The 56,322-nt window shown below is 72.5% G+C and carries 53 protein-coding genes and 1 pseudogene (2 of these 54 running past the window's edge); 24 read left to right on the top strand and 30 right to left on the bottom strand.

What is annotated here, in order from left to right; translation table 11 throughout:
- Together PCC79_RS14740 and PCC79_RS14745 are read right to left on the bottom strand one after the other, a co-directional pair.
- On the bottom strand, positions 1-1,177 hold the 5' portion of the coding sequence (locus tag PCC79_RS14740; RefSeq protein WP_342372260.1) for an ABC transporter substrate-binding protein. 71 nt of this gene lie to the left of the window's left edge; only the first 1,177 of its 1,248 coding nucleotides appear in the window; its start codon is at positions 1,175-1,177; its stop codon lies off the left edge, out of view.
- Entirely contained in the window at positions 1,174-3,252 is a 2,079-nt protein-coding gene (locus tag PCC79_RS14745) for an alpha-galactosidase (protein ID WP_342372261.1), read from the bottom strand. Before PCC79_RS14745 ends, PCC79_RS14740 begins: the two co-directional genes overlap by 4 nt.
- Before the next feature lie 61 nt (positions 3,253-3,313).
- Here PCC79_RS14745 and PCC79_RS14750 point away from each other — a divergent pair, with 61 nt between their 5' ends.
- A complete protein-coding gene (locus tag PCC79_RS14750; RefSeq protein WP_342372262.1) occupies positions 3,314-4,408 on the top strand; it encodes an ROK family protein in 1,095 nt (364 codons plus the stop codon).
- Positions 4,409-4,411: 3 nt separating this feature from the next.
- On the opposite strand, the gene PCC79_RS14755 is transcribed toward PCC79_RS14750, so the two are convergent.
- From PCC79_RS14755 to PCC79_RS14770, 4 genes and pseudogenes are all read right to left on the bottom strand, one after another.
- Positions 4,412-6,226 carry a glycoside hydrolase family 13 protein gene (locus PCC79_RS14755; RefSeq protein WP_342372263.1) on the bottom strand — a complete coding sequence of 605 codons (1,815 nt, stop codon included), beginning with the start codon at positions 6,224-6,226 and terminating at the stop codon, positions 4,412-4,414.
- Positions 6,223-8,439: a heavy metal translocating P-type ATPase gene (locus tag PCC79_RS14760; RefSeq protein ID WP_425325641.1), complete on the bottom strand. Its 2,217-nt coding sequence runs from the start codon at positions 8,437-8,439 to the stop codon at positions 6,223-6,225. Before PCC79_RS14760 ends, PCC79_RS14755 begins: the two co-directional genes overlap by 4 nt.
- A gap of 96 nt (positions 8,440-8,535) precedes the next feature.
- Positions 8,536-8,775, bottom strand: a pseudogene (locus tag PCC79_RS14765) (heavy-metal-associated domain-containing protein); the annotation flags it as partial.
- A 251-nt stretch (positions 8,776-9,026) separates the two neighbouring features.
- Positions 9,027-9,359: a metal-sensitive transcriptional regulator gene (locus tag PCC79_RS14770; RefSeq protein ID WP_232547466.1), complete on the bottom strand. Its 333-nt coding sequence runs from the start codon at positions 9,357-9,359 to the stop codon at positions 9,027-9,029.
- A gap of 589 nt (positions 9,360-9,948) precedes the next feature.
- Here PCC79_RS14770 and dnaB point away from each other — a divergent pair.
- Positions 9,949-11,235 (top strand): replicative DNA helicase, encoded by a 1,287-nt coding sequence (gene dnaB / locus PCC79_RS14775; protein ID WP_342373633.1) that lies wholly within the window; start codon positions 9,949-9,951, stop codon positions 11,233-11,235.
- An 85-nt stretch (positions 11,236-11,320) separates the two neighbouring features.
- On the opposite strand, the gene PCC79_RS14780 is transcribed toward dnaB, so the two are convergent.
- A complete protein-coding gene (locus PCC79_RS14780; protein WP_342372264.1) occupies positions 11,321-12,451 on the bottom strand; it encodes a VOC family protein in 1,131 nt (376 codons plus the stop codon).
- A 114-nt stretch (positions 12,452-12,565) separates the two neighbouring features.
- On the opposite strand from PCC79_RS14780, the gene PCC79_RS14785 reads away from it, so the two are divergent.
- Positions 12,566-12,943 (top strand): hypothetical protein, encoded by a 378-nt coding sequence (locus PCC79_RS14785; protein ID WP_342372265.1) that lies wholly within the window; start codon positions 12,566-12,568, stop codon positions 12,941-12,943.
- 25 nt (positions 12,944-12,968) lie between these two features.
- On the opposite strand, the gene PCC79_RS14790 is transcribed toward PCC79_RS14785, so the two are convergent.
- From PCC79_RS14790 to PCC79_RS14825, 8 genes are all read right to left on the bottom strand, one after another.
- Positions 12,969-14,171: an RNA polymerase sigma factor gene (locus PCC79_RS14790; RefSeq protein ID WP_342372266.1), complete on the bottom strand. Its 1,203-nt coding sequence runs from the start codon at positions 14,169-14,171 to the stop codon at positions 12,969-12,971.
- A 28-nt stretch (positions 14,172-14,199) separates the two neighbouring features.
- Positions 14,200-14,427 (bottom strand): YciI family protein, encoded by a 228-nt coding sequence (locus PCC79_RS14795; protein WP_342372267.1) that lies wholly within the window; start codon positions 14,425-14,427, stop codon positions 14,200-14,202.
- Positions 14,408-14,539 carry a hypothetical protein gene (locus PCC79_RS14800; RefSeq protein ID WP_342372268.1) on the bottom strand — a complete coding sequence of 44 codons (132 nt, stop codon included), beginning with the start codon at positions 14,537-14,539 and terminating at the stop codon, positions 14,408-14,410. Before PCC79_RS14800 ends, PCC79_RS14795 begins: the two co-directional genes overlap by 20 nt.
- 102 nt (positions 14,540-14,641) lie before the next feature.
- Positions 14,642-16,180 (bottom strand): DUF222 domain-containing protein, encoded by a 1,539-nt coding sequence (locus PCC79_RS14805; RefSeq protein WP_342372269.1) that lies wholly within the window; start codon positions 16,178-16,180, stop codon positions 14,642-14,644.
- A gap of 108 nt (positions 16,181-16,288) precedes the next feature.
- A complete protein-coding gene (locus tag PCC79_RS14810; RefSeq protein WP_342372270.1) occupies positions 16,289-17,488 on the bottom strand; it encodes a nucleotide disphospho-sugar-binding domain-containing protein in 1,200 nt (399 codons plus the stop codon).
- A gap of 9 nt (positions 17,489-17,497) precedes the next feature.
- Positions 17,498-18,400 carry an alpha/beta hydrolase gene (locus PCC79_RS14815; protein WP_342372271.1) on the bottom strand — a complete coding sequence of 301 codons (903 nt, stop codon included), beginning with the start codon at positions 18,398-18,400 and terminating at the stop codon, positions 17,498-17,500.
- A 3-nt stretch (positions 18,401-18,403) separates the two neighbouring features.
- Positions 18,404-18,721 (bottom strand): hypothetical protein, encoded by a 318-nt coding sequence (locus tag PCC79_RS14820; protein ID WP_342372272.1) that lies wholly within the window; start codon positions 18,719-18,721, stop codon positions 18,404-18,406.
- Positions 18,722-18,735: 14 nt separating this feature from the next.
- Complete coding sequence (locus PCC79_RS14825) at positions 18,736-19,335, bottom strand: LysR substrate-binding domain-containing protein (RefSeq protein ID WP_342372273.1); 600 nt, start codon at positions 19,333-19,335, stop codon at positions 18,736-18,738.
- 74 nt (positions 19,336-19,409) lie between these two features.
- Between PCC79_RS14825 and PCC79_RS14830 the strand changes: the two genes are divergently transcribed.
- From PCC79_RS14830 to PCC79_RS14840, 3 genes are read left to right on the top strand one after another with little or no spacing between them, the layout of a single operon-like run.
- A complete protein-coding gene (locus tag PCC79_RS14830) occupies positions 19,410-20,144 on the top strand; it encodes a hypothetical protein (RefSeq protein ID WP_342372274.1) in 735 nt (244 codons plus the stop codon).
- Positions 20,126-20,863: a class I SAM-dependent DNA methyltransferase gene (locus PCC79_RS14835; RefSeq protein WP_342372275.1), complete on the top strand. Its 738-nt coding sequence runs from the start codon at positions 20,126-20,128 to the stop codon at positions 20,861-20,863. Before PCC79_RS14830 ends, PCC79_RS14835 begins: the two co-directional genes overlap by 19 nt.
- Positions 20,856-21,617 carry an alpha/beta hydrolase gene (locus PCC79_RS14840; RefSeq protein WP_342372276.1) on the top strand — a complete coding sequence of 254 codons (762 nt, stop codon included), beginning with the start codon at positions 20,856-20,858 and terminating at the stop codon, positions 21,615-21,617. Before PCC79_RS14835 ends, PCC79_RS14840 begins: the two co-directional genes overlap by 8 nt.
- Here the strand turns inward: PCC79_RS14840 and PCC79_RS14845 are convergent, their stop codons facing one another.
- The 3 genes from PCC79_RS14845 to PCC79_RS14855 all read right to left on the bottom strand — a co-directional run bounded on the left by PCC79_RS14845 (position 21,618) and on the right by PCC79_RS14855 (position 24,791).
- A complete protein-coding gene (locus PCC79_RS14845) occupies positions 21,618-22,469 on the bottom strand; it encodes a carbohydrate ABC transporter permease (RefSeq protein WP_342372277.1) in 852 nt (283 codons plus the stop codon).
- Positions 22,466-23,335, bottom strand: coding sequence for a sugar ABC transporter permease (locus tag PCC79_RS14850; RefSeq protein ID WP_342373634.1), 870 nt, complete (start codon positions 23,333-23,335; stop codon positions 22,466-22,468). The genes PCC79_RS14845 and PCC79_RS14850 overlap by 4 nt, the downstream gene beginning before the upstream one ends.
- Positions 23,336-23,450: 115 nt before the next feature.
- A complete protein-coding gene (locus PCC79_RS14855) occupies positions 23,451-24,791 on the bottom strand; it encodes an ABC transporter substrate-binding protein (RefSeq protein WP_342372278.1) in 1,341 nt (446 codons plus the stop codon).
- Between the two features lie 166 nt (positions 24,792-24,957).
- Here PCC79_RS14855 and PCC79_RS14860 point away from each other — a divergent pair, with 166 nt between their 5' ends.
- The 5 genes from PCC79_RS14860 to PCC79_RS14880 all read left to right on the top strand — a co-directional run bounded on the left by PCC79_RS14860 (position 24,958) and on the right by PCC79_RS14880 (position 31,209).
- Entirely contained in the window at positions 24,958-26,193 is a 1,236-nt protein-coding gene (locus PCC79_RS14860; protein WP_342372279.1) for an ROK family transcriptional regulator, read from the top strand.
- Positions 26,194-26,251: 58 nt separating this feature from the next.
- Positions 26,252-28,042 carry a glycoside hydrolase family 35 protein gene (locus PCC79_RS14865; RefSeq protein ID WP_232547309.1) on the top strand — a complete coding sequence of 597 codons (1,791 nt, stop codon included), beginning with the start codon at positions 26,252-26,254 and terminating at the stop codon, positions 28,040-28,042.
- 124 nt (positions 28,043-28,166) lie between these two features.
- Positions 28,167-29,444 (top strand): sugar ABC transporter substrate-binding protein, encoded by a 1,278-nt coding sequence (locus PCC79_RS14870; protein WP_342372280.1) that lies wholly within the window; start codon positions 28,167-28,169, stop codon positions 29,442-29,444.
- An 8-nt stretch (positions 29,445-29,452) separates the two neighbouring features.
- On the top strand, positions 29,453-30,385 hold the full coding sequence (locus tag PCC79_RS14875; RefSeq protein ID WP_342372281.1) for a sugar ABC transporter permease: 933 nt from the start codon (positions 29,453-29,455) through the stop codon (positions 30,383-30,385).
- Positions 30,382-31,209: a carbohydrate ABC transporter permease gene (locus PCC79_RS14880; RefSeq protein WP_342372282.1), complete on the top strand. Its 828-nt coding sequence runs from the start codon at positions 30,382-30,384 to the stop codon at positions 31,207-31,209. Before PCC79_RS14875 ends, PCC79_RS14880 begins: the two co-directional genes overlap by 4 nt.
- Positions 31,210-31,221: 12 nt before the next feature.
- On the opposite strand, the gene PCC79_RS14885 is transcribed toward PCC79_RS14880, so the two are convergent.
- Positions 31,222-31,587, bottom strand: coding sequence for a PaaI family thioesterase (locus PCC79_RS14885; protein WP_342372283.1), 366 nt, complete (start codon positions 31,585-31,587; stop codon positions 31,222-31,224).
- Positions 31,588-31,660: 73 nt separating this feature from the next.
- On the opposite strand from PCC79_RS14885, the gene PCC79_RS14890 reads away from it, so the two are divergent.
- Entirely contained in the window at positions 31,661-33,952 is a 2,292-nt protein-coding gene (locus PCC79_RS14890; protein ID WP_342372284.1) for a RecQ family ATP-dependent DNA helicase, read from the top strand.
- A 270-nt stretch (positions 33,953-34,222) separates the two neighbouring features.
- Here the strand turns inward: PCC79_RS14890 and PCC79_RS14895 are convergent, their stop codons facing one another.
- A complete protein-coding gene (locus tag PCC79_RS14895; RefSeq protein WP_342372285.1) occupies positions 34,223-35,881 on the bottom strand; it encodes a carbohydrate-binding domain-containing protein in 1,659 nt (552 codons plus the stop codon).
- A gap of 193 nt (positions 35,882-36,074) precedes the next feature.
- Here PCC79_RS14895 and PCC79_RS14900 point away from each other — a divergent pair, with 193 nt between their 5' ends.
- Both PCC79_RS14900 and PCC79_RS14905 read left to right on the top strand, forming a co-directional pair.
- A complete protein-coding gene (locus PCC79_RS14900) occupies positions 36,075-37,046 on the top strand; it encodes an aldo/keto reductase (RefSeq protein ID WP_342372286.1) in 972 nt (323 codons plus the stop codon).
- A 37-nt stretch (positions 37,047-37,083) separates the two neighbouring features.
- Positions 37,084-37,860 carry a carboxymuconolactone decarboxylase family protein gene (locus PCC79_RS14905; protein WP_342372287.1) on the top strand — a complete coding sequence of 259 codons (777 nt, stop codon included), beginning with the start codon at positions 37,084-37,086 and terminating at the stop codon, positions 37,858-37,860.
- A 9-nt stretch (positions 37,861-37,869) separates the two neighbouring features.
- On the opposite strand, the gene PCC79_RS14910 is transcribed toward PCC79_RS14905, so the two are convergent.
- Together PCC79_RS14910 and PCC79_RS14915 are read right to left on the bottom strand one after the other, a co-directional pair.
- Positions 37,870-38,472, bottom strand: coding sequence for an HAD-IA family hydrolase (locus PCC79_RS14910; protein ID WP_342372288.1), 603 nt, complete (start codon positions 38,470-38,472; stop codon positions 37,870-37,872).
- 10 nt (positions 38,473-38,482) lie between these two features.
- Entirely contained in the window at positions 38,483-39,697 is a 1,215-nt protein-coding gene (locus tag PCC79_RS14915) for a YibE/F family protein (RefSeq protein ID WP_342372289.1), read from the bottom strand.
- Positions 39,698-39,784: 87 nt separating this feature from the next.
- Here PCC79_RS14915 and PCC79_RS14920 point away from each other — a divergent pair, with 87 nt between their 5' ends.
- On the top strand, positions 39,785-40,081 hold the full coding sequence (locus tag PCC79_RS14920) for a hypothetical protein (protein ID WP_342372290.1): 297 nt from the start codon (positions 39,785-39,787) through the stop codon (positions 40,079-40,081).
- Positions 40,078-40,524 (top strand): DUF2752 domain-containing protein, encoded by a 447-nt coding sequence (locus PCC79_RS14925; protein ID WP_342372291.1) that lies wholly within the window; start codon positions 40,078-40,080, stop codon positions 40,522-40,524. Before PCC79_RS14920 ends, PCC79_RS14925 begins: the two co-directional genes overlap by 4 nt.
- 10 nt (positions 40,525-40,534) lie before the next feature.
- Here the strand turns inward: PCC79_RS14925 and PCC79_RS14930 are convergent, their stop codons facing one another.
- Positions 40,535-41,014, bottom strand: a complete 480-nt coding sequence (locus tag PCC79_RS14930) for a DUF3817 domain-containing protein (protein WP_232547294.1) — start codon at positions 41,012-41,014, stop codon at positions 40,535-40,537.
- Positions 41,015-41,022: 8 nt separating this feature from the next.
- Complete coding sequence (locus PCC79_RS14935; RefSeq protein WP_342372292.1) at positions 41,023-42,582, bottom strand: ATP-dependent DNA ligase; 1,560 nt, start codon at positions 42,580-42,582, stop codon at positions 41,023-41,025.
- 93 nt (positions 42,583-42,675) lie between these two features.
- Between PCC79_RS14935 and PCC79_RS14940 the strand changes: the two genes are divergently transcribed.
- Positions 42,676-43,326 (top strand): response regulator transcription factor, encoded by a 651-nt coding sequence (locus PCC79_RS14940; RefSeq protein ID WP_342372293.1) that lies wholly within the window; start codon positions 42,676-42,678, stop codon positions 43,324-43,326.
- Between the two features lie 7 nt (positions 43,327-43,333).
- Here the strand turns inward: PCC79_RS14940 and PCC79_RS14945 are convergent, their stop codons facing one another.
- Positions 43,334-44,701 carry a M23 family metallopeptidase gene (locus PCC79_RS14945; RefSeq protein WP_342372294.1) on the bottom strand — a complete coding sequence of 456 codons (1,368 nt, stop codon included), beginning with the start codon at positions 44,699-44,701 and terminating at the stop codon, positions 43,334-43,336.
- Between the two features lie 172 nt (positions 44,702-44,873).
- On the opposite strand from PCC79_RS14945, the gene ald reads away from it, so the two are divergent.
- Together ald and PCC79_RS14955 are read left to right on the top strand one after the other, a co-directional pair.
- Entirely contained in the window at positions 44,874-45,962 is a 1,089-nt protein-coding gene (gene ald, locus PCC79_RS14950) for an alanine dehydrogenase (protein WP_342372295.1), read from the top strand.
- A 9-nt stretch (positions 45,963-45,971) separates the two neighbouring features.
- Positions 45,972-46,970, top strand: a complete 999-nt coding sequence (locus tag PCC79_RS14955) for a DNA topoisomerase IB (RefSeq protein WP_342372296.1) — start codon at positions 45,972-45,974, stop codon at positions 46,968-46,970.
- A gap of 11 nt (positions 46,971-46,981) precedes the next feature.
- Here the strand turns inward: PCC79_RS14955 and PCC79_RS14960 are convergent, their stop codons facing one another.
- Genes PCC79_RS14960 through PCC79_RS14970 form a run of 3 tightly spaced genes read right to left on the bottom strand, consistent with a single transcriptional unit; the run spans position 46,982 to position 50,352 of the window.
- Positions 46,982-48,481 (bottom strand): xylulokinase, encoded by a 1,500-nt coding sequence (locus PCC79_RS14960; RefSeq protein WP_342372297.1) that lies wholly within the window; start codon positions 48,479-48,481, stop codon positions 46,982-46,984.
- Between the two features lie 10 nt (positions 48,482-48,491).
- Positions 48,492-49,109: a class I SAM-dependent methyltransferase gene (locus tag PCC79_RS14965; RefSeq protein WP_342372298.1), complete on the bottom strand. Its 618-nt coding sequence runs from the start codon at positions 49,107-49,109 to the stop codon at positions 48,492-48,494.
- Between the two features lie 55 nt (positions 49,110-49,164).
- The gene (locus PCC79_RS14970; RefSeq protein WP_342372299.1) at positions 49,165-50,352 is read right to left on the bottom strand and encodes a zinc-dependent alcohol dehydrogenase; all 1,188 of its coding nucleotides are present in this window, start codon (positions 50,350-50,352) and stop codon (positions 49,165-49,167) included.
- A 104-nt stretch (positions 50,353-50,456) separates the two neighbouring features.
- Here PCC79_RS14970 and PCC79_RS14975 point away from each other — a divergent pair, with 104 nt between their 5' ends.
- The gene (locus PCC79_RS14975; RefSeq protein ID WP_342372300.1) at positions 50,457-51,401 is read left to right on the top strand and encodes an SDR family NAD(P)-dependent oxidoreductase; all 945 of its coding nucleotides are present in this window, start codon (positions 50,457-50,459) and stop codon (positions 51,399-51,401) included.
- A gap of 108 nt (positions 51,402-51,509) precedes the next feature.
- Positions 51,510-53,036 carry a DUF222 domain-containing protein gene (locus PCC79_RS14980; protein ID WP_342372301.1) on the top strand — a complete coding sequence of 509 codons (1,527 nt, stop codon included), beginning with the start codon at positions 51,510-51,512 and terminating at the stop codon, positions 53,034-53,036.
- Here PCC79_RS14980 and PCC79_RS14985 read toward each other — a convergent pair.
- Positions 53,026-53,949 carry a chromosome condensation regulator gene (locus PCC79_RS14985; RefSeq protein WP_342372302.1) on the bottom strand — a complete coding sequence of 308 codons (924 nt, stop codon included), beginning with the start codon at positions 53,947-53,949 and terminating at the stop codon, positions 53,026-53,028. The genes PCC79_RS14980 and PCC79_RS14985 overlap by 11 nt on opposite strands.
- Positions 53,946-54,371, bottom strand: coding sequence for a DUF3224 domain-containing protein (locus tag PCC79_RS14990; protein ID WP_342372303.1), 426 nt, complete (start codon positions 54,369-54,371; stop codon positions 53,946-53,948). The genes PCC79_RS14985 and PCC79_RS14990 overlap by 4 nt, the downstream gene beginning before the upstream one ends.
- A 43-nt stretch (positions 54,372-54,414) precedes the next feature.
- Here PCC79_RS14990 and PCC79_RS14995 point away from each other — a divergent pair, with 43 nt between their 5' ends.
- The 3 genes in view from PCC79_RS14995 to PCC79_RS15005 are tightly spaced (at most 48 nt apart) and all read left to right on the top strand, a layout consistent with a single transcriptional unit that may run on beyond the window.
- Positions 54,415-54,816, top strand: a complete 402-nt coding sequence (locus PCC79_RS14995) for a ChaB family protein (protein ID WP_342372304.1) — start codon at positions 54,415-54,417, stop codon at positions 54,814-54,816.
- 48 nt (positions 54,817-54,864) lie between these two features.
- Positions 54,865-55,386: an MFS transporter gene (locus tag PCC79_RS15000; RefSeq protein ID WP_342372305.1), complete on the top strand. Its 522-nt coding sequence runs from the start codon at positions 54,865-54,867 to the stop codon at positions 55,384-55,386.
- Positions 55,387-55,398: 12 nt separating this feature from the next.
- Positions 55,399-56,322: the 5' portion of an MFS transporter gene (locus PCC79_RS15005; RefSeq protein ID WP_342372306.1), read on the top strand. Its footprint extends 594 nt past the window's final position; the window shows 924 of its 1,518 coding nt (coding positions 1-924); its start codon is at positions 55,399-55,401; its stop codon lies off the right edge, out of view.

Genomic DNA, 56,322 nt, shown 5'->3' on the forward strand with positions numbered 1-56,322 from the left:
CGTCCCCGTTGATCAGGAACTGCTGCATGTAGTTGTTGAGGTTCACGGCCGGGGGGAAGTTGTGGTCGGAGTACGTCGTGAGCCGCTGGCTCTCGAAGTACGGCATGAGTCCCTCGAGCGCCTCGTCATCGGCCGTCATGCCCTCGCGGGTCGGGAAGGCGACCTGTTCGGCGCAGTAGGCGGCCATGTTCGGCTCCTCCATCAGGTAGGAGAAGAAGTCGAGCGCGCCGTCGACCGGCTCGGTGCCGCAGGTGAGTGCGACGTCCACCCCGGACACCACCCACGCCTCGCCGGAGTCCGGCGGCGTCGCGAACGTGCCGAGCTGGATGTCGGGGTTGTAGGACCGGATGGCCGGGATGGCGTAGGTGCCGTGCACGTACATCGCCGCCCGGCCCTGCGCGAAGCCCTGGTTGGCGTCGTTGTAGCCGATCTCGTACTTGTTGCTGTTGCCGTACCCCCCGATCTGCAGCATCTTCTCGAGCACGGGCATGAGTTCCTCGAACGACGTCTCGCCCACCTGACGCCGGGCGTACCAGGCGGCGACCTCGCCGTCGAGGAAATTGCCGGACAGGGAGCTGAACATCGGCGCCCCGGTCCAGTTGTCGCGGAACCCCCAGTAGAAGGGGTCGACGCCCAGCGCCGTGAACTCGTCGGCCAGCCCGATCAATTCGTCCCACGTCTGCGGCGGGTCGAAGCCGTGCTCGTCGAAGATCGCGCGGTTGTAGATCATGCCGGAGCCGTTGTTGGCGAACGGCACGCCGTTCACCTGGCCCTCGGCGCCCACGCCCAGGGTCGGCAGGATCTGCGCGATGGACGGGTTCACCGGCGCGAGCAGGTCGCTGCCCGCGAAGTCGTGGAAGACGCCCGAGCGGGCCAGCGCGCCGTAGCTGTAGTCGCCGTTGATGGTGATGAGCGGCGGGATGTCGCCCTTCACCAGCCGGACGCGCAGCGCGGTGACGTTGTCGGCCTGGAAGTTCTGCTCGATGTTCGTGCCGTGGGCGGCGTTGTACTCCGCGCAGATGCGGTCGAACAACGTGATGGCCTCGGACTTGAACTGGAAGAACTCGGTGCTGCCGACGCCGGTGCCGGTGGGCCGGGCGCATGCGCCCAGGGGCGCCAGCAACGCTGCCGCGGTGAGCCCGGACAGCACCGTCCGTCGGCTCAACTGACCGTTCATGACTCGCTCCTTTCGAGGTGGATGATCGCGAGGTGTTCGGGGTGCAGGGTGGGGGCGGCGAGCCCGGATTCGGCGAGTGCCCGGCCGCTCAGCACGGGCGTCCCGGACGCCCACGGCAGACCCGGCTGCGGGGTCAGCTCGTCGAGGCGGACGCGCCAGCGGGCGTCCGGATCGAGACCCGGCAGCGTCACCGGGGCCGTCGGGTAGGTCGGCGACGTGGCGAGCTGGACGACGGCGAACAGCGCCCGATCGGGCCCGACGACGCCGTGGACGCGCGTGCCGTCGCGATCCTCGGTACGCACCGTGGCGCCGGTGGCCAGCAGGTCGCGCACCTCCTTGGCCCGGGTCACCCACGCCGCGAGGCGCTCCCGCTCGGCCTGCGAGGCCGTCCGCAGATCCCACTCGATGCCGAAGTGGCCGAACAGGGCGGTGCCGGCGCGGAACGACAACTCCTGGGTGCGGCCGGTCGTGTGCCCCCGCGGGGGCCCGACGTGGGCGCCGACGACCTCCGGCGGCAGGAGCAGGCCGGTCCAACGCTGGATGTCCTGGCGCTCCAGGGCGTCGTTGCAGTCCGACGCCCAGACGCGGTCGGTGCGGGTGAGAACGCCGAGGTCGACGCGGCCGCCACCCGAGGCGCACGACTCGATCTCCAGGCCGGGGCACTCCCGCTTCAGGTGATCGACGAGGCGGTAGTACGCCAGCGTCTGGTCGTGGACGAGCCGCTCCCCCGCCACGCCACAGGCCTCGATCAGGTCGCGGTTGTGATCCCACTTCAGGTACGCGATGCCGAGCCGCCGCACCAGCTCGACGAGCCGCTCGGCGAGGTGGTCGACGACCTCGGGGTGCGTCAGGTTGAGCACGTGCTGGTTGCGGACGCGCAGCGGCAGCCGCTCGGCGTCGGGCCGCAGGATCCAGTCGGGGTGCGCCCGCGCGAGGTCGGAGTCGAGATTCACCATCTCGGGCTCGACCCACAGGCCGAACTCCATGCCCAGGCCGCGGACCGCCTCGGCCAGCGGTTCCAGCCCGCCCGGCCACACCGCGTCGGAGACCGCCCAGTCCCCCAGCCCGGTGGTGTCGTCACGCCGCGAGCCGAACCAGCCGTCGTCCAGCACGAAGCGCTCGACCCCGACGCCCGCCGCCACCTCGGCCAGCTCCACCAGCGCGTCGTGGTCGTGGGCGAAGTAGACCGCCTCCCACGTGTTCAGCGTGATCGGACGCGGGCGCCGCGGGCCGTTCACGCGCCGCAGCCAGCCGTGGTAGCGCGCGCTGAGGGCGTCCAGACCGACGCCGAAGGAGGCGAGAAGCGTGGGGGTCGCGTAGGTCTCCCCCGGCGCGAGCACCAGCTCGCCCGGCCCGAACAGCTCGCCGCCGGCCAAGATCTGCTCCCCGCCGTGGGACCGCTCGGCCAGGTGGGTGTGGTTGCCCGACCACGCGACGTGGACGCCCCACACCCGGCCGGCGCGGAAGCCGAAGCCCTCCTCGCCGGCGATCATCAGCGTGGTCGACTGCAGGGAGGTGCGGCCGCGGCGGTTGTCGCGCCGCAGGCTGCCGACGGAGAACGGGTGGCGCTGCGGGGAGCGCTCGCGCAGGTGGCGCCCGGTGAGGTCGAGCAGTTCGCGGGCGTGCGGCGGGACGCGCAGCGCCGGGGTCAACGCGTCGAGGGTGTAGGCGTCGGCGCCGGTGTTGGTGATCTCGGCGCCCAGCTCGACCACGCCCTCCTCGGTGAGCGCGACGCGCAGCGTCAGGGCCAGGCCGTCGGCGGCCGCGCGGAAGGTCGCCGACGTGGCGTCGGCGTCCACGTCATCGACGACGAAGGCGTGGGTGGAGTGCCGGCCGGCCCGGTGACCGGCGAGTCCCGGGGTGCCCAGCCAGCCGCGGGACTCCTCGGGCAGCAGGGAGCACTCGACGAGCTCCTCGGTCTGGTCGGACACGAATGGCGGGGTGAGCGTGGCGGCCGGGTCGTCGTCCGCAGTGAGCGCGGGGCCCCAGTAGGTGACGACCGGCAGGTGGACGTCACGCGTGGTGAGGACCAGGGTCACGCCGCCGCGCGTGAGGGGGAAGGACGTCTGCGTCACCCAATTATTCTGTCCCGAAATAAACTCCGGCGTCAACCCCCCGCTGGGGCACAATGACGTCGTGGATCTGACGGGCCTGGGGGATGCGCACCGCCGACTCGTGCTGACGCTGCTGCAGCACGGGCCGCTGCAGCGCCGCGACCTCGCCCACCGGCTGGGCCTCAGCGGCGGCAGCATCACCCGGTTGACGAAGCCGTTGCAGGAGCGGGGCCTGGTCGTCGCCACCGCGGAGCAACGCAACGCCGCCGGCCGCCCCGCGCACACCCTCGACGCCGTGCTGCCCGCCGACACACTCCTTGGTGTGTCGGTGAGCACGCACACCCTGCGCCTGGTGCGCACCGACCTGCGCGCCCGGGTGCTGGAAGACCTCAGCGGCCCGCTGGCCTCTCGTCACCCCGAGGCCGTCGTGGAACGGCTGGCGCTGCTCGTCGACCGGCTGGCCCCCGCCCCCACGGTCGGCATCGGGATCGGCGTGAGCGGCATCGTCCACGACGGTTCAACGGTGGTGCGCTCGCCGTTCCTGCGGTGGGCGGACGTCCCACTGGCCGAGCTGGTGTCGCAGCGGCTGGGGCACCCCTGCGTGGTCGCCAACGACGTCGCCGCGGTGGCGCTCGCCGAGGCGTGGTTCGGCCTGGGGCTGACGACGCAGAGCTTTCTGGCGCTCACGTTCGGCACGGGGGTCGGCGGGGCCGCAGTGGTGCGCGGGGAGGTGCAGGACGCGGAGGCGCAGGGCATCGGCCTGCTCGGGCATCTGCCCCTGATCTGGCCCGACGGGTCGGTGCGCCGGGCCAACGTGAGCCTCACCGACAGTGCGCTGGTGACGTTGGCCCGCGGCTACGGCTCGGCCGCGACGACGGCGGACGCCGTGGAGGCCGGTGCGGACGCCGGCGCCCGCCGCGCCGCCGCGGAGTTTGCCTACGCCTGCGGGGCCCTGACCGGCACGGGGTCGGCGTTCCTGGTGCCGGACGCGGTGGTGGTGCTCGGTGAGCGCGCCGGGCTGGTGGCGGCCTTCGCCGATGACTTCGAGGCGGGCATCGCCTCGGTGCGCGAGGCCGTCGCGCCGCCGTTGGCCGTCACCGTCCGGCCCCACAACCGTGACGTCTGGGCGCGCGGGGCTGCGGTGACGGCCCTGGTGCGCCACGTCAGCGGGCTGTGAGCCTCACCAGGCCCAGACGGCGACGCCGGCCTCGTGCGCGCGCAGGCTGACGCGGCCGTCGGCCACGGTGATCCCCTCGCCGAGCACGGCTCGACCGGACGCCACGCCGGGCAGCAGGGCGGCGTCCACCTCGATCGGCGCGGCGGAGTCGCGGGCGACCAGCACCAGTACCGACCCCTCGGGCGCCTCGCGGACGAACGCGACGGCGTCCGCCACGGCCCCGATCCACCGCAGGCCGCCGCGGCGCAGGGCGGGCAGCTCGTGGCGCAGCGCGCCGAGCCGCCGGACGGCCGCGAGGAGGTCATGGTCCCAGGTCTGGGGCGCCTGCCAGGGGAACGGGCGGCGGCCGTACTCGCCGGTCGAGCCGGTCAGCCCGATCTCGTCGCCGTAGTACAGCATCGGCGCGCCGGGCAGCGTGTGGGCCAGGCCGAGCGCCGCGAGCACCCGGCCACGGTGGTCGCCCACGCGCCAGCGGATGCGGCCCGTGTCGTGGGAGCCGACGATGTTGAACGAGGCGGTCGTGACGCTCCAGGGCACCTGGGCGGTGAAATCGCGGTGCACCGCGACCAGGCCCGGCCCGTCCACCGCCGGGATGCGCGCGGTGACCGCGAAGTGGGCGTCCTCCTCGGCGCTGTCGGGCTGCTCAAGCCAGGCCCACGCCGGGCGCGAAAAGCCCGTGTAGTTCATCGCGCCGTGCCAGGTGAAGCCGTCCACGTCGTGGTGCAGGTCGTAGAAGTGCTCGGCGACGAGCCAGCGGTCGCCCTCGGCGTCCACCGCCTCCCGGATGCGGTGGGCGACGGCGCGGTTGTCGTCGACGGCGCCGAGCCGACCGGTCATGTTCGCCACGTCGATGCGCCAGCCGTCGAGGCCGGCGCGCAGCCAGCGGCGCAGGACGCCGTCGGGCCCGGTCAGCCGCTCGGTGAGCTCGGCCGACGCGTGGTTCAGCTTCGGCAGCGAGGCGAACCCCAGCCACGAGGCGTAGCCGGGGCCGTCGGCGTCCCACGTGTAGAAGCCGCGCTCGGCGCTGGCGGGGTCGTCGCGTCCGGTGCGGAACCAACCGTGGCCGCTGCCGGTGTGGTTGGGCGTGAAGTCGCCGATCACGCGGATGCCGCGCGCGTGGGCGGCGTCGATCAGACGGGTCAGCGCCGCGTCGCCGCCCAGGAGGGGGTCCACCTCGTCGAAGCTCGTCGCGTTGTAGCGGTGGTTCGACTCGGCGGGGAAGAACGGCGTGAGGTAGAGCACGGTGACGCCGAGCGAGACGAGGTGGTCGAGGTGCTCGGCGACGCCGTCGAGGTCGCCGCCGTAGAGCTGGAACTGCTGGCGCTGCGCGTAGGTGCGCAGCGGGTCGTCCCAGGCGGCGGGCAGGGCCCAGCCGGGCAGGGGGCGGGCGTCGGCGTCCGCGCTGCGGGCGAAGCGATCGCAGAAGACCTGGTAGACGACCGCGTCCTCCACCCACGCCGGGGGCGCGGCGGTGATGAGGCGGAAGTCGGCCACGTCGGGCACGTCGCGCGCGTGGACGCCGGTGCCGTTCAGCCACGCACCCCCGGGGTGGAGCGGACCATCGAGGAACCAGCGGTACTGCAGCGTCGGGTTGGTCATGACGACCTGGGCGCTCCACCACGTCTCGCCGTCGCCCTGCTGCGCCGGGTGGGCCTCGACGAAGGTGCCCTCGCCGTCGAGCAGGTACCGCAGGTGGAGCCGCTCGAGGGGGTGGGCGTCGGGCACGCGGACGCGCAGCGCCACGGTGTCACCCAGCGCCGGGTGGGGGTCGGAGACGTACAGGGGCGAGGGGTCGTGGTGCGCGAGGCCGAAAGTCACGGGCGCGAGCCTAGACCGCGGAACCGGCGCAGCAGCAGGCTGTTGCCCACCACGAACACGCTAGAGAACGCCATGGCGGCGCCAGCGATCATCGGGGTGAGCCAACCGAACGCCGCGAGCGGCAGCGCGGCGACGTTGTACGCGAACGCCCAGAACAGGTTGGTGGTGATGGTGCGCAGCGTGGCCCGCGAGAGGCGGATCGCATCGACGGCGAGCAGCAGGTCGCCGCGCATGAGCGTGATGCCGGCGGCCTCCTTGGCGGCGTCGGTGCCCGTGCCGAGCGCGACGCCGAGATCGGCCGCCGCCAGGGCCGCGGCGTCGTTGACGCCGTCACCCACCATGGCGACCTTCAGCCCGGACGCCTGCAGGTCGCTCACCACGCGCACCTTGCCCTCGGGGCGGACGCCGGCGACCACCCGCTCGATGCCCACCTCGTCGGCCACCGCGCGGGCGGCGCGCTCGTTGTCGCCGGTGAGCAGCACCGGGGTGAGGCCCAGCTCGCGGAACCGCGCGACGGCCTCGGCCGACGTCGGCTTGAGGGTGTCGGCCAGCGCCAGGGCGCCGATCGGGGTGCCATCGCGCGTCACGACCACGACCGTCTGGCCGGACGCCTCGGCCGCGGCCACGGCGTCCGCGAGCGGGCCGAGGTCGACGACGTCGGGCCGCACCACGGTGACGATCTCGCCGTCGACGCTTGCCCGGACGCCCTCGCCGGGCACGTTGGCGAAGAGCGTCGGCGTGGCCGGGGGCGTGGGCGCGGCGGACACGACGGCGCGGGCGATGGGGTGCTCGGACGGCGACTCGGCCGCGCCGGCCAGCCGCAGCACCTCGCGCTCGGTCACCCCGGGGACGGCGTGGACGGCGGCGAGGCTCAGGTCGCCGCGGGTGAGCGTGCCGGTCTTGTCGAGCACGACGGCGTCGATGCGGCGGGCGCGCCCGAGCACGTCGGGGCCGCCGATGAGAATGCCGAGCTTCGCGCCGCGGCCGGTGCCGACGAGCAGGGCCGTGGGCGTCGCGAGGCCGAGCGCGCAGGGGCAGGCGATGATGAGCACCGCGACGGCGGCGGTGGCGGCGAACAGGAGCGTCTCCCCGGCGAGCAGCCAGCCGACGAGGGTGATTGCGGCGATCGCGAGCACGACGGGGACGAAGACCCCGGAGATGCGGTCGACCACGGCCTGCACCGGGGCCTTGCGCGTCTGGGCGTCCTCGACGAGGCGGGCCATGCGGGCCAGCTCGGTGTCGGCCCCCACGCGGGTGGCGCGCACGAGCAGGCGTCCGTTGGCGTTGAGGGTGGCGCCGATCACGGCGTCCTCGGGGGCCTTGTCGACCGGCAGCGACTCCCCCGTCACCATCGACTCGTCGACGGCGGACGCCCCGTCCACCACGACGCCGTCGGTCGCGATCTTCTCCCCGGGTCGGACGACGAACACGTCGCCGACCGCCAGCGCGTCGACGCCCACCCGGTGCTCGACGCCGTCGCGCAGCACAGTGGCCTCCGCCGCGCCCAGCGTGAGGAGCGCGCGGAGGGCGTCCGAGGCCTGGGTGCGGGCGCGGGCCTCGAACCAGCGCCCGGCGAGCAGGAACGTGGTGATGCCGGTGACGGCCTCGAAGTAGACGGCGGCGCCGTCACCCCGGCCGAGGGCGAGGCTGAAGGGGTGCTGGTAGTGCCAGTCGCCGGCGTGGGTGAAGAACAGGGCCCACACCGAGTAGAGGTAGCCCGCAGTCGTGCCGAGGGAGACCAGGGTGTCCATCGTCGTGGCGCCGTGACGGGCGTTCACGAGGGCCGAGCGGTGGAAGCGGCGTCCGCACCACGCGTAGACGGGGGTGGCGAGCACGAGCGAGAGCCACGTCCAGCCCGGGAACTGCCAGGCGGGCACCATCGCGAGGGCGATCACGGGCACGGTGAGCACGGCGGCGAGCACGAGGTCGCGGCGCAGCGGGGTGACGCGGTCGGGCTCCTCGGCGACCGGGTCGGGCACGGCGGCGTCGTAGCCCGTGGCGCGGACGACCCCCACGAGCCGCTCGACGTCGGCATCGGTGGTGAGGATGTGGGCGCGCTCGGTGGCGTAGTTCACGCTGGCGCTCACCCCGTCGAGCCGATTCAGCTTCTTCTCGATGCGCGCGGCGCAGGACGCGCACGTCATGCCGAGGATGTCGAGCTCGACGGACGCGCGCGCATCGGCCACGGGGGCCGTGTCGGTGTCGGTGTACACGAGGTCTCCTTGGGTCGTCAGGAGACCCCGCGTGGGCTCACGCGGACGCGGGGCTCCTGGCCAAAGTGGGTGGTGCCGGTTTGAGGTTGGGGCTCAGGCGACGGTGTAGTCGCCGGCCTCGGCGACGGCCTCGACGATGCGGTCGAAGTCGACCGGGGCGTCGGAGGTGACCTCGAGGCGTCCGGACTCCAGGTCGACCGTCACGCCGGTGACGCCGTCGATCGAGGAGACCTCCTCGGTGACGGCCTTCACGCAGTGCTCGCAGGTCATGCCGGAGACGGTGTAGGTGGCCGCGTTGCTCGACTCGGCCGCGTCACCGGACGCGGCGCCGGCCAGCGGGGCCGACTGCTCGGATTCCTTGACGCCCACCTGCGCGCCCTTCTGCTCACCGCACGTGCAGGCCTTGCCCTCTTGGCAACCGCAGCCGCAGTCGGCACCACAGGTGCAGGTGGCCTGGGCGGCGTCCTTCGGGGCGGCGTGGTCGCCGCAGCCGCAGCCGCAGCCCCCGCCGGTGGCGTTCGCGTCCTTGATGGTGAGATCGACCATGTCTGTGCTCCTTCGTGTTCGGATTGTTCGGCGTGGTGGTGTCAGCTGCGGACGAGACGCTTGATCGCCTCGGACGCCTCGCGGATCTTGGCCTGTGCCTCGGCGTCGTCGCCGGATCGGGCGGCGGCCAGGACGCAGTGATTCATGTGGTCATCGAGGAGTTCGAGCCCGACCGACTCGAGCGCCTTCGTCATGGCGGAGATCTGGGTGAGGATGTCGATGCAGTACTTCTCCTCCTCCACCATGCGCTGCAGGCCGCGGGCCTGGCCCTCGATGCGACGCAGCCGGCGCAGATAGTTCTCGCGCGCGGTGATGTAACCGTGGTGGTGCCCGGCCTCGTGGCCGCAGCTCTCGTGCCCGCCGGTCACGGCCATCTGCATCGTCTCTTCGCTCATCTCGTCCCCTCCCTCGGCAATGATACCCCGTGGGGGTACCCAGCGGCCACTTGCGGGCCGCCCGCACCGGGCAAAATCCCAGTGGGACTGTACTCGACACCCGGAGGGCCCGCCCTGTGGAAAAGCTGGGGGTGACGCGGCGCCGCCCGGGCCCACCGCCCACGCCCGAGACCGCTGTGTTCACCATGCGGATACCTCCCGCTCACCGCGTCAACCCACAGCGGTGGAGAGCATCGAACCTTGTCAGGAGGGTTTCGGCAGGTTCTAAACTTCTCAATCCCCAACGACGACGGCGTGTCGTACACAGCCGCCCCCGCGTGGCTCCACAGCCATCCACAGGTTGTCCACACTGGCGCCCGGTGGGTGCGTTTGGCGAGGGCTCGGCGGGGGCCTACGGTGCCATGACCGGGTCCGCTCGCCAGTTTTGTCAGAGGCGGCCCCTAGCGTCACGGTCGTGAGGGAAGGAAGAGGAGTGTCGGTCGACAACCTGCAGGGCCAGTGGTCGGGGGCGAGCGTCGTCCCGTTCGATCGGGGGGGCGCTGCGGGTGATCGGACGCCGCCGCAGGACATGGCGGCCGAACAGTCGGTGCTGGGGGCGATGCTGCTCAGCAAGGACGCGATCGGTGAGGTCACCGAGCTGGTGAAGGGGCGTGACTTCTACCGCCTCGCGCACGAGCTCATCTACGACGCGATCATGGACCAGTACGGCCGCGGCGAGCCGGTGGACGCCATCACGGTGGCCGACAACCTGGGCAAGGGCGGCCACCTGAACCAGATCGGTGGGCACATCTACCTGCACGAGCTGGTGTCGGCGGTGTCGGTGACGGCGAACGCCACCTACTACGCCGAGATCGTGCGCGATAAGGCGATCCTGCGGCGGCTCGTGGACGCCTCGATGAAAATCTCTCAGATGGGGTACGCCGCCGAGGGCGATGTGAACGGCATCGTCGACCGGGCGCAGCAGGCGATCTACGACGTGGCCGAGAACCGCACGGCGGAGGACTACCAGCCGCTGAGCGAGCTGGTGGAGCTCACCCTGGACGAGATCGAGTCGCTCGCCCAGCACGGCGTGATGGCGGGGGTGCCGACGGGCTTCATCGACCTCGACCAGCTGACCAACGGCCTCCACGCGGGCCAGATGGTGATCGTCGCGGCGCGCCCCGGTATGGGCAAGTCGACGTTGGGGCTCGACTTCGCGCGCGCGGCGTCCATCAAGCACGGCCTGACGAGCGTCTTCTTCAGCCTGGAGATGACGAAGTCGGAGATCGTGATGCGCCTCATGGCGGCCGAGTCGGGTGTGCCGCTCGGGCACATCCGCAAGGGCGAGATGAGCGAGGAGTACTGGAGCCGCATCGCGGGCAAGACGGCGCAGATCTCGCGGGCGCCGCTGTTCATCGACGACTCCCCCAACCTGACGATGATGGAGATCCGCGCCAAGGCGCGGCGGCTCAAGCAGAAGCACGACCTCAAGCTCATCATCATCGACTACATGCAGCTCATGACGTCGGGCAAGAAGGTCGAGAGCCGCCAGCTCGAGGTTTCGGAGTTCAGCCGGCAGATCAAGTTGCTCGCCAAGGAGCTGGAAGTGCCTGTCGTGGCGCTGTCGCAGCTCAACCGTGGCCCCGAGGCGCGGACCGACAAGCGCCCGATGCTGTCCGACCTGCGTGAATCCGGTTCGCTCGAGCAGGATGCCGACGTCGTCATCCTGCTGCACCGCGAGGACGCCTACGACAAGGAGTCCCCCCGCCAGGGCGAGGCCGACTTCATCATCGCCAAGCACCGCAACGGCGCCACCACCACCCTGCCCGTGGCGTTCCAGGGCGCGCTGAGCCGCTTCGTCGACATGCAGCGGTGAGGGCGGAACACGGCCCGGTCATCTCCCGGTTGCCCTGCCCGCCGCACGGCCCACCGCGGCGCGGCAAGGGGACCGCGGGCTGCCACTACTCGCCCCAGCGTTCCTCGCGTCCCGGTGAGACGGCGATGCAGACCTCGTTGCCCTCGGGATCGACCAGCGTCCACCAGGCCGGCGCCTCGGCGTCGTACGTGATGCTCCCGCCGGCCGCCAGGGCGGCATCGACGCGGGCCGGTGCGAGGTCGTCGGGGACGAAGACGTCCACGTGGATCCGGTTCCGCTGGGCACGCCGCTCGCGGTCGTCGGGGTCGAGCTCCTGCAGGAAGAACGGCATCGTCAGCTGGTGGGGGTGGACCAGGTCGGTCACCCCCTGCCGCGGATCCTCGACGTAGCCGAGCGCGGCGGCCCAGAACCGCCGGACGGCCGGAATGTCCACCGCGTCGATGCCCAAGGCCACCCCGGCCTCATCGGCCAGGTGGGCCGCCGCGTCGGCGAGGTCAAGCGTCTGCTCGACGCCCCTGGTCGGATAGCTGGCCACCGCGGCAAACACCAGGCGCCAGTCCTCGGCGTCCGCGCCCGGCCAGCGGTCGGCTCCCTCACTCAGCGGCAGCAGGTCGGCCTCGTTGCCGTCCGCATCCGCAACGGTGGCGTAGAAGTCGTTGTGCTGGCGCACCTCCCCACCGTGTCCGGGCACGGCGTCCAGCGCCGCCCGAGCGGTCTCGGTCGCGGTGACCATGTCGAGGTGGACCCTGTTCCGGAGGGGGCGCGGCGCGTCCTGCTCCTGGAACCAGACCGAGGCCAGCCGGCGCCCCGGATCCCGCAGCACCGCGTCGCCCTCCCGGTGGTGGCCCAGCACCTCTGCCCAGAACGGCAGCACGGCGGAGGCGTCCTGGGAGTCGATGCCGATCTGCACCAGCTGCAGTCCGTCGGTTTCAGCGCTCAGGCCGAGGGTGGCGGCCGCGGACGACACGGTGCGCGCCAACTCCAGCTCGTGCCCGGTGAAGCGGGCACCCGGGCGGGGCAACCGCACCCGGACACCGCGGGCGCGGAGGTCGGCGTCCAGCGCGGCACCCGACTCAGCGATGCGGCGGATCATCGCCGCCCCCGCGGCGTGCGAGGGCGTGGCGAACCAGGCCTGCGCGTCCCGGCCGATCACCCGCCAGTCGGCGGTGCCGTCCGCCGCCTGGAACTCGCGTGCGGTCAACTCCTGAACATCCATGCCCCCACCCTCGCAGCCGTCGCCTGGAAACGCCATGGGCGCTCACCCCGACTGGACCGCGGGCGGGACGCGGTGGTGTGCTGGGGGCATGATCGCGATCACCGAGGCCCGCGCATGAGCGAGCACCGCAAGGCCACGATTTCGGCCCTCGTCAAGGCCGGCTTTCTCGCCGGCATGGGTGTGCTGCACTTCGTCAAGCCCAAGCCCTTCGACGGCCTCATCCCCGAGGCCCTCCCGGGCACGGCCCGGGCCTGGACCTACGGCTCCGGCGTCGCCGAACTGGCCGTGGCCGGGCTGCTCGCCGCCCCGCAGACCCGGCGCCTGGGCGGACGCCTGGCCACCCTGCTGTACCTCGGCGTCTTCCCCGGCAACCTGAAGATGGCGTGGGACTGGCGCAACCGGCCGTTGAAGTGGCGGCTCGTTGCGTGGGGTCGGCTCCCCTTCCAGGCCCTGCTCATCCGGCAGTCGGAGCACATCCACCGCCACGCGTGACGGTTCGGTCGAGACCGCGGCAGGTCTACCCGAGCAGGGCGCGTCGTTTTCGCAGATGTTCGCGTTCGGTGTCGTTCGGGCAGGCGGCGAGCGCCTCGTCATAGGACGCCCGTGCCGCGACCACATCCCCCGTCCGGGCCAGCAGTTCGGCTCGCACGACGGCCATGCGATGGCTGTTCGGGAGGTGCACGCCGCGCAGCGCCGCCAGGCCGGCCGCGGGCCCGGCGTCCTCCGCGACGGCGACGGCGCGGGCCAGCGCGGCGGCCGGCGAAGGGTCGATCTCGAGGAGCGCGTCATACAGCCGGACGACGACGTCCCACCGCGTGGTGGTGGGATCGAGGGCGAGGGCGTGCTCGCGGGCGATGGCAGCCTGCAGGGTGTATGACGCGGCCAGGCCGGACAGGGGTTGCGCCAGCACGGTCGAACTCAGCAGGGTGAGCCCCTCGGCGATCTCGTCATGACGCCAACGAGCCCGATCCTGCTCGGCCAACACCACCAGCGCGCCGGCAGCGTCGACGCGGGCGTCCCGGCGCGAGTGCTGGAGCAGCATGAGGGCGAGCAGCGCCTCGAGAACCGCCTCGCCGGGTACGAGCCGACGCACCAGCCGGACCAGACGGACGGCCTCACCGGCGAGCTCGGCCCGCTGCGCGTCGGGACCCTCGCCCGGTGAATATCCGGCCGTGAACGCCAAATAGGCGGTGCGGGCCACCGCGTCCAGGCGCTCAGGAAGGACGCCGGCCCCCGGAAGCGTGAACGGTAGACCGGCCGCGACGATCTTGCGTTTGGCCCGGGTGAGGCGGGCGGCCATCGTGGCCTGGGGGACGAGGAAGAGGCGCGCGATGTCGGCCGTCCCCACGCCCAGGACGAGCCGAAGCGTGAGCGCGGAGGCGCCGGCCGGGTCGAGTGCGGGGTGCGCGCACAGGAGCACGAGCCGGAGGAGTTCGTCGTCCACCCGCCCTGGATCGCCGAGGTCGGCCGGATCCTCGGAGGGCACCGGGACGGCGAGGGACGGCTCGACGCGCCGATGCACAGCCTCAGCCCGGAGCCTGTCGAGCGCCCGACGCCGCGCCGCCGTGTACAGCCACCCCGCGCCGTTCGTGGGTACGCCGTCGCGCGGCCACGCCCTGGCCGCCGCCTCGACGGCGTCGGCAAGGGCGTCCTCGGCGAGATCGAGGCGGTGGAAGCGCGCGACGAGCAGGGACAACAGGCGCCCCCAGTCGTCGCGCACCACCGCCCCGAGCTGGCCGGCCGGGGTCTCACTCGTAGGGGTCCACCACCGGCTGGATCTGGATGTCGTAGGCCGGCAGGGCGCGGAGGACCTCGGTCAGGGTGTCCAGGTCGGGGGCGTCCACGAGGTAGAAACCACCCAGACCCTCGATGGCCTCGGCGAACGGCCCGTCCGTCAGGGTGACGGCCCCACCGCGGGTACGCATGACCGTTGCGGTGTCAGCAGCGCCCAACGCCTCACCGGCGACGATGGTCACACGCGGCACCGAAGTCCTCGAACTTCTGCATGGATGCGGCCTGTTCGGCATCCGTCTGCTCCCCCCACGGCTTCTCGTCACCGTCGGCCATCAGCAAGACCACGTACTTCATCGCTCCTCCTTCTCGGGCCGCTGGTGCGACCTCACCACCATGACGCACGAGAGGTGCCCGAATCGACAGGCGGCGCGCATTTCGCGCACGTGGGCGGAACACTCAGAAGGGTGGCGGGTCATTCCAGCCCGGCTGCGGGCGCGCCGGCCCCTCCCGCATCGGGGTCACCGGACGCCGACGCTCCCCCGCTGCCTGTGCCAGTTCGGGTGGTGCGGACCGCGCGGCGCCCGGATCCCGCCCCATCGGCGTGGTGCCCTGGGGTGTCACGAGGTACTGGAAGCCGGCTTCGCTGGTGAACCAGAAGACCCCGGGTCTCAGCTGCTCCCAGCGGTGGCCCGCGTGGGTCTTGGCCCGGTGGGCGGTGCGGGCGAGGGGGCCGAGGTTGTCGGCGCGGGTCTGGTGGCGCCCGACGCGGTCGCGGTGGTCGAAGGCCACGGTGTGGTCGAGGTCGCATCGGCGCGACTCGGTCGCCGACCACGGCATCAGGTCGTAGGGGTTGCGGGCGATGACGTGTTCGCGGAGCCTGGTGGGCACCTCGTAGGCGTCCGTGACCGGCGGCGCATTCAGGTCGATCAGCGGTTGCACCTTCACGACGCTGCCCCGCAGCACGTGGTGCAGCGAGTCGATGTCCACCGGGCCGTGCCGCTCGATGCGCACGACGCCGCTCCCGGCGGGCACGACGCCGTCGGCATCCGCCCGGGACACGTCGTCGGCGTGCAGGTGGAGATGGAGTTTCACCTGGGGGAGGAGCTTGTCGGGGTCGATCCGGGGCACGGGCGCCAGCACCTCCTCCAGCGCTGAGGTCGGCTGCCCGTGATCCTCCAGGTAGGCCGCCGCCAGATGCGGGACGGCCAGCATGGCCAGCGCGCGGGCGCGGCGGTGCTGGAGTGGCTCCGGGTTCTCACCCGCCGCCCTGGCCTCGCCAGCCAGCAACGTCGCGATACGGGACACCTGGGCCTCGAGCGCGAGGCCGTCCACCGCGTCCAGCCGGCCCTCGACCGACACCTGCCCCTCCTCGATCGTCGACACCCAGACGCCACGCTGCTGGCGCCGCGCCGCGACACGCTCCGCGGCGAGCACCGGATCGACCCGGACGATGAGGCCCTTCAACAGCCGCCGCGCCCGCGGCCACCCGAGCAGGTCGATGCCGTCGACCAACCAGTCGTCCACCTGGAGACACTCCTGGGCGCCCAGCCCGGCCCGCAGGCACTCGGTGACCACCTGCTGCGCCTGCCACGCCTCGACCCGCACCGCCTGGACGGCCTCCCACAGCCGCGGGTGACGGTGCCGCAGGTTCAACGCCTCGGCGATCCGGGCCCGAGCCCCCAGGACGGTGCACCCGAGCAGGCCGGCCAGCTCCACGGTGAGGAACTCGGCCACCCACGGCGTCCCGTCGGCACCCACGCGGACCCACCTCTCGGCGCCCTCCCAACCCAAGGCCGCATCGGGGGCGGCATCGTCGTCGCGGAGATCATCCTCGACCACGTCATGTTCGTCGCAGGCCTGGACGATCAGCGCGAGCCGGCGGGCGGCGTCCGACTTCTGCCGCGCGACCACCAGGGCCAAGTCATCGAAGACGTCCCCTTCGGCCCGCTCCGTGCAGGGCTCGGGCCCCACCATCCCCGCCACCATCTCGCTCATGGAACCAGCCAACCACGCCCCTCTGACATTTTTCGTACAGAGGTTCGAACATGGTGGCCGCGTGTCCAGACCGCTGGCGATTCGCCCCCGTCAACGGTCCATCCGAGATCAGGACGCCGCGATGAGGTCCCCGATGCGACGAGCCACCCCCGCCGGCCCCTCCGCTTCCGCGAACGACTCCCGCAGCGCAGCGGTACCGGCGGCCAGCCGGCCGTCGTGGCGCACGTCCTCGTAGATGGCCCGGACGGCCTCGACCGTGAATTCACCCTTGGGTAGGACTCGGCCGGCATCGAGTTCGCTGAGCCGGTAGGCGTTGAAGAACTGGTCGGCACCCATGGGGGTCAGGATCGGCGTGGCACCGAGGGCGATGGCGTCCGTGGCGCTGCCGAAGCCGCCATGGGTGAAACAGACGTCCGCCCGCTCGAGAACCTCTGCCTGTGGCACGAATGAGGACAGGATCACATTGTCGGCGACCGGCCCCACCGCGGCCCGGTTCGCCTCGTTCCCCGTGGTCAGCACCAGCAGGACGTCGCTTCCGGCGAAGGCGTCCGCCAAGATGCGGAAGAAGGGCGTCCATGTGTTGAAGACTGTCCCGAGCGTGCCGTACACGACCGGCCCCTCGTGCGCGCGGACGCGGTCGAGCGGGAACGAATCCAGGACGGCCTCGGAGGACGCGAGTGTCGGCGTCGGCCCCATGAACACGCACGTGGCATCAGAGAACTCCTCGGCGCACGGCTGGTAAAGCCGACTGGCGGGGGTGATGTTCAAGGTGCGCGAGCGGGGCCCCATCATCGCGATGATGTCCCCCGCCGGACGCCCCAGCATCGCGAGGCCGAACGCCGCACCCAACAGTGAGCGTTGCCGACGGCTGCGCATCATCCTGCGCGCCATCGCGGGCAGCCCCTCGCCGATGTCGGCGAGGTGGGCGATCACACGCGGGCTCTGGAAGAACATCGGCGAGCAGAACAGAACGGGCACGTCGAGCGCGTCCTGCAGCTCGGGCAAGGTGGGCTGCATGCCGGCGGCGACCACCGCGTCGTACCGCGGACCCAGGGCACGCAGGCCGGCGTCCTGGTCGCTGAACATGCGTCGCCCAAAGCGCGCGATCTGCTGCGGCCGCGTGATCGGCCCGTCCAGGTAGAAGCCCCACGGGATCGGCGTCGCGCCGATCTTCTCCACCGCGGGGCGGAACGACTCGGGCACGAAGTAGTCCACGTCGTGGCCCGCCTCCACCAACGCCTTGACCAGCGGGAAGGAGGGATTGATGACGCCGTACGCCGGCACGCACCCGAACAGGATCCTGGCCATGCGATCAGCCTACGACCGACCACCCCGGAGGAATCCCGCAACGGCCGGGATGACGATGTCGGGCCGGTCTCGCTGCACCCAGTGTCCCGCACCGACCACGACCAGCAATGTTGCGTCGGGTAGGCGGCCAGCGGCGTCACGGATGCTGGCCAGCGGCACGCCGGAGTCGCGCTCGCCGTGCACCAGCAGCACCGGGGCGCCGATCTCCGCGAGCCGCGGGGTGTAGTTGGTGCGCATGCGGCTCAACAAAACCTGGTCGCGCTGCCACTGCCCGAACGCGGCGAAGGCGTCCGGGCGCGACGCCTCGACGACCACCGCGTCGACGAGCTCGGACGTGAGTTCCGCAGGGTTGCGCACGATGCCGCGCAGGCTGCTGACCAGCAGCCGGCGATGGCCGAGATAGGCACCCGTCAGGGCCCCGAGCGCCCCGGTGCGCACCAGCGCCCAGCTGAGCCAGTGCGTCGGCCTCGCCCAGAGCCCGCTCGTCTGGCGGTCGGCCAGCCCGTAGGTGCCGAAGAGCAGCAGGCCGGCCACGCGGTCGGGGTGATCGAGCGCGTACCCGAGCGACATGCCCCCACCCATCGAGATGCCACCCAGCACGACGCTGCCCAGTCCGAGCGCATCGAGGAATTCCCCGACGTAGGCGACGAGCCGCTCCTGGCTGACACGCCACGGCGGCAGGGCGCTGTGCCCGAAGCCCGGGTGGTCGGGCGCGACGACGCGATGACCGGCGGCGGCCAGCGCCGCCCCCAACGGTTCCCACGAGAGCAGCGCGTTGTCCAGCCCGCCTCCGTGAAGCAGCACGACGGGTGGGGCGTCCGAGGCGACGTCCGGCTCCCAGGTGACGTAGGAGACCTCGCCCCAGCCGAGGTCCACTCGCGCACGTGCGCGCACCACCTCACCCCGGGTCACGCGTCAGCCCTCCCGCGCCTCCGTCAGGGCGTCGGTGACGGCTCGCAGCAGCCCCAGCACGCCGTCGTGGAACGACGCGGACGCCTCCCACACCGCGTCCTCGTTGGCCACCGGCCAGGTCACGGCGCCGGGATCGCGGCCCAGCGTCTCCGCCAGCGCGTCCTGCACGGGGCCGCGGTAGGCGTCCTCGAGGGCGCGGACGCGCTGGGTCGCGTCGGTGAACCACGCCACGAACTCCTCCAGGCGCACCACGTCGGCATTGACCTGGTCGAGCATCTCCTGGCTCTCGCGCAGGGTCGCGTTGTCGATCTGCTTGTCCATGCCCAAAGCGTAGGTCAGCGTCCCCGACCGCGCCGCGGCGCCGCCCTCTCCTGTTGGGTGCGCGCGCTGTTGGCCGTCCGGCCCCGGACGATGCCGATGAATTCCTGGATCAGCGGGTGTTCCTGGTCGCGCCGCCACGCGAGCACCACCGGGACGGGCTCGGCGTCGGTGACGGGGCAGAACGTGAGATCCCGCCGGCTCGCCGAGCGCGCCACCGACATGGGCACCAGCGCCACCGCGCCCCCGAGCACGCGATCGAGGGCCACCGGCCCCTGGCCGGCCACTTCGCCCGCCGTCAACACGGTCTCGTCGGTCAGGTCGCTCAGCGTCACCGCGTCGTAGGCCGCCACAGGGTGCTCACGCGAGACCCACGCGACCACCACCTCCTCGTAGAGCGCGATGGCGTGCAGCCCGTCGGTGTCGAGCGGTAGCCGGGCGAAACAGAGGTCGACCTCGCCCGCGTCCAGCACGCGACGGACGGCGGCGTCCGCCACCTCCACCACGTCCAGCCGCGCGGGGACCCGCTCGGCCCACCGCGTCCGCCACTTGGTCAGCGTCACGCCGGGCACGTGGCCGACGCGCAGGGCGTCCGGGCTGGACGGGCTCTCGCTCATGGACGCACCGTAGCCCCCCGGCTCGGCCCAGCGGGCGAGGCGGTAGCGTGGGGCCACAATCGCGGAGGTCACCCATGCGCCAGTACGTCCTGCAGCTCGCCGGCCGCGCCGGGCCGGGCGGTGCGCTGCGCGCCGCCGACGTCGCCCGCCTGTGCACCGCCGTGCAGACCCTCGTCTACCGGTTGTACCGCCACGCCACCGAGGAGCTCGACCGCGGCCGGCAACCGCAGGCCGTCGAGCAGCTCAGCGCCCTCGGCGTCCACATGCCCGACGAGGGCACCGTGGTGTTTCGCGTCGGCGAGGAGGGCGTCCTCGACCTCGACCCCCTCGCCGAGCAGGTGGACGCCCACGCGTGGCGGCTGCTGCAGGGCCTGGCCGCGGGTGAGCGCCCGCCCGGCACGCCGGCCACGGTGGCGGACGCCGTCGCCGCCCTCCTCCGCGCCCTGACGCGGGCCGCGACCGGAGCGACCGTGACGATCCCCGGGCACGGCGAGGTACGCCTCGCCACGGGTCACCTCGCTCGCGAGCCGTGGGAGCGCCGCGCCCCGAAGGATCTGCGCACCGTCGTCGGCGAGCTGCAGATGGCCGACCTGCGCTCCGACCGCTGCCGCGTGGTGGACGCCGACGGTCACGTCATCGAGCTGCACGACGTGCGCGGCATCACCGAGGCGGCCCGCCTCGTCGGCGCCCAGGTGCAGGCCACCGGCTGGTTCACCGAGCAGCTCCACGGCCGCGGTCGCCTCGACGTGATCGGCACCGTGACCCCGGCCGCCGAGCAGGACTCCCTGCCGTGGAACGACCCGTCGTAGCCGCCGAGCGCGCGGTGCAAGCCGCCTACGACGCGGTCGCCGACACCTACGCAGACTTCTACACCGCCACCGAGGGCGAGCAGCCGGAGGACCTGGCGATGATCGACCGGTTCTGCGCCGCCGTGCGGGGGCCCCGGCGGGTGCTGGACGCCGGCTGCGGCGCCGGCCGGCTGCTGCCCTACCTGGCCGCCCGTGGCTGCAACCCCGCCGGGGTGGACCTGTCCGCGGGGATGATCCGTCGCGCGCGGAGCGACCATCCGGGGTTCCCGACGGCCGTCGCGTCCCTGACCGCCCTGCCGTTCCCCGACGCCACGTTCGACGGCGTGTTTGCCTGGTACTCGCTGATCCACACCCCGGACGCCTCTTTGCCCCCGATCGTGGCGGAGCTGAGGCGGGTGCTGACTCCCGGGGGCGTGCTGCTGGTGGCGTTCCAGGCCGGCGAGGGCGTCCGCGACATCGGGGCTGCCTTCGGTCCGTACGGGCACGACGTCACCCTGCTGCGTCACCACCGCTCGGCGGCATCGATGGAAAGGATGCTGGCGGCTGAGGGCTTCGTCCCGCTCGACCGCCTCGAGCGTCCGCCCGTCGCAGGCGAGCGCGAAGATCAGGTGGTGCTGATCGTCGAGGTCCCCGCCCCGGCCGACCTGGCCGCCCCGGAAAGGCGCATCGCGGCAGCGGCCACCCGAGGCGCCGTCGGGCAGGATGGGACGCATGGCTGACCTCGACTGGACGTTCCACGCCGCCGGCGACGCGGTGGCCCCCTGCGTGCTCGTCCTGCCCGGCGGCGGCTATGAACACCTGGCCGTCCACGAGGGTGAACCCGTGGCCGCCTGGCTCAACTCGCTCGGCCTCCACGCCGCGGTGCTGCGCTACGCGACCGGCGACCAGTGCTGGCCCGACCCCCTCGAGGACGCCCGCGCCGCCCTCCGCGCGCTGCGCTCGGGCGCGACGCCGCTGCCCGTCGACCGCCGCCGCGTCAGCGTTCTCGGCTTCTCCGCCGGGGGGCACCTCGCTGCGCTGCTGGCCACCGACACCCCGGAGGTCTCCGGCGCGGACCCGGACACCTTCGCCGGCCGGCCGGACGCCGCCCTGCTCTGCTACCCGGTGACCGACCTGCGCGAGGCGCTGCTCGGGCGCATCCCGAACCTCCACGTCCGCTCCGGGGAGACCCTGCTCGGCGAGGACGCCGGTGACCACCTGCGCGCCGAGCTCTCCATCCCCACCCGCATCACCGCGCCCGAGGAGGAGCCCACCCCGCCGTTGTTCCTGTGGACGACCAGCGACGACGCCGGCGTCCCGGTGCTGCACGCGATCACGCTGATGACCGCCCTCGGCGTCGCGGGCGTCCCGTTCGAAGCGCACGTGTTCCGCAGCGGACGCCACGGGCTCGGCCTGGCCGACGCGGAGCCGGAGGTGGCCCAGTGGACGACGCTGGCGCAGCGGTGGCTGGCGTCCCTGGGCTGGCTGGACTGACTACTTCACCGCACCGCTGGCCAGACCCGCCTGCCAGTAGCGCTGCAGGCCGAGGAACAGCACGATCAGCGGCAGCACACCGAGCAGCGCCCCCTGCAGCACGGCGCCGTACTGCGGGTTGAAGTAGCTCATCATGCCGTAGAGACCGACGGTGACCGGCTTGAGCTCGTTGGTGGTGAGCATCATCAACGGCAGCAGGAAGTTGTTCCAGGTGGCGACGAAGATGAACAGGAAGATCGTCACCATGGCCGGCGCGAGCAGGCGCAGCACGACGGCGAAGAAGATCCGCAGCTCGGACGCCCCGTCCAGCCGGGCGGCCTCCAGCAGTTCGTCCGGCACGGACGCCTCGACGTAGATGCGGCCGAGGAACACCCCGAACGGGCTGACGCACGAGGGGATGATGACGGCCCACGGGGTGTTCACCAGCCCCAGCTGGATGAACAGCAGATACAGCGGCACGGTGAGCAGCGCGATCGGGAAGAGCAGCCCGGCCAGCACCGCCACCTGGACGGCCGCGCCGCCCGGCGTCCGGAATTTCGCCAGCCCGTAGCCCGCCGCGACGGACACGAGCGTGCCGATCACGCCGGCGGCGGCCGAGTAGAACACCGAGTTGCCCACCCAGCGCCAGAACTGGTTCTGCGTCCAGGCCAGCAGGGTGGCGTAGTTCTCGGCGATGTGGTTGGCAGCGGGCAGCAGGCCGCTGGTGATGTAGAGATCCTGGTTGCTCTTGGTGGCCGAGACCACCACCCAGTACACGGGCCCGAGGAAGTACAGCAGCGCCCCGATGAGCACCAGCCAGGTCACCACCACGGTCGCCCGGCGCGGACGCGCCGCCCCCCACGCCGCGCTCATCGGGCCAGCCTCCGCTGCGCGAGGGCGTACCCGGCGGCCAGGACGCCGGCGAACACGGCCATGACGATCGACACCGCCGACGCCGGCCCGGCCCCGGACGGTTGCACCTGGCCAGTCATGGCGTTGTAGGCGAGCATCATCGGGGTGAAGTCGTTGCCCATCCACGGGTTGACGGTGGCGAGCACCGTGGGCTCGTTGAAGAGCTGGATCGTGCCGATGATCGACAGCAGCACCGCCAGCAGCGCCGCCGGGGCCACCATCGGAACCTTGATCGCCCACACGATCCGCGCCTCGGACGCCCCGTCGATCCGGGCCGCCTCGTACAGCTCGCGCGGGATCGCCTGGAGTGCCGCGAGGAAGATCAGCATGTTGTAGCCCGCGAACGTCCACGTGGTCATGTTCGCCATCGAGACGAGGATCATCTGCGGGTGGAAGAAGTCGATCGGCGCCCCGACCGCGCCCAGCACCTGGTTGATGGGCGACAGCCGCGGGCTGTAGATGTAGGTCCACAGCAACGCGGCGATGACGCCGGGGATGGCGAACGGCAGGAAGAACCCCAGCCGGAACACGGTCACCCGGCGGACGACCTCGGAGTCGAGCAGCAGCGCCAACAGCAGCGCCAAACCGATCATGACCGGGATCTGGAAGATGCCGAAGAGCACGACCCGGCCCAGCCCCGCCCACAGCGCGGGGGTGGCCAGCACCTGGGCGAAGTTCTCGACCCCGACGAAGGTCTCCACGAGCTCCCCGCCGCCGTAGAGACCGCCCCCGGTGGGGAGGTCTCGGTGGAACGCCGCCCGCACCGACACCACGATCGGGGCGAGGAAGCACAGGGCGAAGAGCAAGACGAACGGGGAGAGGAACATCCAGCCGGTGCGCGCCTCGTGGCTGCGTCCGAACCCGCGGCGCCCGAACCCGCGTCCGCCGCGTGCGCGGCGGTCACGTGCGGCCATGGTTGTTCCCCTCCCCGTCGCCGCCACGTCAGCGAGCCACCGGCAGGCCGGCGTCCTCCAGCGACGACACCGACGCCTCCTGGGCGGTGGTGAAGATGTCCATCACCGTGCCCTGCCCCGACCCGGCCCGGTCCGCCGCGGCAGCCATCTCGGCCCCGATCGCGGGGTAGGTGGGGATGTAGGGGAAGTCGGGGTTCAGGTTCTCGTTGGCGGTGGCCAGCTCGGCGAACACGTCTTGGCCGCCGTAGAAGGTGCGGATCGCCTCGGGCGTCTCCATCGGGCCGGTGGCGGCCACGACGAGGCCCTGGGAGACGAGCGCGTCGATCTGCGTGTTGAGCCAGTTGTTGAACTCCATGGCCTCCGCCGGGTGATCGCAGGTGCGCAGCACCACGACGCCGGAGCCGCCATCGGGGCCCGTCATGGCCTCCGACCCGAAGGACGGGAGCTGCGCCACCGACCACTGGCCCTCGTTGGCGGTGCCCGCCATGTCGCCGGCCAGCAGCGGGGCCTCCCAGGCCGCGCCGATCGTGCCGATGAGCGACTGGTCGTTCAGCGCACCCCGGAAGCCGTCGCCCCAGCGCTGCTCCACGAGCGCAGCGTCGGAGTCGAGCAGGTCCTGCCACAGGCCGGCCACCTGCTGGGACGCCTCGCCCGCGGCATCCACGCGCCAGGCGTCGTTCTCGGCGGAGAACCAGGTGCCGCCCGCTGCGGCCGCCTGCGCCGAGAGCCAGTACTGCGCCTCGTCGGGCTGGAACGCGACCACGTACTTGCCCTGGCCGGCCGCCGTCTTGGCGACGTCGGCGAGCTCGGTCATCGTGGTGGGCACGGTCAGCCCGAGGCGCTCGAACTCCGCGGCGTTGTAGTAGTAGACGAGGGGGCCGCCGTCCTGGGGCAGGCCCACCGTCGTGCCGCCCACGGTCATGAGGCTGAAGGCGCCCGCGGAGTAGTTGTCGGCGTACCCGGCCGCCTCGCTCGTCACATCGGCCAGCAGGCCGCGGGTGAACAGCGAGGGCACCTCGGCGTACCCGGCCTGCGCCAGGCACGGCGCGGTGCCGGCCTGCACGTCGGCCTCGATCTTGGTGATCATCTCGGCGGCGCGGCCGTCGAACTTGGTCGCCGTCACCTGGATGTCGGGGTTCTCCTCGTTCCACTGCTCCGCCAGCTCGGCCACCTTGGTCATGCCCTCGCCGTCGGGCAGGCGGTGCAGGTAGGCGATCTCCACCGGCTCGCCACCGGTGACGGCGGTGGTGCCCGGGGCCGCCGGGCTCGGTGCGGTGGTGGTCGCCTGCGTCCCCGCGCAGGCGGAGGTCGCTGCGAGCGCTGCGACGGCCGCGAGGACGCCGGCTGCGCGGGCCACGGTGTGCTCCATGGGGCGTCTGCCTCTCTGCTGAGCCCGCACCAGCGCGGGCATTGATTGTTCGTACAGCATCCTAACTAATCAAGCGGCTGTCAAGGTCCCCCCGCACGTGACACAATCGGGCCTGTCGGACGCCGCGTCCGCCCACACCCCACCGCAACCGACGAGGAGCACCGAGATGGCAGCAGGCACACCGGGGGTCGGTCGCGTCGCGCAGGCCGAGATGCGGTCGGCCAACATGGGCCTGCTGCTGCGGCACCTGCGCGCACACGGCGGACGCTCCCGGGCCCGGCTGGCACAGGAGACCGGCCTGTCGAAGGCGACCACCTCGAGCCTCGTCACCGACCTGGCCCAGCGGGGCTTGGTGCGCGAGGGCGCGCTGGAGCGGGGTGGCGCGGTGGGGCGTCCGGGCACGACCGTCGCCCTGGACGGCAGCGGGGTGGCCGGCATCGGCATCGAGCTGGCCGTCGACTATGCGTCCTTCACAGCCGTCACCCTCGCGGGCACCGTGGTGCGCGAGCAGGTCTCCCCGCTCGACGTGGCCCACCTCCCCCTGGCCGAGGTGCTGGACCGGACGGCCACCCAGCTGCAGCGCATGATCCACTCCCTCGCCGAGTCGGGCACCCGGGTGGCCGGCATCACCGTCTCGCCGCCCGGCATCATCGACTACGCCAGCGGCTCGCTGCGCTTCGCGCCCAATCTGGGGTGGCGCGACGTGGCGCTGGTCAGGGAATACGCGACCCGCCTGAGCGAGCCGACCCCGCCGATCCGCCTGGAGAACGACGCCAAGCTGGCGGCCCTGGCCGAGTCCGTCCGTTTCGCGCGCGAGGGCGTGAGTGACCTCGTCTACCTCACCGGCGACGTGGGGGTCGGCGCCGGCATCATCGCCGACGGCGCGCTGATGCGCGGCTGGGCCGGGTTCTCCGGGGAGGTCGGCCACCTGCACCTGGCCCCCGACGATCGTCCCTGCAACTGCGGGCGCACCGGATGCTGGGAGACGGTCGTCGGGCTCAACGCCCTCCTCGAGTCCGCCGCCCCGGCCGGCGACAGCCTGCGCGACCCGGGGCGTCCGATCGAGGACCGGCTCTACGAGTTGCGCCGCCGCGCCGACGCCGGGGACGCGCCCACCCTGGCCGCGCTCACCGCGATCGCCGAGCACCTGGCCGAGGGCCTCGCCGTGCTGGTGGACGTGCTCAACCCCAAGGCCATCGTGCTGGGTGGCTACTTCGCCTGGTTCGGCGCGTTCATCATCCCGGTCGCGGAGACCCGCCTGCAGGCACGGGCCCTGGACGCCGGCAACCACGCCCGCGTGGTCGCGTCCGAGCTTGGGCTGATGGCCGCGGCCCGCGGCGGCGCCTTCCTGGCCCTGGAGGACGTGTTCGCCGACCCCACGCTGGTGCCGGCCGGGGCTTGACCGCCCCTCCCGTGCGGACAATACTTCGTTTGTTGTCCGAACTTTTCAGGAGCGTGGCATGACCCTCGACATCGTCGACGGCGGGTTCGTCCGGGACGGACGCCCCCACCAGATCATCAGCGGAGCGGTGCACTACTTCCGCGTCCACCCCGAGCTGTGGCGCGACCGGCTCGAGCGCGTGGCCGCGCTGGGCCTCAACACCGTCGAGACCTACCTGGCCTGGAACTACCACGAGCGCACCCCGGGCACGATCGACTTCAGCGGCCCGCGCGACGTGCGCCGCTTCATCGAGCTGGCGGGCGAGCTGGGCCTCGACGTGCTCGTCCGGCCCGGGCCCTACATCTGTGCGGAGTGGGATTTCGGCGGCCTGCCCGCCTGGCTGATGCGCACGCCGATGGCACTCCGGACCGCCGACCCGGCGTTTCTCGCCACGGTCGACCGCTGGCTGGACGCCGCCGTCGCCGAGATCGCCCCCCTGTTGGCCACCCGCGGCGGCCCCGTCGTCGGCGTCCAGGTGGAGAACGAGTACGGCTCGTACGGCAGCGACGCCGCCTACCTCGCCCACGTGCGCGACGGCCTCGTGCGCCGCGGCGTCGACGTGTGGCTGTTCACCTCCGACGGGCCGGGGCCCGACTGGCTGGCCCACGGCGCGGTGCCCGGCGTCACGGCGACCGTGAATTTCGGCTCCCGGGTGGCCGCCTCGTTCGCCGAGCTGCGCCGCGTCCGGCCCGACGATCCGCCGGTGTGCATGGAGTTCTGGAACGGCTGGTTCGACCACTGGGGCGAGCCCCACCACACCCGCGAGGCGCAGGACGCCGCCGCCACCCTCGCCGAGATGCTCACCGCCGGGGCGGGCGTGAACTTCTACATGGCCCACGGCGGCACCAACCACGGCCTGTGGAGCGGCGCGAACCACGACGGGGAGCGCCTCCAGCCCACGGTGACCTCCTACGACTACGACGCCCCGGTGGGCGAGGCCGGCGAGCTCACCGCGAAGTTCCACGCCTACGCCGACGTCATAGCGGCCCACACGGGGCGGACGCCGCCGCCGGCCCCCGCTCCCCTGCCGCGGCACCGGCCGCAGCAGGTGGCGGTGACGGGGTGGGCGTCGTTGCTCGACCACGCCGACCTGTTCGGCCCGCCGCGCCACGCTGCGCACCCGCTGCCGTTGGAGGAGCTGGGCGCCGATCACGGGCTCGCCCTGTACGAGGGCAGCACGTTCGTGCCCCCCGAGGGCCGCGACCTCGTGCTGGAGGGGCTGGCCGACCGCGCGGAGCTGCTCGTCGACGGGGTGTCGGCGGGCACCGCCGATCGCAACGACGGCGAGGCCCGCTTTCCCCTCACCCCTCGCGCGGACGGGGCCGAGCGACAGCTGACCCTGGTGGTCGAGAACGCCGGCCGCATCAACTTCGGCCCCCGGCTCGGCGAACGCAAGGGGCTCACCGGCGTCCGGCTGGGCGATCGGTTCGTGCACGGCTGGGCCTCGCGCGCGCTCACGATCGACGACCCCGCCTGGCTGGGCGGCGTCCGCTGGTCGGCGTCGCGCCCCGCCACGGCCGGCCCGCTGCTCGCCCGCGCCGAGATGGTGGTGGACGCCCCCGCCGACGGCTTCCTCGCCCTGCCCAGCTGGGGCCGGGGCTTCTGCTGGTTGAACGGCGTCCTGCTCGGCCGGTTCGACGAGGTCGGGCCGCAGCGCACCCTGTATGCCGCCCTGCCGCTGTGGCGGGCCGGGGCCAACGAGATCGTCGTGGGCGCGCTGGCCGGGGCAGGCGTCCCGACGGACGCCGGCGTCCAGCTGCGTGACGAACCCGAGCTCGATGGGTCCGTTCACATCGTGAACAAATCCTGACCTCACACCGATCGAAGTACTCGACGGCCCGCACACTGGCCGCTACCGTGGTTCGTCAACAGCCTGAACGAATGCTCCTCCCGAGCGGGCGTGGGCACCAGGCACCGAACGAAAGGCACGCACCATGGCCACCTTCGGCACGAAGATCTGGGCGATCGGGGCCGCCGCGGCCCTGGCGCTCGCCGGCTGCGCCGGCGGCACGGGGGCCGGCACCGGCTCCGGCACCACCGGTTCGGGTGACGCGGCCTCGGGCGGCACGGACGCCCCCGAGTCGTTGACCCTCGTGGCGGCCGAGTACAGCTCGAGCCACACCAAGGCGTTCTGGGATCAGTTCGCCACCGCCTATGAGGAGAAGACCGGCATCCCCCTCGAGGTGCAGATCGTCTCGTGGGACAGCATCGACCAGCAGAGCTCGACGATGATCCAGAACAACCAGGCGCCCGACATCCTCAACCTGAACGTCTACGCGTCCTACGCCGCCGACGACCTGCTGTGGAACAGCGACGAGGTGCTGCCCGACGAGGTGAAGGACGACATTCTCGACACGTTCGTCACCTACGGCACCTACGACGGCGACTTCTACGGGTTCCCCGACCTGTCGAGCGCGCGGGCGTTCTTCTACAACACCGATCTGTTCGAGCGCGCCGGCATCGCCGCCCCTCCGACCACATGGGACGAGTTCCGCGACGCCGCGGAGAAGATCACCGCGCTGGGCGACGGCAGCATCGGCTACGCGATGCCGCTCGGCCCGGAGGAAGCCCAGGGCGAGTTCTCGATCTGGACGTTCAACAACGGCGGCGACTGGAAGTCGGACGGCTCGTGGGCCATCAACTCCCCCGAGAACGTCGAGACCCTCACCTTCATGAAGGAGCTCGCGGACGCCGGCCTCACGCAGAACAACCCCGCGCGCACCAACCGCGCCGACGCGTTCGACCTCTTCAAGTCCGGCCGCGTGGGCATGGTCGTGGGCTTCAGCCCGCTGGTGGGCCAGCTCGACGAGGAGGGCACGGTGAACTACGCGGTCGCCCCGATGCCGGTCAACGACGGCGGCGAACCGCGCACCTTCGGCGTCACCGACTACCTGATGGCGTTCAAGAAGGACAACAACCAGGAGGCCGTCCGGGCGTTCTACGAGCTCTACTACACCCCGGAGCAGGTCAACGCGTTCATCGAGGCCGAGGGCTTCCTGCCCGTCACCGAATCCGGCCTGGAGTACTTCAGCTCGAACCCCGATCTGGAGGTCTACCTCGACACGCTGCCGAACGTGAAGCTGACGCCGACCGACGACCCGACGTGGGACAGGGTGAAGCTCGCCGTGCAGCAGAACATCGGCGCCGGCATCACCGGTGACCCGCAGGCGACGCTCGACCAGCTCCAGCAGACCGCCGAGTCCGGGAGCTGACGCAGGCGATGACCACCCGATCAGTACGAGGGCGCGGACGCCGGCGCCGCAGCCCGGGCCACGTCGGCCTCGGCACGGCCCTGCTGTGGCTCGCCCCCGCCCTCGTGCTGATCATCGGGGTGGTCGCGCTGCCGGCGGTCCTGCTCGTGGACGCCTCGCTGGCCAACTTCTCCATCACGGGCCTGCGCCGCGGCAGCGCGGGCCTCGCCAACTACGTCGCCGTCCTGAACCACCCCATGCTGCCGACCGTGCTGCTCAACACCGTGGTGTGGGTGGTCGCGGTGGTGGCCATCACGATCGTGTTCAGCCTCGCCATCGCCCAGCTCGCGTCCAAGGACTTCCTCGGACGCCGCGTGCTGCGGACGGCGCTGATCCTGCCGTGGGCGGCGTCCTTGGTGATCACCGCGCAGGTCTTCATGCTGATCTACGACTACAACTACGGGCTGCTCAACCCCTTCCTGCAGACGCTCGGCCTCATTGCCGGACCGGTCGACTGGCTGGGCGACGACGCGGTCGTCCGCTGGTCGTTCATCCTGGTCGGCGTGTTCGTGTCGATCCCGTTCACGACATTCGTGTTCATCGCGGGGCTCTCCGCGATCCCCGACGACGTGTACGAGGCGGCCCGCATCGACGGCGCCTCGCCGTGGCGGGCCTACCGTTCGATCACGCTGCCGCTGCTGCGGCCGGCGCTGCTGATCGCGACCGTCCTCAACACGATCTACGTGTTCAACTCGTTCCCCATCATCTGCACCCTCAACGACCGCAACCCGGGCTACACCCACGACACGACGATCACGTTCATGTACAAGCTCGCCTTCAAGAGCCAGGAGAAGGACGTGGGCATGTCCGCCGCGGCCGGCATCCTCAATGTGCTGCTCATCCTCGTCGTCGTCGCGATCTACCTGAAGATCGTCGACCCCCGCAAGGAGGCGGACGCATGAGGGCCCGCGGCGCCCGGGGCGTCTGGCTGACCCTCGGCGGTCTCGCGCTCGCCGCCGTGTTCGCGATGCCGTACGTCATCATGCTGCTCGGTTCGCTGCGCACGAGCCAGGACAACAAGACCTCCCCGCCGTCGTTCTGGCCGCGTCAGTGGCAGTGGGACACCTACGCCCAGATCCTCTCCGACGGCCGGTTCCTCAACTGGCTCGGCTCGTCGGTGATCGTGGCGGCGGCGTCCACGCTGATCGTGATCGTCGTGGCCATCCCGGCCGCCTACATCACCGCCCGGACGCGCTTCCCGGGCCGCATGGTCTTCCTGTTCGTCGTGCTCATCACCCAGATGTTCGCGCCGACCTCGCTCGTGGTCGGCATCTACCGGCAGTTCTTCGAGCTCAACCTGGTGAACACCTACGCGGCGCTGATCCTCACCAACGCGGCGTTCAACCTGGCCTTCGCCATCTGGATCCTGCACGGCTTCTTCAGCTCGATCCCCCGCGAGATCGAGGAGGCGGCGGCGGTGGACGGCGCGGGGCGGATCCGCACGCTGGCGTCCATCATGCTGCCTCTGACCGCGCCGGGGGCTGTGACGGCGATCATCTTCACGTTCATCGCGGCATGGAACGAGTACGTCGTCGCGCTCACGCTGATCATCGACGACGAGCGCAAGCCGCTCACCGTCGGCATGCGGGCCTACGTCACGGGGTACGAGCAGCACTGGGACCAGCTGTTCGCGGCGTCCGTGATCGCGATCGTGCCCGTGGCGATCCTGTTCACCCTGATCGAGAAGCACCTCGTCGGGGGGCTGACGGCGGGGTCGGTGAAGTAGCCCGCCGGGCGGTCAGGAGCCGGAGATCGTGAACGTGCCGACGGCCTCGGCGATGTCACGGCCGTCGTCGGTGACCACCTCGGCCGACAGCAGCACCACCGCCTTGCCGCGCTTGCCGATCTCGGCGGTCGCGATCAGGGTGTCGCCCGGCTCGGCCGGGTTGAGGTAGGTCAGCGACAGCTGCAGGGTGGCGGCGGACTGGTCTTCGTCGATCTGGTCGCGCACCGTGCGGCCCATCGCCATGTCGACCAACGTGGCGATGAGGCCGCCGTGGACGGTGCCGCTGACGTTGGCGTGCCGCTCGGTGGTGGTGACCCGGACCGTGGTGTCGTCCACGGTGATGCCGAGGTGGTCGGCGAAGGGCTGTGTCTCGCTCATGGCCCCCATTCTTGCTGCCCACCGGCATGGGGCGCGACGGGAACTGTCGGTGGGGCGTGCCAAGGTGGTGGCCATGAGCAACCGTGGGCCGGTCGAACCTCCCTCCTGGCCGGACGAGCCGCCGCCGGACTTCGACGAGCTGCCGCCCGATGATCTGTGGGACGCGGTGCCGCCGCGCGACGCACCCGAGCCGGCCGCGCCGTCGATCGCGGTGCAGCGCGACGCGGCGGGGCTGCGGGAGGAGGCGGTGGCGATCCTGCGCGACCTGACCGGACGCGCGGACGCGGACTTCCACCCCGGCCAGTACGAGGCCATCGAGGCGCTGGTGGCCGAGCACCGCCGCGCGCTCGTGGTGCAGCGCACCGGGTGGGGCAAGTCGGCGGTGTACTTCATCGCGGCGTTGCTGCAGCGGCGCGCCGGGGCGGGGCCGGCGCTCATCGTGTCCCCGTTGCTGGCGTTGATGCGCGACCAGGTGGCCGCGGCCGAGCGGGCCGGCGTCCGCGCTGCGGCGATCAACTCGGCGAACGTCACCGAGTGGCGCTCGATCGAGGAGCAGCTGGACGCCGACGCCGTCGACGTGCTGTTCGTGTCGCCGGAACGCCTGGTCAACCCGAAGTTCCGGGCCGAGCAGCTGCCGCGGCTCGTGCGCACGTGCGGGCTGTTGGTGGTGGACGAGGCGCACTGCATCAGCGACTGGGGCCACGACTTCCGGCCCGACTACCGGCGCATCCGCGACCTCATCGCCGAGCTGCCGGCCGGCGTCCCCGTGCTGGCGACCACCGCGACGGCCAACGCCCGCGTGGTCGCCGACGTGGAGGAGCAGATGGCCGCCGGCGGTCACGCCGTGTTCACGCTGCGGGGTGCGCTGGCGCGCGACTCGTTGCGTTTGGGCGTCCTTGATGTGGGGACGCCCGCGCGCCGCCTCGCGTGGCTCGCCGAGCACCTCGACGCGCTGCCGGGCTCGGGCATCGTGTACTGCCTCACCGTGAGCGGGGCCGAGGACGCGGCGCGCCTGCTGGCGAGCGCCGGGCACCGGGTGTTGCCCTACACCGGCCGCACCGACGCCGCCGAGCGCGAGGCGGCGGAAGAGGCGCTGAAGGCCAACGAGGTGAAGGCCCTGGTGGCGACCTCGGCGCTCGGCATGGGGTTCGACAAGCCCGACCTCGGGTTCGTCGTGCACTTGGGTGCGCCCAGCTCGCCGGTGGCGTACTACCAGCAGGTGGGCCGCGCCGGCCGCGCGACCCCGAGCGCCGACGTCCTGCTGCTGCCCGGCACCGAGGACCGGGAGATCTGGCACTACTTCGCCACCAACGCGATGCCCACCCAGGCCCGGGCGGACGCCGTGCTGGCCTGTCTGGCCGAGGCCGGCGGGCCGCTCTCGGTGCCGGCGCTGGAGGCACGCGTCGACATCCGGCGCGGCCCGTTGGAGCTGCTGCTGAAGGTGCTGGCGGTCGACGGCGTGGTGGAGAACGTGCAGGGCGGGTGGATCGGCACCGGACGTCCATGGACCTACGACGCCGAGCGCTACGAGCGCATCGCCGCCGCGCGCGTTGCCGAGCAGGAGGCGATGCTCGGTTACGAGCGCCTGGCGGGCGACGGGTGCCGGATGCAGTTCCTCACCGATGCGCTCGACGACCCCCACGCCGCGCGCTGCGGCCGCTGCGACGTGTGCGCCGAGCCGTGGTACCCCACCGAGATCACGGTGGCGAACCTCACCGAGGCCCAGGACACCCTGGATCGGGTCGGCGTCCCCGTCGCGCCGCGGGCGCTGTGGCCCAACGGGCTCGACACGCTGGGGGTGCTGGCCGACGGCGCGCCCGTGAAGGGCAAGATCCCGCCGGCCGAGCAGGTCGAGGAGGGCCGGGTCGTCGCCCGGCTCACCGACCTCGGCTGGGGTGGCCGCCTGCGCGACCTGTTCGCCCCCGACGCCGAGGGCCGCCAACCCGACGCCCCCGTGCCGCCCGAGCTGGGCGCCGCGGTGGTGCGGGTGCTGGCCGGCTGGGGCTGGAGCGAGCGGCCGGTGGCCGTGGCCTGGGTGCCGAGCCTGACGCGTCCGGCCCTGGTGGAGTCCCTGGCCACGGGAGTCGCCCGCGTCGGACGCCTCGAGGTGCTCGGGTCGCTGGATCTGGCCGCGGGGGCCGAGCCGCTCAACCGCTCGACCAACTCGGCCTACCGGGTGCGCGACGTGTGGGGACGCTTCACGGTCGGCGAGGCGATGACCCGGCGGCTGGGCGAGCTTGAGGGCCCGGTGCTGCTGATCGACGACCTGATCGACTCCCGCTGGACCCTGACCGTCGCCGGACGCCTCCTCCGCCGCGCCGGAGCGGCCTCCGTCCTCCCCCTGGCGTTGGCGTCCGTGGCCTGAGCGCTCGGGAATGTCCCCAGCGATCCGGACGCCTCCCTAGCGATCCGCGCGCCTCCCTAGCGATCCAGCCACCCCCCTGCCATCGCTGCACCCCCCTGCCGTTGCACCAGCAGGGGGGTGAGTTCCGGACAGGGCGGCGGCAACAACGGCAGGGAGGCGGCCGCAAAGACAGGGGGGCAACCCGGCGGACGCGAACCCGAGCGCTCACGGCAGCGGCCGGACCGGGAACTCAGTGGTTCCCAGGCCGGCCGTCAGGAGCGTCACGCTCGGTCAGGGGCGCGGGCCGCGCATGCCGCCGCCCGTGCCACCGCCCATGGTGCCCCGGCCACCGCCCATGCCCATGCCGTTCATCGCAGCGGCCGTGCCGGTCGCGCTGCCGGAGCCCGAGGTGACCGTGTAGCTCACGCCGTCGGTCAGGCCCACGATGGTCACCGAATCGGCGTCGGTGGGCATCGTGAAGGTCTGGCTGGAGCCGTCCGAGCCGGCAACCGTCACCGTCTCCCCCGCCGTGGCTGACACGGAGACCGCGACACCGACCGTCGTGGCGGAGCCGTTCACGTCCACCGCGCCGTCCGGGCCCTGTGCGGTGCCGTTGACCACGAGCAGCCCGCCCGTGACGTGGGCCGAACCGTTGGAGTCGAGCCCGTCGGAGGCGACGTTGTCGATCGTCACGACGCCGCCGGTCTGGGTGTAGACGCTGCCGTCGTCGGATTCGGAGTCGGCGTTCTCGTAGCCCCTGACGACCACGTCGCCGTTGGACGCGTTCACCCCGTCGTCGCCGGTGGTGAAGTTCAGCGTGCCGCCATTGACGTTCAGCGCGACGGCCTGCATGCCCTCGTCCGCGGCGTCCACCACGACCGTGCCGGCGTCGACCGTCACCGAGACCCCGGCGTTGATGCCCTTCGGGGACTCCTCGGCGTTCTCCCCGACGGCGTTGGCCGCCCCACCGCCGGCGACGACGGTCAGCTCGGTGCCGTCGATCGTCACGTCGGTGGTGGCGCTGATGCCGTCATCGCCAGTCGTCAGGCTCACGGACGCCGCCCCCAGCGCCACGAAGCCCTGGGCCTCGTCGGTGTCCTCGCTCGACTTGAGGCCGTCGCCACCGGCGTCCACCGTGAGCGTGCCCGACTCGACGGCCACGTAGTTCTTGCCCCGGACACCATCGTCCACCGCGGTCACGGTGATCGTGGTGTCGCCCGTGATGACGATGCCGTTCCTGCTGGAGATGCCGTCGTTGGCGTTGCCGGTCACCTCCAGCGCGCCGGTGCCGGTGATCGTGATGTCGTCGGAGGAGTACAGGGTGGCTGTCGGCGCCTCGTCGGACGTGTCGGCGTAGGTCGCACCGTCGGCCAGGCTGTTGGTCGAGCCGTCGGCCAGGACGACGATCATCTCGCCGGCGTCCACCACGTTCACGGCCGCCCCGTCGGCGTTGGTCAGGTCGACGCCGTCGAGCACGAGGCGCACCTCCGCACCGTTCGCGTCGACGACCACTTCGCCGTCGCTCAGCGTCCCCGACAACACGTATGTGCCCCCCGCGGTGATCGTGACGGTGGAGCCGTCGACGGTCACGCCGGAGGCGTCCGTGCCCTCCACGGTCGTGCCGGCGTCGGACAGCGTCACCGTGGTGGCGGACGCCGCGTCCCACGTGCCGGCGTCGTCCGCAGCGGTCGACACATCGGCGACCGCGTCGTTGGCGGCCAGGATCTCGGCCACCCCGGCCCCGGTCGAGGCGTCCATCACCGCGGTCGAGATGGTCGTCCACGCCGTGGAGCTGGCGGTGTCGTCGCTGCTCGACGTGCTCGTCTGGGTCGTGGTGGTGGTCGTGCTGCTCGTCGCGGTGGTGACCTCCGACGACATCGTGCACCCGGCCAGCAGCACCGCGGACGCGGCGGCCGCTGCGAGTGCTCGGCGGAAGGGAAGGCGTGACATGGGAATCTCCTCGGTCGTGGTGCCAGCCGGTCGACTGGTGCGTTGACACCATGCTGGGCCGCCCACCCGTGAGGATCCGTCAGAGAACTTGTGAGCTTCCTGTGAGCCCTCGGGCGGCGCCTGGGGGGGTTCTGCCGATACCCCTTTCGCTGGTGCCTTCCCCCCGGCGCGGGCGAGGCGGTGGAATGGGGGCATGGAGTACACACGGTTGGGCCGGTCCGGGTTGCGGGTGAGCCGCGTCGCGCTGGGGTGCATGAGCTACGGCGATCCCTCGCGCGGGTTCTCGGCATGGTCGCTCAGCGAGGAGGAGAGCCAGCCGTTCTTCGCCCAGGCCGTCGAGCTCGGCATCACCTTGTGGGACACGGCGAACGTGTACACCCACGGCAGCTCCGAGGAGATCGTCGGACGCGCGATCCGCACCTTCAGCCGCCGGGAGGAGGTCGTGCTTGCCACCAAGCTGTACTTCCCGATGCACGACGGCCCGGGCGGCAAGGGCCTGTCACGCAAGGCGGTGTTCGAGCAGGTGGACGCCTCGCTGCGCCGCCTTGACACCGACCTCATCGACCTCTACCAGATTCACCGCTTCGACCGGGCGACGCCGGTCGAGGAGACGATGGAGGCCCTGCACGACGTCGTCCGCGCCGGCAAGGTGCGCTACCTGGGGGCGTCCGCGATGCACGCCTGGCAATTCAGCAAGATGCAGTACACCGCCGAGCTGCACGGCTGGACGAAGTTCATCTCGATGCAGGACGAGTACAACCTCATCCAGCGCGAGGAGGAGCGCGAGATGTTCGGCCTGCTGGCCGACCAGGGCGTCGGGGCGATCCCGTTCAGCCCGCTCGCGAAGGGCCGGGTCGCCCGGCCGTGGGGCCAGCAGTCGGCCCGCTCGCGGAACGACCCCGCCGGCCAGCGCTGCGACAACGACGTGGACGCCCCCATCGTGGACGCCGTCGAGCGCATCGCCGCCGCCCGCGGCGTCCCGATGGCCCAGGTCGCCCTCGCCTGGGTGCTGCGCAACCCGGTCGTGAGCGCGCCCCTGGTGGGGGCGTCCAAGCCGCGCCACCTCACCGACGCCGCCGACGCCCTGTTGATCGACCTCACCGACGACGAGGTCGACGCGCTCGAGGAGCACTACACCCCGCGCGTCCCGCAGTCCTACCGCTGAATCACCCTGACCGACCACCCGACCAAGGAGCACGACCATGGCACCCACCAACAGGGCACTCACCGACGCCGCCCGTGAACGACACGACCGGCTGTTTCCCGAGGGGGGATCCGGCCTGGCCCGGACCGACCCGGAGTTCGTCGAGATGTTCGACAACTTCGCGTTCGACCGGATCGCCGGGCACGGCTCCCTGCCCGAGGAGCTGCGCCTGAAACTGATCCTGGCCGCGCTCATCGCCGTCGGCGCGGAGGCGGAGTACCGCGTCATGCTCGGTGCGGCGCTGAACGGCGGCGTCACCCCGGTCGAGGCGAAGGAGATCGTCTACCAGGCCGCCGCCTACGTGGGCCAGGGCCGGGTGTATGCCTTCCTCCACGCCACCAACGACGTCCTCACCGCGCGCGGCGTCGAGCTGCCCCTGCCGCCGCAGGCCACCGTCGCGCAGGAGGACCGGTGGCAGGCCGGCTGGGATCTCCAGGTGCAGATCTTCGGCGACGCCATCCAGGCCGGCTACGACGCCGCCGCGCCCGACGAACGTCACCTGCGCGACCGCCTGGCGGACAACTGCTTCGGCGACTACCAGACCCGCTCCGGCCTCGACACCCCCACCCGCGAGCTGCTCACGTTCTGCTACCTGGTGGCGCTCGGCGGCGCCGATCCGCAGGCGCGCAGCCACGCGCAGGGCAACGCGAACGTCGGCAACGACCGCGGCGTGCTCCTCGACGCGCTGACCACGCTGCTCCCCTGGATCGGCTACCCGCGCACGCTCAACGGGCTCGCCGCGGTCAACGCGGCCCTGCCGCCGGAAGGAAACTGACGAGACCCCTCAGGCGTCCAGCAACCCGTGTCGCACCAGGATCGCCCGGACGCCGGCCGCGCCGGCCTCCCGGTCGTGGAACTCCGCGACCAGGCCAACCGAGCGGGCGGCGTCCACGTTGGGCCGGAGGTCGTCGATGAACAGCGTCGAACCCGGGTCGAGCTGCAGTTCGTCGATGATGTGGGTGAAGAACCGCGGGTCGGGCTTGGCGAACCCGATCTGCCAGCTGTGGAACTGCCGGACGATGTCGGGATAGAGCTCGGGCCGGTCGGTCATGGACCGGCCGCGGACCGGCTGCTGATTGGTGCCCAGGTACACGTCGACCCCCCGGCCGCGCACCTCGGCGATCATGGCGAGCACCTCGGGGTCGGGCGTGATGTCCAACCATGGCTCGAACAGGTCCTGGGTGGTGGCCTCGATGCCGCGTTCGTCGAGAAACTCCCGCAGGTCGGCCTCGAAGTCGCGTTGCCCGGTCAGCGAGAGGGCCTCCACGCGGGAGACCTCCGGCATGGTCGCCCTGCCGTCGAGGAGGACGTTCATCCGCTCCAGGAAGGTCCGGTTGTACTGGGTGACGCCGTCGGCGTCCAACAGCAGCGTCGTGATGCTCGTCACGCTCCCCACGCTACCGAGCGCGGGCCGGCTGCACCGCGTCCTGCGCACCCCGCACGGTGAGAGCGGCGACGGCCGTGGTCAGCGGCACGCTGAGCACCAGGCCGATGCCGCTGCCGAGCGTGCGGATGATCTCCTCGGCGAACTGCTCGGTCGACAACAACAGGTGCAGCGGCTGGTCGTACAGGCTCAGCACGAGCAGCAGCGACAGGGCGGCACCGGCGTAGGCGAAGACGATCGTGTAGATGGTCGAGGCGATGTGGTCACGCCCGATGCGCATGCCGGACGCGAACAGCTCGCGCCGCACCAGGTGCGGGCCGGCGGCGCGAATCTCCCACACGGCGGACGCCTGCGTGATCGTCACGTCGTTGAGGACGCGCAGGCCGGCGATCACCAGCGAGCAGGTGAGGATGTCGGGGAAGTCGAGGTCGCCCAACAGGTTCGCCAGCGTGATCGTCTCGTCGGTGGAGATGCCGGAGAGGCGGGCCGCCCACACCCCGGCCGCCCCGAGCGCCGTCGTCGCGACGAGGCTGAGCAGCGTGCCGACGAACGCCGACGACGTCCGCATCGAGACGCCGTGCGCCACGTAGAGCACGACGAACATGATCGCCGTGGAGCCGACCAGCGCCACGGGCACGGCCGCCTCCCCCGCCGCCAGCGCCGGGATGACGAACGCGAACAGCACCCACCCGGAGATGACGAGGCCGACGAGCCCGCGCAGGCCCTTCCACCCGGCCACCGCCAGCACGGCGACGACGAAGAGGGCGCCGAAGACCACGATGACGCCCATCCGGTCGACGGTGATGAGGGAGTAGGTGGGCTCCCCCGCGGCCCCGGGCACCGCCGCGACCTGCAGCCGATCCCCCACCGTGATGCCGCTGCGCGCCGACACGCCGATCAGCTCGACGGGGACGGAGGCGCCGGCGTCCGCGCCCTCGAGCACCTCGACCGTGGCGACCTCGCAGGCATGCTGGACGCCGGCGTCCGGCGCGCTGTCGGCGCACGGAGCCAGCGCGGTGACGCGCCCGGGCACCACCTCGATACCCTCGGCCGCCAGCGTCGACCCGCCGGGCAGCGTGGCACGCTCGGTCGGCCACAGCCACACCAGCCCGACGAGGGTGACGACCGCCACCAGGCAGAGGGCGACGACGGTCACCCGCCGCGCGGTCTGGGAGACCCGGACGTCGGCGTCCAGGGCGGCGTGGTCGTGATTGTGTCCGGGACCCATGGCACACAGGGTGCCAGACGTGCAAAGATGCGCGCGCCGGATGTCAACACCGACACCAACCCGACCGGTTCACCGAGGAGACACACCATGACGTACCAGCCGCCGTCTCCCCCGCCCGGAGGCTCCCCCTACCCCTCGATGGGCGGGGAACACCCCCAGGCCCAGAAGCTGCTGATCTGGAGCATCGTCGGCCTGATCTGCTGCGCCCCGATCAACATCTGGGTGCTGATCACCGCCAACGGTATCGAGAAGTCCCCCGGTGGCTTCGACACGAGCAAGGTGAAGACGGCGCGCATCATCGCGATCGTCTCCCTGGTGCTGTGGGCCGCGGGCATCATCATCAACTGGACGACCGGCGCGTTCACCGCCCTCATCCCGCAGTGACACCAAGGCGGCGCCGCGCCGCCGGTGAGACGGGCCGGTGGACGCGCCTGCGCGACCCCCTGCTCGCGGCCGGCGGCGTGGCGGCGTTGTGCGTGGCCACGGCCGTCCACGACCCGAACGTGCCGGGCAGCTGGCTCACCTGCCCCTACCTGCTCACGACAGGTTTCTACTGCCCGGGCTGTGGCACCCTGCGGGCCCTGCACGCCCTGACCGGCGGCGACGTCGCCGCGGCATGGGCGTTCAACCCGTTGCTCGTCGCGTCGCTGCCCGTGTTCGCGTTCGTGTGGGTGACGGCCGTGCGCCGCGCCTGGCTGGGGGTGCCCCGGCGGTGGACGCCCGGCCCGCGGCTGCTGGCCGTGCTGCCCGTGGTCGTCGTGGCCTACTGGGTGCTCCGCAACGTGCCCGGCCTGGAATTCCTCGGCCCGCCCCGTCCGCTCACCTGAACCGGCCCTGTCAGCGGAACCACTGCGTCGGCGGCCCGGCCGCCAGCAGGAGGGCGAACACCACGCTGACGACGACGAGCGCCAGGGCCGCGGCGAGGAGGGGCCGCCGCAGGGCCGCGGCCACCGTTCCCTCGGCCGCACCGGCCGGCTGCTCGCTGCGCAACCGCCAGGTGGCGGCGAGCAGGCCCCGCCGATCCGCCGACCGCTCGAACGGAAGCGTGGCATAGGGAACCACGGCCGAGAGCAGACCCACGACGAGGTCGCGCAGGGGCCAGCGCTGGTCGACGGCGACGAGCACGGTCACGAGGCAGTAGGAGAGGAAGACGAACCCGTGCAGGCTGCCGCCGATGCGCACCCCGAGGTCGCCCAACTCCCCCAGCCGGAGCAGGTACTTGCCGGCCATGCCCGCCAGCAGCAGCGTCCAGGTGACCATCTCGGCGAGCGCGAGCAGGCCGTACAGCGTGCGGGGCGAGCGGAACAGCGAAGTCATGGTGCCTTTCAGTCGGGCGCGGGGGCGGGGGCCAACAGGGTGCGCAGGTCGTCGATGGTATCCGCCTGGTCCGCCGCCTTGTCCTCGCGGTAGCCCTTCACCCGGGCGAACCGCAGCGCCACGCCCCCGGGGTAGCGCTGCGAGCGCTGGACGCCGTCGAACGCGATCTCCACCACCAGCTCGGGCCGCACGAACACCGCGGCCCCGTCCCGCCGCTCCTCCAGCGCGAGCAGCCGCTCGGTCTGCCAGGCCAACAGCGCGTCGGTGAGCCCCTTGAACGTCTTGCCGACCATCACGAATTCACCCGGCGGGCCGAAGTGGCCCGCGGCGTCCCGCGCCCCGAGGTGCAGGTTCGACAGCCAGCCGCGGCGGCGTCCCGAGCCCCACTCGCACCCGAGCACGACGAGGTCGACGGTGCGCACCGGCTTGACCTTCACCCACGCCTTGCCGCGCCGCCCGGCCGCGTAGGCCGACGTGATCCCCTTGACCATGACGCCCTCGTGCCCCGCGGCGAGCGCGGCCGCGGCGAACTGCTCGGCCTCCTGGGGGTCGTCGGTGACGATCCCGGGCACCACGAGGTCGCCGGCCACCTCGGCCAGCACCTGGCGCCGCTCGGCCAGCGGCTCGTCGATCAGGTCGCGACCGTCGGCGTGCAGCACGTCGAAGAACCAGGGCCGCAGCACGGCGTCCGACCCGCCGGAGCCGAAGCGCGCCATCGTGTCCTGGAACGGACGCGGCGCCCCGTCCTCACCGAGCAGCAGGGTCTCCCCGTCGAGGATCACGCGCTGCACGGGCAGGGCACGGACGGCCGCCACCACCTCCGGCAGCCGGTCGGTGACGTCGGCGAGGCTGCGGGTGACCACGAGGACGTCGTCGCCGTCGCGGTGCACCTGGATGCGGGCGCCGTCCAGCTTGTGTTCCACCGACGCCGGCCCGGTGACCGCCAGCGCCTCGGCGACGGACGCCGCGCTGGAGGCGAGCATGGGCAGCACCGGGACGCCCACGCCCAGGCGCACCGCGGCCAGCCCAGCCGGGTCGGTGCGGGCGAGCTGGGCCGTCGCGCCCAGGTCCCCCGTCAGCATCGCCGCCCGCCGCACCTCGGCGACGGGTCGCCCGGACGCCCGCGCCACGGCGTCCACCAGCAGGCCGTCGAGCGCCCCGGTGCGCAGCTCACCGACGAGCACCCGGGTGAGGAAGTCCTGCTCGGCCTGCGTCGCGCGCGCCCAGAGCGCGTCGAGGACGCCGTGGCGGGCGACCGAGGAGCCGGTGCCGGCCGGCACGGCGGCCAGTGCTCCGAAGGCGTCATCGACATCGGCCACGGTCAGGGGTGCCGCGGGGGCGCCGGGGTCCGGCTCCACCCCTGACCGGCGCGCGGCCACCGTGCGCCACCCCACCCCCAACCGGCCCTGGCGCGGCTGGGCGCGCAGCAGCCCGATCAGCGGCACCAGGTCGCCCGGGAGCGCAGCGGCCAGCAACCCTGCGAGCGCGGTGGTCTTGGCCGTCCGCGAACCCGTCGCGCTCACCTCGGCCAGGGTGGCGACCACGCGCGCCAACGGCAGGGAATCCATGCGCGGACGCTACGCCCCGCGTGGGCGAACCATCAAGCCACGCCCAGGACGGCCAATGCGCGGTGCGGCCCGGGGAAGCCGTACGCTTGCAGTATGTTGCAGCCCCGCGTGCCCGTCCGAGTGGCCGTGATCAACGACTACGAGATCGTGGTGCGCGGTGTTGCCGCCATGTTGGAGGACACCGAGCGCGTCCACGTCATCGAACTCGACGCCGACCTGCCCACCGCCCAACCCGTCGACATCGCGCTCTACGACACCTTCTCGGCCCGCCAGGCCGGCGCGGACGACGTCGACGAGGTGCTGGGCAACCCGCTGGTCGACAAGGTGGTGATCTTCACCTGGAACCTGCAGCCCGAGCTGGTCGCCAAGGCCCAGGCCCAGGGCGTCCACGGGTACGTCTCGAAGGGGGCGGCGCGCCACGAACTGATCGACGCCCTGCTGCGGGTCCACGCCGGGGAGTGTGTGTTCCCCAACAACCACGAGGTCATCGAGGACGCCAACCTGCCCCACCCCGGCCACGAGGCCGGCCTCACGATGCGCGAGGCCGAGGTGATCGGGCTCATCACCCAGGGCCTGTCCAACGCCGAGATCGCCGAGCGGGCCTTCCTCAGCATCAACTCGGTGAAGTCCTACATCCGCTCCGCCTACCGCAAGATGGGCGTCCAGCGGCGCTCGCAGGCGGTGATCTGGGGCATGGCGCACGGGTTCACGACGCGGCCGCGCCGCTGGGTCCGCCAGCCCTGAGCGCGGCTCAGGGAATGTAGGTCAGCGGGTCGACGGGCGACCCGTTGGCGTAGACCTGCAGGTGCAGGTGGCAGCCGGTCGACAACCCGGTGGTGCCGACGTACCCGATGAGCTGGCCCATCTCGACGCGCTGCCCGGCCCGCACGGCCATCGACGACTGGTGCGCGTAACCGGTCATGATCGACGTGCCGCCGATGACCCCATGGTCGATGACGGTGTAGTTGCCGAAGCCACCCTGGACGCGGGCCTGGACGACGGTGCCCGACTGGGCGGCGTACAGCGGGGTGCCACAGGCGGCGCCGAAGTCCGTGCCGTTGTGCATCCGCCAGTACTTCAGGATCGGGTGGAACCGCCGCCCGAACGCGGAGCCGGGCTGGGCCTTCACCGGCCGGATGAATCCCTGCGGGCTCAGGATCATCTGGGCGCCGTCGGCGGCCAGCGGGTAGGTCGACGGATCGGTGGACACCACCCCCATCGCGACGAGCTTCGCGATGTCCTCCCGCGGGGCGCCGTGGGCGAGCTGATCGGCCACCCGGGCGGCGATGGCCGCCTCGACGGCGGCCCCCTCGGCCTGCAGCTCGGCGTAGTTCTCGTTGTCGGTGTCGAGCAGCCGCTGGGCCTCGGCGCGGTAGGCCTCGTTGGCAGCCACGAGGGTCTCCACGTCGGCCGCCTGCCGGGTGGCGTCCGCCTCGAGCGCGGCGATGCGGTCGACGGCCTCGGCCGCGGCCCGCTTCTGCGCGGCGACCTCCGCCTCAAGTGCGGCCTGCGCCGCCTCGGCGTCGGCCAGCCGCTGCTCGAGCGTCTCGAGCTCGGCGAGGCGGGCGGCGGTGGCGTCGAAGATCGTGGTGTTCCACTGGACGCGCTGCTGCAGGTCGGCCGGCGAGGCCGAGCCGAGCACGACCGGGATGCCGGTGAGGTCGGAGCGGTTCTGGTAGGCCTCGCGGGCCGCCTTGGCGATCAGCTCCTTCTGGGCGGCGACGTCCGCACGGGCCGCGGCGGTGGCCCGCTGGGCCTCGCGGAGCCGCTGCTGCTCGCGCGCCAGGCTCTGGGCGAGTTCGGCGTCCGCCGCCCGGGCGGCCGCCAGCTCGGCGCGTGTGCGCTCCAGCCCGGCCCGCGCCTCGGTGAGCTGAACCCGGGACGCCTCCAGCGCGGCCTCGGCGTCCGCCACGCCGGCGGAGTGGGCGTCGATCGAGCCCTGGGTCGCGACGATCCGCGCCTGGAGGTCGGCGTGGCGGGTCATGAGGTCGTCCTCGGCGGCCGCGACGGCGGGGAGCCCCACGCCCAGCGCGAGGCTGACGGTGGTGGCGAGGAGTGCTCGTCGAGCGCGCCGGAACCACGAGGTGCTGGCGGCGGTGGAGCAGGTGGAGGAAGGCACCTGTCGCACGGTGTGGGTCCCCTGTCGATCGGTGGGTGTCGCGATGAGCCTAGGCGTGGTGACCGCCGGCGGGGGGGCCCGCCGGCCGAGTGTCGCGCATTCGCGTCCGAGCCTCCTGACAAACGCCCCACCGCATGAGAGCGTGGCACCACACCGGCGTCGAGGAGGAGCCATGAGGATCGCCGTCCCCACCGAGGTCAAGTCCCAGGAGTACCGCGTCGCGATCACCCCCGTCGGGGTGCACGAGCTCGTCCGCCACGGCCACGAGGTGTTCGTGCAGGCCGGGGCCGGGGAGGGCTCGGCCATCACCGACCGGGCCTACACCGATGCCGGTGCGACCCTGCGGCCGGACGCCGCCGCCACGTGGGAGGCCGGGGAGCTGGTGCTCAAGGTGAAGGAACCGGTGGCCGCCGAGTACGGCTTCCTGCGCGACGACCTGGCGCTGTTCACCTACCTGCACCTCGCGGCCGACCGGCCGCTGACGCAGCGGCTGCTCGAGGCCGGCACCACGGGCATCGCCTACGAGACCGTGCGGCTGCCCTCCGGGCTGCTCCCGCTGCTGTACCCGATGAGCGAGGTGGCGGGCTGCCTCGCGCCCCAGGTCGGCGCCCACGCGATGATGAAGGCCCAGGGCGGACGCGGCGTCCTGATGGGGTGCGTCGGGGGCGTCCCGAACGCGAAGGTGGTGGTGCTCGGGGGTGGCGTCGCCGGGCAGAACGCCGCCAACGTCGCGCTCGGCATGGGCGCCGACGTGACGATCCTCGACACCGACCTGGACAAGCTGCGGCAGACGTTCTGGCGCTACGACAACCGCGTGAAGCAGATCGTGTCGACCGCGATGAGTGTGCACGACCAGGTGCTCGCGGCCGACCTCGTGGTCGGCACCGTGCTGATCCCGGGCGCGCGGGCCCCGAAGTTGGTGACCAACGCGATGGTGGCCCAGATGAAGCCCGGCTCGGTGCTCGTCGACGTCGCGATCGACCAGGGTGGCTGCTTCGAGGACTCCCACCCCACGACGCACGCCGACCCCACGTTCACCGTGCACGAGTCGATGTTCTACTGCGTGGCCAACATGCCCGGCGCGGTGCCGAACACCTCCACCTGGGCGCTCACCAACGCCACGCTGCCCTACGCGCTGCGCCTCGCCGAGCTGGGGTGGGCCGAGGCGTTGGCCGCCGATCCGGCCCTGGCGCTGGGGTTGAACACTCGCGCCGGGGAGATCACCCATCCGGGCGTCGCGGCGGCGTACGCGGAGGGCTAGCATCCTCGCATGCCACGCCTGCGCCGCGTCAGCCCCCGCCAGCCGGGCTGGACCCGGCGCAAGCGCGGCTCGGGCTTCAGCTACACCGACACCGACGGCGCCGCGCTCCCCGCCGAGGACGTGGCGCGCATCAAGACCCTCGTGATCCCGCCCGCCTGGACCGACGTGTGGATCTGCCCGCACCCCACCGGGCACCTGCAGGCCGTCGGCACGGACGCTGCCGGGCGCCGGCAGTACCTCTACCACCCCGACTGGCGGGTGCGCCGCGACCGGTCGAAGTTCACGCGCGTGACCTCGGCGGCGGCCCTGCTGCCCCAAGCCCGCAAGCGCATCAGCAAGGATCTGGCCCTCGACGGCATGCCCCTGGAGCGGGCCGCGGCCACGGCCGTCCGGCTGCTCGACGTCGGGTACTTCCGCATCGGCAACGACGCCTACACCGACGCCAACGGCTCCTTCGGGCTGACGACGCTGGAGCGCCAGCACGTCCGCCGCCGCGAGCAGGCGCTGGTGTTCTCGTTCATCGGCAAGTCCGGCATCAGCCACGCGATCACGGTCGAGGACGCCCCCGCGGTCGCCGCGCTCGACGCCATGCGCACCCGCCGCGACGACAGCCACCGGTTGCTCGCCTACCGGGTGAACCGGGCGTGGCACGACCTGGGCAGCGCGGAGGTCAACGCGTACCTGGCCGAGCTGTTCGGCGGCACGCTGACCGCGAAGGACTTCCGCACGTGGCACGCCGGCGTCATCGCCGCCGAGGTGCTGGCGCTGTCGGAGGAACCGGGCGCGACGAAGGCGTCCCGGACGCGGGCCGTCCGGCAGGCGACGCTGGAGGTCGCCGGCTACCTCGGCAACACACCCACCGTGGCCCGCTCCTCCTACATCGACCCGCGGATCATCGACGCCTACGAGTCCGGCACCACCATCGGCGAGGCGGCCCGGCGACGCTACCGGACGCCGCAGGCGCGCCAGGCCGGCCTGGAGAAGGCCGTCCTGGGCATGCTGGGCTGACTCGGGACGACTCAGAGGGCGTCCAGGCGGCCGAACACGTCACGCAGGCGGTCGTAGAGCTCGCCCTGCACGGCACCGATCTCGGCGTAGCGCGCCACGAGCGCCGGGTCGGGCTCGGTGACCTCGCCGAGGCGCCCCATGGCGCGGGCGCAGGACGCGACGTCGGCGTCCGTCGCGGCCGCCATCGCCATCGCCGCGGCGCCCAGCGCCGACACCTCGGCCTCCGTGCACGCCACCAGCGGCACGCCCACGCAGTTGGCCATGATCGTGCGCCACAGCTCGGAGCGCTGGCCGCCGCCCATGATGCGGATCGAGCTGAGGGGGGTGCCGGTGGCCTCGGCGAGGGCGCGCAGGTTGCGCCCCGTCTCCAGGCAGATGCCCTCCAGCACCGAGCGGTACATCGCGGCGCGGCCGTGGTTCCCGGCGAAGCCGACCATCGCGCCCCGGGCCCGCGGATCCCAGTGCGGCGACTGCACGGCGTTCCAGTACGGCAGCGTGAGCAGGCCGTCGGCGCCGGCCGGTAGGGCGGACGCGGCCGCCTCGAGGGCGGGGTCGGGGGCGCCGTGCAGGGCGGGGTCGCCGAGCTCGGTGCGGAACCAGCCGGCCAGGTACGCGCCGGAGTTCTGCACGACCTCCAGGACGTACTGGCCGGGCAGTCCGGCCGCGTCGGTGCGATAGACCGCGCCGTGCCGGTAGGCCTCGGCGTGGACGCCGGCCACCACCGCGGTGCCCAGGTTCAGGTAGCCCTCGTCGGGACGCGTCGCCGCGGCCCCCAGCCCGGCGGCCTGCCCGTCGCCGCAGCCGGCCACCATCGGGATCGGGCCGGGCAGGCCCCAGCGGCGGGCGACGTCGGGTTTCACCGGGGCCATCACCGCGGCGGCGTCGACCAGGCCGGGCAGTTGGTCGGGGCGGACGCCGGCGGCGTCCAGCAGCTCGGGCGCCCAGTCGAGCGCCGCCATGTCGAAGAGCCCGAGGCTGTCGGCGGTGGCCCGGGAGTCGAGCCACTCTCCGGTGAACGCGTGGGTGAGGTAGGCGTGGACGCCGGCCACCCGCTCGGCCGCGGCGAGGGCGTCCGACTCGTGCTCGGCCAGCCAGGCCAACTTGTACAGCGAGGGCGTGACGTCGGGCACCATGCCGGAGAGCTGGTGGACGCGGTCGGTGCCCAGGCGGGCGACCTGGTCGGCGGCGCGGCCGTCCAGCCACAGGATCGCCGGACGCCGGGGCGTCCCGTCGGCGTCGCAGAGCACGAACGTCTGCCGCTGCGGGGTCACGCACAGGGCGGCGACGCGGTGGCGGTCTGCGTCGTCCAGCGCTGCGACGGCCTCGCCGATGGCGGTGTCGGCGGCGGTGACCCAGTCGGCGGCGTCCTGCTCGTAGTGGTCCTTGCGCGGGTTGGCCATGCCAAACTCGGCGCGGCCACGGGCGACGACGGTTCCGTCGGCCTCCACGACGAGGGCCTTCGTGCCGGTGGTGGAGGAATCCACGGCGAGCACGAGGGGGGAATCAGACATCAGCGTCCTTTCAACAGGGTTTGAGGGCTCGGAGCCGTTCGACGGTGCCCGCGTGGAGCCGGTCCGTCTCGGCGAGGGTGAGGCCGAGTCCGGCGAGCAGGGGCAGGGGGCGGCGCGTCCAGTACTCGCCCTGCAGTGGGCCGGTGACGAGGTCGGCCAGGCGCTGCAGCGCACGGAGGCCGGCGTGGGTGGATCCGACGTGGTCCGCCAGCAGCAGCGAGCCGCCCGGCCGCAGCACCCGCACCATCTCGGCCAAGGCGCGCCGCTCATCGGCCATCCCGCACAGCGCCCAGGTGCACACCACGGTGTCGAAGCTCGCGGGCCCGAACGGCAGCGCGTGGGCGTCGCCGGTCAGCAGGCGCGGGGTCAGGCCGAGCCCGGCGGCCCGGGTGGCGGCGGCGTCCAGCATGGCCGGGCTGCTGTCCACCCCCGTCAGGCGGACAGCCTCGGGGTACAGGGGCAGGTTCAGGCCCGTGCCGATCGCGACCTCGAGCACGTCGCCGTCGGCACGGGCGCAGACCCACCGGCGGCTGTCGGCGAAGAACCGGCGCTCCACGGGGGCGATGCGCTGGTCGTACGTCGCGGCCTGGCGGTCCCAGAACCGGCGGGAGCGTTCGGCGGTGGGCACGGGTTCAGTCAAACACCTCCCCCGCGCCACCTCAAGGTCATCCGGCGCGCGGGGGTCAGGGGGTGAGGACCACCTTGATGCAGTCATCCTCCTTGCGCTGGAAGGTGCGGTACATCGCGGGCGCCTCCTCCAGGCCGACGCGGTGGGTGGCCAGCGACTCGACGCCCAGCACGTCGTCGTCGGACGCGACGAGGGCGAGGAGGTCGTCGGTCCACCGCTTCACATGGCACTGCCCCATGCGGATGGTGAGCCCCTTGTCGAACATGTCGCCCAGCGGCATGGGGTCGGCCGCGCCGCCGTACACGCCGCTGACCGAGACGGTGCCGCCGCGCCGCACGGCGTCGAAGGCCGAGTGGAGGGCGTCCAGCCGGTCGATGCCGACGCTGTCGACGGCCTTGCGCGCCAGCGGCTTGGGCAGGCGGGACGCCGCACCGATGATCTTCTCGGCGACCGGGTTGCCGTGCGCCTCCATGCCCACGGCGTCGAGCGCCCCGTCAACGCCCCGGCCACCGGTGAGGCCGCGGATGGCGTCGCCGAGGTTGTCGACGGTGGTGAGGTCGATGATCTCCGCGCCGCGGGCCTCGGCGGCGGCGAGGCGCTCGGGCACGAGGTCGGCGCAGAAGACCCGGCCCACTCCGCGGTGGATCGCCGAGGACACTGCCAGCAGACCCACCGGGCCGGCACCGAGGACGAGCAGGGTGCCGCCGGCGGGGACGTCGGCGAACTCGACGCCCTGCCAGGCGGTGGGCAGGATGTCGGAGAGGTAGAGGTAGCGCTCGTCGGGCCCCTCGGCGGGCAGCTTGACGGGCCCGAAGTCGGCGAACGGGACGCGCACGTACTCGGCCTGGCCGCCCGGCACCGCGCCGTACATGCTGGTGTACCCGAACAGGCTCGCGCCGCGGTTCTGGTCGCGGTTCTGGGTGGTCTCGCACTGGGCGAAGTAGCCGTGCGTGCACATCCAGCATGTACCGCACGAGATGTTGAACGGCACGACCACCCGGTCACCCACCGCGAGCGAGCCGGCGGCGTCCGAGCCGACCTCCTCGACGACACCCATGAACTCGTGACCCAGGATGTCGCCGGGCTTCAGGTAGGGGGCCAGCACCTTGTAGAGGTGGAGGTCGGAGCCGCAGATGGCGGTGGACGTGACGCGGACGATCGCGTCGGTGGGCTGCTCGATCGTCGGGTCCGGGACGGTCTCGACGCTGACGTCCTCGATCCCCTGCCATGTGAGTGCACGCATGAACCGAACCTACGGCGTGGCCGCCGCCCGGCCCACACCCCGCGGGGTGAGCTTCCACCCCTCGGGGTGGAACGGTGCGGCGGTGCGGGCCGTACCGTGGCGCTGTGACCTCGCAACCCATCGCCCTGGTGGTCGGGGCGTCGCGCGGCCTCGGGCTGCTCATCGCCCGCGAACTGCTCGACCGTGACCACCAGGTGTTCATCGCCGCCCGGGACGCCGAGGAGCTGGCGTCCGCCCAACAGCTGCTGGCCTCCCACGGATCGGTGGCCACGCGCGTCTGCGACGTGCGGGACGCGGACGCCGTCGCCGCCCTCGTGGCGGGCATCGAGGCCGAGGCCGGGCCGGTCGAGGTGGCCATCACCGTCGCCGGCATCATCCAGGTGGGGCCGGCCGAGGCGATGACGCTCGACCACTTCGCCCACGCGATCGACACCATGCTGTGGGGGCCGATCCACGTGGCCACCGCCGTGTTGCCCTCGATGCGGAGCCGGCGCAGCGGCCGGATCGGCACCGTGACGTCCGTGGGCGGCATGGTCTCCCCGCCGCACCTGCTGCCGTACGCGACCGCCAAGTTCGGCGCGGTCGGCTTCAGCGACGGCCTGGCCGCCGAGCTGACCGGCACCGGCGTCACCGCGACGACGATCGTGCCCGGCCTGATGCGCACGGGCTCCCACGAGCGCGCACTCTTCTCGGGGGACGCGGCCGCGGAATACGCGTGGTTCGCACCGTCCGCCTCGCTGCCCGGCCTGTCCATGGGCGCCGAGCGCGCGGCCCGCCGGATCGTGTCGGCCGTGCTCGCCGGCCGCCCCATGGTGATCTTGACCCCGCTGGCCCAGATCGGCGTCCGCGTGCGCGGCCTCGTGCCGGGCCTGACCACCCGCGCGATGGGCATCGCGTCGCTGTTGCTGCCCCGCGGCAGCTCGTCGGAGACCGTGGAGGGCCATGTCGCCGCGCGGCGCCTGAACTCGCCCGTCGTGGCCGCGCTCACCGTGCTCGGCTCCCGGGCCGCGCGTCGGTTCAACACCCGCGCAGGTCTGCGCCGGCGCTGATCCTGGCCGGGCCGGGCCGGGCCGGGCCGGGCCGGGCCGCGAAAGTGTGTCCACTTTTCGTCTCCGCCCTCCCTTCCTCCCACCGCATCCGCATGGTAGTATTCGTACATGAGATCGAATCTGGTGAGCAGGGAGGCCGCGGACAACTTGGCCGCGCTCGACCACGCGCACCAGGCCCAGCGCTCGGCTCGCGTGGCCGAGCTGATCTGCCTCGCTCGGGCCTGCGATCTCCACGCCGTGGACGCGACCGTGATCGTCGACGGCGCCGAGCGGCTGGTTTCTCTCGGCGGTGACGGGACGCCGCTGGTCGGTGAGTTCCTGGCGGCCGAGGTCGGTGCCCTGCTCGGCATCAGCCCGGCGTCGGCGAAGCGGCGGCTCGGGCGGGCCCTCAACCTGCGCCACCGTCACCCGCGGCTGTGGGAGCTGACGATGCAGGATCTGGTGGATCCGCGCGACGCCCTGGTGATCGTGGACGCCTGTGTCGACGCGGGCCTCAGCGGCGCCGCGTGCGCGTTCGTCGACCGCCAGTGCGCGATCGCAGCGGCGCTGCAGCCGCTCGGGCGCCTCCTGTCCCAGCTGCCCGGTTGGATCCTTGCCGCCGATCCGGCCCTCGCGCGCGAGCGCGCTGAGCAGACCGCCCGGTGGCGCGGTGTGACCGTCGACCCCATCGTCGACGGGGCGACCGGCCTCCACGGCCGCCTCGACGCCCGCGACGGCATCGCGCTGGATGATGCCCTCACCCAGCTGGCCGGCCAACTCCCCACGGCGATCGACGCCGGCATCCGGCGGGCCGCCTCGCTCGGCATGCTCGCCCGCCATGCCCTGGGGCAGGAGCCGCTTCCTCCCGTGGACGAGAGCGCCCTCCTGACGGTCGCCCCGGCAACCCCCGAGGGCACCCTGTTCAGCGTGGACGCCGCGGGTCAGGCCCGCACCGTGCCCCCAGCCGAGAGCCCGACCACCGGCAGCCCCGCTGCTGCGGACGCCTGCGGGTGCGGGCGGGCGGCGTTCGCCCGCCTGCTCGGGGGCACCCAGCCGCGGCCGCGCGCGTTGGTCGTGCACCTGGACGCCGCCGCGCTGGTCGACCCGGCGTCCGGTGTGGCGACGGTCGAGGGGTGGGGGGTGGTGCTCGCCGAGCAACTGGGCGGGCTGCTGTCCGGCAGCGCCGTGACGGTGCGCCCGGTGCTCGACCCGAACACCATCGGCGCCTCGGACGCCTACGAAGTGCCCGAGCGGATGCGCCGGTGGGTCGAGGTGCGCAACCCGGTGGACGTGTTCCCGTGGGGGACGCGGCGCGCCCGGTCCTGCCAGCAGGACCACACCATCCCCTTCGTCGCCGGCCTCCCCGCCGGCCACGGGCAGACCCGGCCCGACAATCTCGGCCCGCTGTCGTCGTTCACGCACCGGGCCCGCACGCACGGTGGCTGGCGCCTCGCGCAGCCCGTCGAGGGCGTCTTCTGCTGGGAGTCGCCGGCGGGTTACCAGTACCTGGTCACCGCGGACGGCTCCACGCGGGTCCGACGCCCACCGCCCCCCGAACACGCCTGGTGGCACGCCGAGCCGCCCGCGTGGCAGACCGAGCCCGACCCACCCGAGTGGCACGACCCACGCGAGGACACCCTGGCCCTCACGGCCTGATCACGCGCCCCTCACCCGCTCGCTGCAGCGCCCCGTCGTGGGCGCCCAGCTCCCATGCTTTGGTGTCGCACTGACCGTGGTTGTTGCTGCCCGCGGCGAGGACGGTTCCGTCGGCCCGTAAACCCAAGCTGTGCTCGGCCCCCGCAGCGACGGCGACCACGTCGTGCCACGAACCGACCTCGCACTGGCCGCGACGGTTGTCACCGGCGGCCCAGACCCGGCCCCGGGCGTCCACCCCCACAATGTGGTGGCTGCCCGCCGCAACGTCGACCAGGTCGCGCCAGCCGGCCGCTTCGGTCAAGCCTGCGCCCGGGTCGCCGGCGGCCAACACCCGTCCTGCTGCGGTGACGGCGACCGTGTGCAGCCACCCGGCCGCGACCCGACGGACACCGCGCCACCCACCGACCTCGCATTGGCCTCGGCGATTGACCCCCATGGCCACGACCGTGCCGTCCGCGCGCAGCCCGACGGAGTGCCAGTCCCCCGCCGCGACGCTCGTGATCTCCCGCCACGTGCCCACGTCGCACGCGCCCTCCCGAGTCCGCCCCGCCGCCAGCACCGCGCCCTCATGCCACGCCCCACCCGCACCCACCACCGCGAGCGTGCGTCGCCAGCCGGCGGCCACGGCGACCACGCCGGTCCAACCGGCGACGTCACACTGCCCGTCGCCGTTCCAGCCGGTGGCGAGCACCGTCCCGTCCCGACGCAGGCCCACCGTGTGCGACCGACCCGTGTTGGCGGCCGCGTGGACGTTGCCCGCCGCGACGGCCACCACGTCGCGCCAATCACCGACGGCGCACTCCGGCGCCCGTGCAACGCCGGCAAGGTCGGCCATCCCGGCCGCGACCAGCGTGCCGTCGGCCAGCAGGCCGACACTGTGACGGCGTCCGGCGGCGATGCGCGCTGCGGTCACACCGCCGGGATTCCGGCGCTGCCCCCGATGGGGAAGGCGTAGTCGAACTGCACCTGGTGGACGTCCTCGGCCACCAGGATCTCGATCGACCCCGACAGGCCGGCCAGCTCGCCGGTGCCCGAACCGGGCACCACCGTGTAGGTCAACGTCGACGCGCCGTCGGTCATCGTGCCCAGCTGCTGCAGCACGAAGGTCCCCAGGCGACCCTCGACCTCGCCGGTCACGGCCTCGAGGGCGACGTAACCCGCCTCGCCCAGCGCCGGGTCACCCGCTGACAGCATCACGCCGCGCCCGGTACCCGTCAGGGCGCCCTCCCACGTCTTGGTGAACGCGAAGCGGGCCGTGCCGTCGAGCAGCGGGTCGTCCGGCGCGAGGTCGATCACGAAGGAAGCATTGCCGGCGGAGAGCGGAACATCAGTCATGGCACCTCACGCTAGCGTGGGTCCCGACCCGTGAGGAGGCCTGATGCCCAAGACCAACCGCGACGGCAGCGCCAAGAAGTCCGAGCTGCCCTCCACCCTGGAGCGGTCCGGGGAGAAGGCGCAGCGCACCTACGCCCACACCTACGACTCGGCGATGGAGTCCTACGACGGCGACGAGGAGCGCGCCCAGCGCACCGCGTTCGCGTCGTTGAAACACACCCACGAGAAGGTCGGGGACCACTGGGAGTCCAAGGACGAGCCGGGCCCGTCCGACAGCGGCGCGACCACCGCCGGCGGCGTGGACGCCAACGCCACGAAGGAGCATGTCCTCGACCTCGCCAAGCGGCTGGACGTCAGGGGCCGCTCCACCATGACGAAGGCCGAGCTCGTCGAGGCCCTGCAGAAGGCCAACGACAAGGCGACGCGGGAGGCCCGCGGCAACTGACGGCCGGGGGCCGCGTCGGCACCCCGCCCGGGAGTAGCCTGACCCGACGTGTCCCAAGCCCCTCCTCCGGCGGAGTTCGATTTCGCCCGCGTCCGCTGGATCTACTTCGGCCTGATGATCGGCATGTTCACGTCGTCTATCAGCCAGACGATCATCGGGCCCGCCATCCCGCGCATCGTTGCCGACCTCGGTGGTCTGCCGTACTACGCCTGGCTCTCCACGATCGTCATGCTCGTGAGCGCCATCATCACCCCGATCAGCGGCAAGCTCGCCGACATGTTCGGACGCCGGCGGTTCTACATCCTCGGCCTGCTGGTGTTCATGGGCGGTTCGGTGCTCTCGGGGCTGGCGATGAACTTCTGGTTCCTGGTGTTCAGCCGTGCGGTGCAGGGCGTGGGCATGGGCGTCCTGATGCCCCTGTCGCAGACCATCCTCGGCGACATCATCCCGCCCCGGCAGCGCGGGAAGTACCAGGGCTACATGGGCGCCATGATGGGCGCCGCCCAGGTCGCCGGCCCGCTGATCGGCGGTGCGATCACGGACGCCTCGTCGTGGCGGTGGCTCTTCTAAGTCAACCTGCCGGTGGGCCTGCTGGCGCTCGTCATGATCATCCGGTTCATGCACGTGCCGGAGCTGTCGATCCCCCGCACCGTCGACCACGCGGGCATCACGACGATGACCCTCGGCGTCACCTCCGCCCTGCTCGGCATCACGCTGGGCGGCACGCTGGGCTGGGCGAGCCCCCTCGTCCTGGGCCTGCTCGCGGCGGGCATCGCCCTGCTGGCCGGGTTCGTGCTCATCGAGCGCCGCGCGGCGGAGCCGATCGTGCCGATGCACCTGTTCGGCAACTCCATCTTCACGTGGTCGGTCGTGGCGTCGTTCTTCCTCAACATGGTGCTGATCGTGCTGCTCATCTACACCCCGGTGTACGCCCAGGGCGTGCTCGGGGTGTCGGCCACGGCGTCCGGTCTCATCCTCATGCCGATGAACCTGGCGGTCTTCGGCCTCGGCGTCGTCATCGGCATCCTCACCAGCCGCACCGGCCGCTACAAGGTGTTCGCGGTGGCCGGCACGTCGGTTGTGGTGGTCGCCAGCGGGCTGCTGCTGTTGCTGGACGCCGGCTCCAGCCAACTCGAGCTCACGGCCATCACCACGGTCTTCGGCGTCGGTATCGGCATGTCGTTCCAGATCTACACGCTCGCGGTCCAGAACGCGGTGCAGCGCCGCGACCTCGGCCCCGCGACGGCGTCCCTGCAGTTCTTCCGCAACATCGGCAACACGCTGGCCACCGCGATCGCGGGCACGATGATGACCCAGCAGCTCCTCGCCGGCCTCGGCACCCACATGACGCCCGAGGCGCAGGCCAACCTGCCGGCCGGCGGCATCGACCCGAACGCCGTGCTCAACCCCAGCCAGCTCGCCGGCCTGCACCCGGCCGTCGTCGACGTGCTGCACCGCTCGCTGGCGGACGCCATGCACAGCGTGTACCTGTTGCTGCCCGGGCTG

Origin of the sequence: Propioniciclava soli (assembly GCF_038502305.1) — a bacterium.
Taxonomy (GTDB): Bacteria; Actinomycetota; Actinomycetes; order Propionibacteriales; family Propionibacteriaceae; genus Propioniciclava; species Propioniciclava soli.

Coding starts and splice junctions, on each gene's coding strand:
- PCC79_RS14770 (WP_232547466.1), bottom strand. CDS start 9,359: ATGGCCGTGACCGGCGGGCACGAGAGCTGCGGCCACGAGGCCGGGCAC.
- dnaB (WP_342373633.1), top strand. CDS start 9,949: ATGGCGGCCGAACAGTCGGTGCTGGGGGCGATGCTGCTCAGCAAGGAC.
- PCC79_RS14780 (WP_342372264.1), bottom strand. CDS start 12,451: ATGGATGTTCAGGAGTTGACCGCACGCGAGTTCCAGGCGGCGGACGGC.
- PCC79_RS14785 (WP_342372265.1), top strand. CDS start 12,566: ATGAGCGAGCACCGCAAGGCCACGATTTCGGCCCTCGTCAAGGCCGGC.
- PCC79_RS14800 (WP_342372268.1), bottom strand. CDS start 14,539: ATGAAGTACGTGGTCTTGCTGATGGCCGACGGTGACGAGAAGCCGTGG.
- PCC79_RS14805 (WP_342372269.1), bottom strand. CDS start 16,180: ATGAGCGAGATGGTGGCGGGGATGGTGGGGCCCGAGCCCTGCACGGAG.
- PCC79_RS14810 (WP_342372270.1), bottom strand. CDS start 17,488: ATGGCCAGGATCCTGTTCGGGTGCGTGCCGGCGTACGGCGTCATCAAT.
- PCC79_RS14820 (WP_342372272.1), bottom strand. CDS start 18,721: ATGGACAAGCAGATCGACAACGCGACCCTGCGCGAGAGCCAGGAGATG.
- PCC79_RS14825 (WP_342372273.1), bottom strand. CDS start 19,335: ATGAGCGAGAGCCCGTCCAGCCCGGACGCCCTGCGCGTCGGCCACGTG.
- PCC79_RS14830 (WP_342372274.1), top strand. CDS start 19,410: ATGCGCCAGTACGTCCTGCAGCTCGCCGGCCGCGCCGGGCCGGGCGGT.
- PCC79_RS14840 (WP_342372276.1), top strand. CDS start 20,856: ATGGCTGACCTCGACTGGACGTTCCACGCCGCCGGCGACGCGGTGGCC.
- PCC79_RS14845 (WP_342372277.1), bottom strand. CDS start 22,469: ATGAGCGCGGCGTGGGGGGCGGCGCGTCCGCGCCGGGCGACCGTGGTG.
- PCC79_RS14850 (WP_342373634.1), bottom strand. CDS start 23,335: ATGTTCCTCTCCCCGTTCGTCTTGCTCTTCGCCCTGTGCTTCCTCGCC.
- PCC79_RS14855 (WP_342372278.1), bottom strand. CDS start 24,791: ATGGAGCACACCGTGGCCCGCGCAGCCGGCGTCCTCGCGGCCGTCGCA.
- PCC79_RS14860 (WP_342372279.1), top strand. CDS start 24,958: ATGGCAGCAGGCACACCGGGGGTCGGTCGCGTCGCGCAGGCCGAGATG.
- PCC79_RS14865 (WP_232547309.1), top strand. CDS start 26,252: ATGACCCTCGACATCGTCGACGGCGGGTTCGTCCGGGACGGACGCCCC.
- PCC79_RS14870 (WP_342372280.1), top strand. CDS start 28,167: ATGGCCACCTTCGGCACGAAGATCTGGGCGATCGGGGCCGCCGCGGCC.
- PCC79_RS14875 (WP_342372281.1), top strand. CDS start 29,453: ATGACCACCCGATCAGTACGAGGGCGCGGACGCCGGCGCCGCAGCCCG.
- PCC79_RS14880 (WP_342372282.1), top strand. CDS start 30,382: ATGAGGGCCCGCGGCGCCCGGGGCGTCTGGCTGACCCTCGGCGGTCTC.
- PCC79_RS14885 (WP_342372283.1), bottom strand. CDS start 31,587: ATGAGCGAGACACAGCCCTTCGCCGACCACCTCGGCATCACCGTGGAC.
- PCC79_RS14890 (WP_342372284.1), top strand. CDS start 31,661: ATGAGCAACCGTGGGCCGGTCGAACCTCCCTCCTGGCCGGACGAGCCG.
- PCC79_RS14895 (WP_342372285.1), bottom strand. CDS start 35,881: ATGTCACGCCTTCCCTTCCGCCGAGCACTCGCAGCGGCCGCCGCGTCC.
- PCC79_RS14900 (WP_342372286.1), top strand. CDS start 36,075: ATGGAGTACACACGGTTGGGCCGGTCCGGGTTGCGGGTGAGCCGCGTC.
- PCC79_RS14905 (WP_342372287.1), top strand. CDS start 37,084: ATGGCACCCACCAACAGGGCACTCACCGACGCCGCCCGTGAACGACAC.
- PCC79_RS14915 (WP_342372289.1), bottom strand. CDS start 39,697: ATGGGTCCCGGACACAATCACGACCACGCCGCCCTGGACGCCGACGTC.
- PCC79_RS14920 (WP_342372290.1), top strand. CDS start 39,785: ATGACGTACCAGCCGCCGTCTCCCCCGCCCGGAGGCTCCCCCTACCCC.
- PCC79_RS14930 (WP_232547294.1), bottom strand. CDS start 41,014: ATGACTTCGCTGTTCCGCTCGCCCCGCACGCTGTACGGCCTGCTCGCG.
- PCC79_RS14935 (WP_342372292.1), bottom strand. CDS start 42,582: ATGGATTCCCTGCCGTTGGCGCGCGTGGTCGCCACCCTGGCCGAGGTG.
- PCC79_RS14940 (WP_342372293.1), top strand. CDS start 42,676: ATGTTGCAGCCCCGCGTGCCCGTCCGAGTGGCCGTGATCAACGACTAC.
- ald (WP_342372295.1), top strand. CDS start 44,874: ATGAGGATCGCCGTCCCCACCGAGGTCAAGTCCCAGGAGTACCGCGTC.
- PCC79_RS14955 (WP_342372296.1), top strand. CDS start 45,972: ATGCCACGCCTGCGCCGCGTCAGCCCCCGCCAGCCGGGCTGGACCCGG.
- PCC79_RS14960 (WP_342372297.1), bottom strand. CDS start 48,481: ATGTCTGATTCCCCCCTCGTGCTCGCCGTGGATTCCTCCACCACCGGC.
- PCC79_RS14970 (WP_342372299.1), bottom strand. CDS start 50,352: ATGCGTGCACTCACATGGCAGGGGATCGAGGACGTCAGCGTCGAGACC.
- PCC79_RS14980 (WP_342372301.1), top strand. CDS start 51,510: ATGAGATCGAATCTGGTGAGCAGGGAGGCCGCGGACAACTTGGCCGCG.
- PCC79_RS14990 (WP_342372303.1), bottom strand. CDS start 54,371: ATGACTGATGTTCCGCTCTCCGCCGGCAATGCTTCCTTCGTGATCGAC.
- PCC79_RS14995 (WP_342372304.1), top strand. CDS start 54,415: ATGCCCAAGACCAACCGCGACGGCAGCGCCAAGAAGTCCGAGCTGCCC.